The organism is Streptomyces apocyni, from assembly GCF_009739465.1.
Classification (GTDB): domain Bacteria; phylum Actinomycetota; class Actinomycetes; order Streptomycetales; family Streptomycetaceae; genus Streptomyces; species Streptomyces apocyni.
Genome location: NZ_WHOM01000050.1, coordinates 1 through 57,671, shown reverse-complemented (window position 1 = coordinate 57,671; position 57,671 = coordinate 1). Strand labels below are relative to the sequence as shown.

Here is a 57,671-nt window from a genome sequence, read left to right as displayed (position 1 = left end):
AACTGGAGGTGCTGCGGCTCGCCTCGCGGGGAGCCGACGCCGCCGAGATCGCCGGTTGTCTGTTCCTGACCAAGGGGACGGTCCGCAACTACCTCACGGCGATCGTCAGCAAGCTGGGCGCGCGCAACCGCATCGACGCCATCCGCCGGGCTCAGGAAGTCGGCTGGATTCCCTGAGGAGGGCCCCCCAGCAGCGCGTCCAGCATCCCCTCGTCCAGCGTGGTCCCTACGGAGAGGTCGCCGCGCGAGCCGAAGCCGGTGTCGTGCACCGCCACGCTCACCACGTACCGGTCCACGCCGAACGTGCCGAACCGCCACTCCTGGCCGCCGACCGGGGTGCCGTCAGGCCGTACGAGCGTGGCGCCTTCGGACTCGTTCAGAGCGAAGCCGAACTCGGTGAAACGGAACCGCAGGCCCTGGCCGAGTGCCTTGCTGTACGCCTCCTTCAGCGTCCACATACGCACCAGGTTGTCGTTGCGCACCGCGTCCCCGCCCGCGTCGAGCTGCCGCTTCTCAAACGGGGTGCAGGCCTGGAGCTCGGAGCCGGTACCGGCCAGCTTGCGGTCGGCCAGTTCGACGTCGACGCCGATGCGGCCGCTGTGGGTGATGCCGACGACCATCAGGTCCTCGGTGTGGCTGAGGCTGACGTCGATCTGGTCGCAGCCGCGCACGAACGGGCGGCCGCCCGGCTGGTACGCCAGGTCCACCAGGTCGGGCGTGGTGTCGATCGCCGCGGCCGCGGTGTGCCGTAGCAGCAGCCGGGAGGCCAGGAACCGCTCGCGCATCTTGGGGTGGGCCAGGGTCTCGTAGCGGTTCCAGTCCCGGCCGAGCAGCGGGCGCGCCTGGTGGGCGCCCTTGGGCACCCAGGCCGACAGTACGCCGTAGACCACCACGTTTCCCGAGCGGGCGAGTTCGTCGCTGATGGGCCCCCAGGGTCCGCGGGGTCCGTCGGCGGGCAGCGGGTGTGCGATCGGCGGTGTCATCTCAGGCTCCCGCCAGAGCGGCGGTCAGTGGACCCGCGTCCAGTGCCGATATCACCCCTGCCAGATCCACCGCGTCACTCTGCGGCCCCTTGCACAGCGCGATGCACTGAGGTCCATCGCTGCCGCCCATCCGGCGCAGGAACGGGGTGAGGACCACGCGCGGGCCGACTTCCACGACGTGGCTGGGCGTCTGCTGGGTGAGCAGGCTCCTGGCCGCGTCCGCGAACCGGATCGGCGCGGTGATCTGCTCGGTCCAGTACGGCGCGTAGAGCGGCTCGGTGGTGAGCCGGCCGTACACGGTCGAGTAGAAGGGCAGCCGGGCGGCGACCCCGGACAGCCTGCGGGCCACCGACTCGAACTTGGGCAGCATCGGGTTCATCAGCGGTGAGTTGAAAGCGTGCGTGACGGTCAGGTGGCGGCAGGCGATGCCCCGGGCCTCCAGCTGGTCCTGGATGCGTTCGAGTCCGGCCACCTCGCCGGCGAGCACCGTGGCCCGCGCCGCGTTGATGGCGCTGATGCCTACGCCCGGCTCGTCGGCGACGAGTTCGGCCGCCTCGTAGGGGGCCGCGCAGGTGGCCATCATGCCGCCACCTGACGGCAGGTACTGCATGAACGCGCCCCGCAGCGACACCAGTTTCGCCGCGTCCTCCAGGGTCAGCGCCCCGGCGATGGTGGCGGCCGCGTACTCGCCGACGCCGTGGCCGAGTACCGCCACCGGCTGCACTCCGGCCTCTTGCAGGGTCTTGGCCAGGGCGTACTCGACGGCGAACAGAGCGGGCTGGGTGAAGGCGGTCTGGTGGATGCGCGGGTCGTTGCCGAGGATCAGCTCGACCATGGACAGGCCGGTGAACGGCTGGAGGATCTCGGAGACCTCGTCGAGGTAGCCGCGGTAGCCGGTGGAGTTCATGTAAAGCCCGGAGGTCATGCCGGGGTGCTGGCTGCCCTGCCCGGTGAACACGAAGGCCGCCCGCACCTGCCCGGACCGGGGGCTCAGGTCGCGCAGCTCCATATAGCGGCCGAGTTCCCGGACGGTCGGATACGTCCAGATGTCGCCGGGCTCGATGATCGGGCCGAAAGATTCCTCCACGTCTCCGTAGAGGCTGAGCGCGGCCACCGAGTCCAGTCCGTACTCGTAGAACGAGACGGTCTCGTCCACATGGCGGCCCAGGTAGTGGGAAAGCCGCTCCAGCAGCCACGCGCGGTGGACCGACTCGTGTGGGGCGTGTTCGTGGTCAGAGTTCGCGGACATCGTGTGCTCCCTCTCGGGCTTGGATCGGTCCCCCGGCCGCGGCCGGGCTTTGGTGGCCCCCGTTGGCCCCGCAGAGCCGGTGTCAGGCGACGGTGGAGCCGTAGAGGTCGTAGCTGCGGCGGCCGCGCAACCGGGTCAGGACCTCGGCGAGTACCCGCTGCTCACAGCCGGTGGGGCGGTCCGGCAGGGCGAGGCCCAGGCGGCGGGCCAGGCGGTACAGCGCGGCGGCCACCCAGGAGGGGTCGGCCAGGAAGGCGCCCGACGGGTCGTCCGGCTCCGCGACCGTCTGCTGCTCGCGCCAGACCCCCAGGCACGCGGCGGCGGCCAGCACCAGGGTGTAGCGGTCGGCGAGGCCGAAGTGGTGCGGGCTGGACAGCGCCTTACGGTCGCCGTCCGGCACCGCGGCGAACACCCGGCGCAGCTCGTCGAGTTCACCGGTGAACGCGTGGGTCAGCCGGCTCAGGGTGGCGCCCGCCTCGGCGTTGCCCGCCGGGGGGTCCCCGAAGGCCAGCTGGTCGGCGCAGGCCACCAGGGTCGCCACCAGCGGGTCGCCGTCGCCGAGCAGGGCGGGACGGGACAGGTCGAGCGGCGGCAGGTCGCCGTGCGGGTGGAACAGCCCGGCGGGTGGCTCGTCGTCGGCGAACCAGGCGTTCTTGGCGAAGTACGGGAGCTGCGGCAGGATGCTGACCTGGCGCCCCGCGCTGCCCGCGTGCCCCAGCGAGGTGACCGGCAGGTCACGCAGCTGCTTCTGGAACATCCCGTACGTGCCGTCCTCGGCGAAGGACTCCTCGCCGAGGACCGCCGACATCTCGTCCATCGCCTCCGCGACGATCTTCGGCGCGAGATAGGCCGCGGCCGCCGCGTACGCGCTCATCTGCTTCGGCAGCAGATGCAGGGCGCGGGTCGCCACCAGCGCGAGGCAGTCACTGAGCAGCAGGTCCAGGAAGGCCCCGGTGAGGACGTCCCGTACGTGCTGGACGTCCAGCGAGGACCTGCCGTCGTCGCGGCGGCGCACCGCGAACCGGGTCACGGTGCGCAGCGCGGTGTCGGCACCGGCCAGCACGATGGAGGGGATGAGCCCTCGGATCACCAGCGAGGCCCGCAGCGACAGGCCGTAGCCGTCCCCGATGCCGCTGATCACGGCGCTGTCCGGCACCGGGCAGTCGGTGATCCGCAGCCCGCCGAACTCGGCGCTGCGCATGCCGTTGGTGGTGTGCCGTCTGAGGTCCTCGACCTGACCGGGGGGCAGTTCGGCCCGGTCGAGCAGCAGGACGGTGTGGCTGCGGCCGCTGACCTCGCCGGTCCTGGCGAAGACGACCAGGCCGCGGGCGCGGGACGCGTTGGCGATGGCGGTCTTGCTGCCCGCGAGGCGCAGCCCGCCGCCCGGTTCGGGGCGGGCGGTGAACTCGTCGCGCACGAAGGCGTTGCCGTGCGCGACCTCGTGCCGGGCGACCGCGATGCGCTCGCCGTTCAGCAGCAGCCGGGCGGCCAGTTCGCGTTGGTCGAGGTCGCCGCCGGTCCACACCGGCACCGCGGCGAAGAAGCAGTTGAGCCCGTAGCCGAATCCGAGTGAGGCGTCCCTGCGGAAGGCGGGACGCAGCACCCGGCCCAGGACGTCCATCCGCTCCAGGCGCCCCCCGTGTTCGGCGGGAACGAACTCGGCGTTGAACTCCTCTTGGTCCAGCACCCGTTCGGCGCCCGGCAGCACTTCGCCCGCGGCGTCCGCGGCGAGCAGGGCCTTGATACCCAGCGGGTTGTCCGGGTCCTCCAGTGGCCCGAAGGCGTGCTCCAGGGCGTCGATGCGTGCGCGTGGCTCCCTCATCGCCCGCTCCAGGTCGCGAGCAGCAGTTCGACCTCGGGGTCGATGCGCTGGTGCAGGGGTTTGAGCTCGCCACGGAGGAACAGCTGCCGCATGGCGGCGCGTTGCACCTTCCCGCTGGAGGTCCTGCGCACGGTTCCTGGCCGGACCAGCAGTACTCCGCCGGTGCTCACCTCGTACTCCTCGCTGAGTCGTTTCTGGACTACGGTGCTGAGTTCGTCCAGGTTGATGTCGTACCGGCTGCGGGCGCGCAGCTCCTGGACGACGACGATCCGCTCGCGTTCTCCGGGTACCGCGAAGGCCGTACCCGAGCCGAACAGCGCGCTCACCTGCTGGACGGTCCGTTCCAGGTCCTGTGGGTACAGGTTGCGCCCGGCGACCACGATCATGTCCTTGATCCGGCCGGTCACATGGAGCCGCCCCTCGCGCAGCGCCCCGAGGTCGCCGGTGCGCAGATAGCCGCCCTCGCCGCCGACGATATGCCCGTCGAAGGTCGCCGCGGTCTCCGCTGGGCGGGCCCAGTAGCCGCGGGCCACGGAGTCGCCGCGCACCCAGATCTCGCCGATCCGGCCGTCTTTGAGCTCCTCGCAGGTGTCCGGGTCGACGATCCGCAGCTCGCCCGCGGCCGGGGAGCCGCTGTGCGGCAGTTCGCGGCCCAGCTCATAGGGCGCGGCGTCGCGCAGGACGCCCGATTCCAGGGCGGCGATGTCCACGGTGGGCTGCGGCAGGGCCGGTTCGGCGCCGGAGCCGGTGACCAGCAGGGTGGCCTCGGCCAGCCCGTAGCAGGCGACCAGGGCCTCGGGGCGCAGCCCGGCCGGGGCGAACCGCTCGGCGAAGGCCCGCAGCGTCTCGGCGCGTACCGGCTCACCGCCGTCGACCGCGACCTCCCAGCAGGACAGGTCCAGCTTGGCGATCTGCGCGTCGTTCACTCTGCGCACGCACAGCTCGTACGCGAAGTCGGGTGCGCCGCTGACGGACAGCCGATACGTCGAGACGGCCTCCAGCCAGCGCACCGGCTTGCGGACGAACGCCGAAGGCGAGAGCAGTACGGCGGTGCCACCGAGCCACAGGGCGTGCAGCAACTGCCCGATCAGGCCCATGTCGTGGTGCAGCGGCAGCCAGCCGCCGATCCGGGCGCCGGGGCGGGTGCCGAACGCCTGGCTGATCGCCTGGTGGTTGGCGAGCAGATTGCGCTGCGTGACCACTACACCGCGGGGGTCCCTGGTGGAGCCCGAGGTGTACTGGAGGAAGGCAGTCGCGTCCCCGTCCGGGTCCGGCGGGGTCCAGTGCTCCGCCTCGTGGGCGATGTCCGGCGCGTCGGTCAGCAGGCAGACGACCTGCTCATAGCCCGTACGGGCGAGCAGCTGGGTCACTTCGGCGGCTTCGGCGGCCGAGGTGAGCACACAGGACGCGGCGGCGTCCTTGACGATGCCCGCGACCCGGCCGTCGTGGTGGCCCCGCCCGTCCGGTGGCGCCACGGGTACGGCGACGGCTCCGGCGTACAGGCAGGCCAGGAAGCCGATGGCGAACTGCCGCCGGGACGTGTGCAGGATCAGCACCCGTTCCCCCGGAGGCACATGCCGCCGTAGCCGGCCCGCTACCGCGCGGGCTGAGCGGTCGAGTTCCGCGTAGGTGACCCTCTCCGGCCGTAGCTGGCCGTCGTGCTCGCCGAGCAGCACCAGAGCGTCCCGGTCGGGTGACTCGGCGGCCCTGGCCCTGATCAGTTCGGTGAAGGTCTGGTACCCGCTCATCGCCTCCCCCTCCCAAGTCGTGCGTCCCGCCGCCCCGTGCGGTGGGCCGCTGTCGTCCGCCGGCCGGTCACTGACCCGACCAGGCCGCCGAAGGGCGGTAGCCCCCACCCTTGACGGTCCAGCCGGCATAGGACGCCAGCACGTCTCGCTCCGGCTCGCCGCTGCGGCGCAGCAAGGCAAGGAGCACGACGGTCACCGCCGCGAGTTCCGCTTCGTCGGGGTGGCCGCGTAACACGGTGATGCTTGTCTCATCCGCCATATGCGCAGGGTGGTCCTGCCTGCTTGAGCTGGGCTTGGGGCCGGAACGCGAGTGAGCCGAGGACGTGTGGTCCTCGGCTCATGGCGCGGTGGAGCACTGCGGATGCGGGGCGGGTGTCGTCTCGTGGGGTTCAGGTGGGGGGTGAGGTGCGCTGGGGTGCGCTTCCGGCGCTCGCGCGTTCAGAAACGCTTCAGGCGATCACGCGTTCGTAGGCGATGTGCCGGGTCCGCTCGGTGGTGATCTTCGCGATGCCGGAGAGCGCGCGGTAGCCGTTGCGGTAACCCCGGCTGCGTAGCGCGCGCTCGCAGTCCTCGGCGGTACGCCACCACTGCACCCCGGTGTAGGTGAGCGGCTGCACCGTCGAGCGCAGCAGGTCGCTGCCGCCGAAGCCCTCCAGACGGTCGCACTGGTAGTCGAGCTCGGCGAAGCGGCGCTCGAACTCCCGCCAGTCGTCCGAGACATCGGCCCAGGTGAGGACGACGTTCGGGACACCGACCTCGGCGTTCTCGCGCAGCACCCGGCCGACGCTCACCGCCTGGTCCGCCTCGGTCTCCACCAGCGGCCCGAGTCTGCGTACGTGCCGCAGGAAGACGTCGTCGTGGACGGTGTCCAGGAAGCCGCGCAGGCACTTCCAGTGCCCCAGGTGCACATACACCTGGGGCGCGTCGACCAGCCGGACCGTCACCAGGAAGTCAAAGCCGGGGCGCTGCCGCAGGAACTGGCTGTGCTCGCGGAACTCCCGCTCGAACTCGCTGGTGTCGCCCGTCACCGTGAAGCGGTTGACGACGGTGACGGGGCCGCCCAGGTCACGATCCGGCATGCAGGCCCTCCGCGTACTCCTTGGCGTATCGCAGCGTGGTGGAGCTGTTGGTGCCCAGGGCCTTGCGGACCAGGTCCCGCGCCTCGGCGAGGGTGGCCTGCGGGCCGAGCGCGGTGTGCACGCCCTCCGGGTCCAGCACGACGGTGTGCCAGGAGGTGGCGCGTACGGTGCCGTCCTGCTGCGGCTCGATGACCCAGCGGCCGGTGTGCACGCTCATCGCGACCGGGACCCTGAGCTGCTTGTAGACGATCGACTGGCGGTCTGGGAAGCAGACCCGTACCGATGTGGTGTTGTGGGTGGAGCCGTCCGGGCTGCGGGTGTCCATGTCCATGTGCTGAATCCCCTGCTCGTCCTCGGTGAGGTCGAGGCGGGCCACATGCGGGAGCCGCTCGGGCCAGAGGTCCGCGCGGTCCAGAAAGGCGTAGACGTCGCCCGCCGCTCCGGCGATGGTCTCGGAGTCGCTGAAGGTGAAGTGGACTTCTTCACGGGACCTACTCAGTTCGGCGGCGTTCTTCAGGGCCGTCAGCTCGGCTCGGCTGTTGCGGTCCACGGCCTGCTCGATCAGTTGCTCGGCGGCCGGGTCGTCGTCGATGGCGCGGTAGTCGTGCAGCAGGGTCACCCGCGTACGGCCGTCGTCGTGCTCCTCGATGCGCCACTCGCCGCCCATCGAGGCGACCGGGGCCGCGGACACCACCTGGCGGAAGGTGATGGTGTGGCTCGCGGGGTCCAGGACGCGCCGTGAGGTCCAGGTGCGGACCTGTTCGTTGGCCATGGCCCAGATGCGCAGCAGCTGTTCGCCGCCGCTCTCGGGGGCTTCTTCCAGCACCTCGACATGGACGGTGGGCCCGAACACCTGGGGCCAGCCGGAGACGTCCGCCACCAGGTCGTAGACGGCGGCGGGCGGTGCGGCCACGGTGATGGCGTGCTCCGTGACATGGGGAGCGGAGGTGTCGGGCGTAGCGTTCGGCGCCACGGCGGACCTTCCCTTCGAGTGCGGCCGTACGCGACGGCTGGACAACAGATTGACAGAGGAGGGCTAGAGCGTCGATGGAGCATGGGTGGAACGGGGCTGGTCGAGGATTTCCAGTACGGCGCAACCCCAGCTGTATCCGGCCCCGACGCTGACGAGCACACAGCGGTCGCCGGGCTTGGCCAGTCCTGACGTCATCAGATAGTCCAGGCTCGCGAACTGGTCGCCCGCGCCCAGGTGTCCGACGGTGCGGCTGAACTCCCAGGTGGTGCGGGCCGGATCGATGCCGAACGGCTTGTAGTAGATCGACTCCAGACGGCGGCGGCCGAAGTGCGGCAGCACCACCCAGGCCGCGTCGGACAGTTCGGACCCGGCCTCGGCCAACGCCTGTTTGAGTACGGTCTGCTGGCCGTTGTGCGCCCGGGTGATGGCGTACGACATGCCGACCCGGCCGATGAAGGCGCGCTTGGCCTCCTCGAAGTCGACCGGGACGCGATGGCTGAACGGGGCTTTGGTGAACGGGTCGTCGCCGCGGTGCAGGGGTTCCAGGTCGGGGTCCGCGTGCAGGGCGATGGACAGCAGCCTGGCCCAGCCGCCGCGGCGGGACAGCACCAGGGCGGTGGCGCCGTCCGCGTAGGGCGTGCCGGGGTCGGTGAGCCAGCGGTCGATGCCGGGTTCGCAGAACCGGTCCGCGGTGGTCAGGAGCGCGTCGCGGCGGTTCTCGCCCGCCGTCAGGTAGGCGGTGGCCAGGTCCATGGCGGCCAGTCCGCCGTTGGACATCTGCCGGATCTCGATGGCCGGGCAGCCGTTGCCGAGCGACTCCCGCTGGATGTACGAGGCCACCGGCCACAGGTCCTGGCCCTGGTGGTACGTGTCGGCGTGCAGCAGCAGCTCGATGTCGTCGGGGTCGCTGCCCGACTGCCGCAGGGCACCCACGGCGGCCTTCGCCGCCATCTCGGCGGCTGACTCGTCGGGCGAGTACGCGACCGACTCCAGGCCGGTCCCGGTGGCCACCCGCTGGGTGCAGGCGCCGGAGGCCACCGCTTCGGCGAGCGGCAGTACGGCGGGGAGCCGTACGGAGGTCCCCCGTAGGTAGATTCCTTCCACACGCACAGCGACTCCACGGGTTCTGGGATGGGCGGTCAGGTCGGGCCTGTCAGGTGGGGGCGGTCACGCCGCGCGGGTGGACCAGGCTCGTACGGCGGCCAGGGTCAGGCCGCCGCCGCGGCTGGGTTCCGGCACGGGGAGCAGGGCGTAGCGGATCGCGTCGAGCAGGGCGTGCCAGGCGGCGGTGCCCTCGTTCTCGCCGACGCCGACCGTGCTCCACTCGCGGTCACCGTCCCGGTAGGTGACCCGCACCCGGGTGGTGGTCCCCGCGCCGCCGCCGCTGAGCACGCGGACCGCGTAGTCCACCAGCTCCAGCCGGGCGAGGTCGGCGAAGAACGGGACGAGCGCCTTCTGCAGGGCCGTGTCCAGGGCGTGTACGGGGGTGCTGGCCCGGCAGGTGGCGCCCAGCGGCACTCCGTCGACCCGCAGCCGCACCGACGCCTCGGCGGACGCCTGGCCGACGTGCGCACCGGAGACCGAGACGCGCCAGGAGTCCACGTCGAACGGCGGCAACTGCGATCCGTCCCCGGTCAGTTCCTCGCGCAGCAGCAGCGCGAAGGACGCGTCGGCGGACTCGAAGCTGTAGCCCTGGCTCTCCAGTTCCTTGATCCGGGCGGCGGTTCGCGCCACCTCGGGCGAGCCCGCCTCGATGTCGTAGCCCAGCTCGCGGGCCTTGAGCTCGATGGAGGACCGCCCACCCATGTCGGAGACAAGGGTGCGCATGGCGTTGCCCACCCTGCCCGGGTCGATGTGCTGGTACAGGTCGGGCTCGACCCGCAGGGCCGAGGCGTGCAGGCCCGCCTTGTGGGTGAAGGCCCCCTCCCCGACGTACGGGGCGCCGGGTGGCGGGGTGAGCTGGGTCAGCTCGGCGATGGCGGTACCGGCCGCCGCCATCAGCCGCAGGTTCTCCGGCGGGATGACCTCACGGCCCCGCTTGAGTACGAGGTTGGCGATGACGGTGAACAGGTTGGCGTTGCCGCAGCGTTCACCATAGCCGTGCGCGGTGCCCTGGACCTGGATGGCCCCGGCGTCCACGGCGGCCATGGTGTTGGCCACCGCGCAGCCGGAGTCGTCGTGGCAGTGGATGCCGACCGCCGCGCCGGTCATGGCGAGGGTGTCGGCCACGATGTCGCGGATCCCGTCCGGCAGCGAGCCGCCGTTGGTGTCGCACAGGACCACGGCCTCGGCCCCGGCCTCGGCGGCGGTGCGCACCACCTCCAGGGCGTACTCCCGGTTGTCCAGATAGCCGTCGAAGTAGTGCTCGGCGTCCACGAACACCCGCCGTCCGGCCCGCACCAGATGCCGCACGGTACTGCTGACCATCGCCAGGTTCTCGGCGAGCGTGGTGCGCAGGGCCCGGGAGACGTGCCGGGGGTCGCTCTTGGCGACCAGCGTCACCACCGGGCTCTCCGCCTCCAGGAGCGCCCGCACCTGCGCGTCCACCAGCACCGGCGTGGCGGCCTTGCGGGTGGCGCCGAACGCGGCCAACTGGGCGTGTTTCAGGTCGAGTTCCCTGCGGGCCCGGCGGAAGAACTCGGTGTCCCGAGGAACGGCTCCCGGCCAGCCTCCTTCGATGAAGGTGACTCCGAGGGCGTCCAGGTGACGTGCGACAGCGAGTTTGTCGTCGACCGTCAGCACCATGCCCTTCTGCTGGGTGCCGTCGCGCAGGGTCGTGTCGTAGAGCTGCAACCCCTGCTCAGCCATCGCCCCTCCCTCGTCTCCGCTGCCTGGACCGGTGGTGGTCCACCACCCCGGCTGGTCCGGTCACCGTCAGGGCGCCGCCTAGCGCCCCGATGGGGGCGGGCTGGAGCCCTGGTCGAGGGCGCGCGGCGAACGCGGTGGCCGGATCTGCTCGAGGACGCTTTGAGCGGAGTTCGGCACACTGCGGGAGGACACCCACGCTCTCGGAGGTACCGCCCCTATGGCCAACCCGTCCACCGACCGGCACCCCGGACCCCTATTCGACCGGCGCTCGCTCAACCGCGCCCTGCTTGAGCGCCAACTCCTGCTGGAGCGGCACAAGATGTCCGCTCTGGAGGTGCTGGAGCACCTGGTCGGGATGCAGGCGCAGTCGCCCAAGGCCCCTTACGTGGGGCTGTGGACCCGGCTGGCCGACTTCCGGCACGAGGAGCTGGCGGAGCTGCTGACGTCGCGGGAGGCCGTACGGCTCACCCTGATGCGCGGCACGGTGCATCTGGTCAGCGCCCGCGACTGCCGGGGGCTGCACCCCCTGCTGCGGCCTCTGTTCGACCGGCTGGCGCTCACCCAGTACGGGAAGCGGCTGGACGGGCTCAGCGCGGACACGGTCATCGACGCGGGCCGGGCGCTGCTGGAGGAGCGGCCGCTCACCGGGGCCGCGCTGGGGCGGGCGCTGGGTGAGCGGTGGCCGGGCCTGGACCCCTCCGTACTGGCGGGTGTGGTGCGGACCCGGCAGGCCCTGGTGCAGATCCCGCCGCGCGGCCTGTGGGACCGGGCCGGGCAGGCGACGTACGCGACCGCCGAGAGCTGGCTCGGCGCGCCGCTCGCCGCCGCCTCGCTGGAGGCCATGGTGCTGCGCTATCTGGCCGCGTTCGGGCCCGCGTCGGTGAGGGACGTACAGGCCTGGTCGGGGCTGACCCACCTACGGGAGGTCACCGAGCCGCTGCGCCCCCGGCTACTGGTCGGCCGGGACGAGCGGGGCGTGGAGCTGTTCGACCTGCCGGACGCGCCGCGCCCCGACCCGGACACGCCCGTGACGCCGCGCTTCGTGGCCGAGTTCGACAACCTCACGCTGTCCCACGCGGAGCGCTCACGGGTGATCAGCGACGCGGGGCGCAAGGCGGTCTTCACCAAGAACGGGCAGATCCCCGGCATGTTCCTGGTGGACGGCTTCGTCCAGGGCACCTGGAAGGTCACCCAGCGGCGGAAGGCCGCGACGCTGCTGCTTACCCCGTTCGCGCGACTACGGAAGCGGGACGCGACCGCGCTGCTCTCCGGTGGCGAAGCGCTGCTGCGGTTCGCGGCGGACGGTGCGGAGACCTACGACGTACAGCTCGCGCAGCCGCTCAACTAACGGTACGCGCAGGGCCGGACGGCGGCTGCCGTCCGGCCCTGCGCGCCCGCTGCCTCAGGCAGACGCCGGTGTGGCCTCGCCCGAGTCGGAGGAGTCCTCCTCCGGGTCCTCCTGCCGCAGTCGCTGCGGCATCGCGAACATCACGAAGAAGACCACCACGGTGATCCCGATGAACACCGTCAGCAGGGTCTGGAAGCTGGCGGCGAAGGACACACCGGTCGTCTCCTCCCCGTGCTTGGCCAGGATCGGGGCGACCCGTTCGTCCGTCAGCTGAGGTGTGGCACAGCTCGGCGGCACCTCGGCCACATCCTTCTGGCCCGCCCGTTCCGTGGCACAGTCCCGGTACGCCTGGGTGATGGAGTCGGCCTCACCGGGCGTGACCCCGGCGCTGGCGACCAGCTCCTGGCGCAGCCGCGGTGCCTGGTCGTCCACGCTGGCGCCGGTGTGACCCACCAGGCCGCCGAAGAAGACCACACTGACCAGGGCGCCGCCGATGGCGAACCCGAGCTGAGTGTTGGTGTTGACCAAGCCCGAAGCGGAGCCCGCGTCCTTGTGCGGCACCTCGGACGTCACGATCAGCGGCAGCGGCGTGGCGACCGTACCGAAGCCGAGACCGATCAGGAACAGCGGTCCGGCGATGTGCCAGGTGGTGACGTCGGCACCCTTCTCCCCGGCCACCCAGATGTACAGGCCCAGACCCGCGATCAGCACCAGGGCACCGACCTGCATCGCCTTACGGCCGAACTTGGGCACCAGGATCATCACCGACGTGGTGGCGGTGAGGAAGGCACCGACACAGAACGGCAGGCTGGTGAGACCGGCGCGCATCGGGGACCAGCCCTGGCCGATCTGCATGTACAGCGTCCACCCGATGGTGAACATGCCCATACCAACGTAGAAGATCAGGTTGACCCCGAGACCGGAGGAGAAGCTCCGGGTACGGAACAGGCCGAGCTCGACGAGCGGCGAGCCGTCCTTGCCGGTCTTACGCCGCTGCCACATCACGAACAGGACCAGGACCGGCAGCGACAGGACCATGGACACATAGCCCCAGGTGGGCCAGCCCAGTTCGCGGCCCTGGAGCAGCGGGTAGACCAGCATGACCAGGCCGACCGTCGCCAGGACGACACCGATGGTGTCCAGCCTGAGCGCCTGCGGCGCCTTGGACTCGGTGATCACCTTGGAGCCGTAGATCAGACCGAGGATGCCGATCGGTACGTTGATCAGGAAGATGGTCCGCCAGCTGAGGTCGAACAGGTTCCACTGGACCAGCAGACCGCCGATGGCGAGCCCGAGGGTGGCGGCGAGACCGCCCACCAGGCCGTGCAGCGCGAAGGCCGTGCCGCGTTCCTTCTTGCTGAAGGTGACGTGGATGATCGACAGCACCTGGGGAACCATGACACCGGCGAAGGCGCCCTGCAGCACCCTGGAGACCACCAACTGCCATGGCTCCTGGGCGATACCGGCCGTCAGCGAGGTGAGGGTGAACCCCGCGACGCCCAGCAGGAAGACCTTCTTGCGGCCGAAGATGTCACCGAGCCTGCCACCGAGGATCAGCAGGAGGGCGAAGGCGAGCTGATAGCCGACCAGAATCCACTGGATCGCCGAGTAGCCCGCGCCGAGTTCCCGCTGCATGGAGGGCGCCGCGACGTTGGCGATGGTGCCGTCCAGCAGGTCCATGAACGCGGCGACCAGCAACACCAGCAGAGCTGCCCAGCGCTTGGGGTCGACCGACGCCCCGTCGACGGACGTGTCAGCTGCCGTCTTCAACTCTTGCACCTCCGTCTCGGTGGACGGAGCCGGCTCGGACGAAATAGCCATGAGATACCTCTCTGATGCTGTGGTTACTTGGGGGTATCAGGGACGTTCCCTGGAGAATCAGGACACGACGGGACGGGCAGGGGTATTCAGTTCGTATGATGCTGATGGTCGGTGGAATTCCGGTGGAGTCCCGCTGAAGCGGGGCGCGGGTGTGCCGGGTCCGCTTCCCCGTGTCCGGTGGTGGGGATGTGCCGCGGCTTCGGGGAGGCTGAGGACCGGGGTCACACACGCCTCCGTACCGTCGAACACCCGCTCCCACCAGTCACGTTCGTGGCGGGCGAAACGGTCGGCGAACAGCTGGGAGAGCAGCGGCCAGTTGGCCGGGTCAGTACGGTCGGGAAGGCGCCCGGCGTCGAGCCCGAGCCCCTTGAGGAGCGCGGCGTAGAACCGGTCCTCCAGCGCCCCCACCGCCACGTACCCGCCGTCGGAGCAGGCGTAGCAGCGGTAGAACGGTGCCCCGCCGTCCAGCAGGTTCGCGCCCCGCTCATGCCGCCAGCGGCCGGTCTCGGCCATGCCAAGGAGCATCCCGAGCATGGCGCCCGTACCGTCCACGATCGCCGCGTCGACGACCTGACCGTGGCCGGTCTGCCGTCGTTCGTGCAGGGCCGCCAGCACGCCGCAGACCAGGAACATGGCGCCGCCCGCGAAGTCGCCGAGCAGGTTGACCGGCGGGACGGGTGGCCCGCCCGCCTCGCCTATCGCGTACAACGCGCCGGTCAGCGCGAGGTAGTTGATGTCGTGTCCGGGGGTCTGGGCCAGCGGCCCGTGCTGGCCCCAGCCCGTCATCCGGGCGTAGACCAGACCGGGATTGCCCCGCAGGCATTCCTCGGGCCCGATGCCGAGCCGTTCCGCCACACCGGGCCTGAACCCCTCGACCAGGACGTCGGCGCCATCCACGATCCGCAACAGCTCGGTGACGTCGGCCGGATCCTTCAGGTCGAGCGCCACCGAGCGGCGGCCACGGTCCAGCACCCGGTGCCAGTCCGCGAAGGAACGCCGGCCGTCGGCGCGGTCGATACGCAGCACGTCCGCACCGAGGTCAGCGAACATCATGCACGCGAAGGGGGCGGGTCCGATCGCGGCGAGTTCCACGACCTTCAGTCCGTCCAGGGGCCCAGGTCCTGGTTGTTCAGCTGGTGCTGTCATCGGTGGTTCCTCCTCTCCCTGGCCGACGGCACGCTGGACGCGGGAACTGGAGAAACGCCTGAGGTGAGCTGGACCGGAGGTCTCGCACGGTGTGATCCGGCCATGGGGTGGTTCGACCTCGGCTCAAGCCCCCGCCCGTAGCGTGACGCCGCCCCAGACTTCGGCAGCAGCCAGGAGGAAGTCGTATGAGTACGGCCGTCACGCCCTTCCGGATCGGCTTTCCCGACACGGATCTGCAGGACCTTGAGAACCGGCTGGCCAGGACCCGCTGGCCGGAGGCGGAGACCGTCGACGACTGGTCGCAGGGGGTGCCGCTGGCCTACCTGCGGGATCTGGCCGGATACTGGCAGACGTCGTACGACTGGCGGGCCACCGAGCGGCGGTTGAACGCCCTGCCGCAGTTCCGCACCGAGATCGACGGCCTGGGCATCCACTTCCTGCACGTCCGCTCCCCGCACCCGGGGGCCATGCCCCTGCTGATGAGCCACGGCTGGCCCGGGTCGGTCGTCGAGTTCCTGGACGTCGTCCGGCCGCTGACCGACCCGGAGGACCCCGCCGACGCCTTCCACCTGGTGTGCCCCTCGCTGCCCGGCTTCGGCTTCAGCGACAAGCCCGCCCGCACCGGCTGGACCGTGGAGCGCACCGCCGCGGCCTGGGCCACGCTGATGGACCGGCTTGGCTACCCCCGGTACGCGGCACATGGCGTCGACTGGGGGTCGTTTCTGACCGGCGTGCTGGGCGAGAGTGAGTCGGCGCGTCTCGCGGGCATCCATCTGGTCATGCCGTTCGCCAAACCGCCGCAGGAGCAGGTGGAGTTGGATGAGGCGGACCGGGCGGGTCTGGGACGGCTCAAGGAGTTCCAGCGGTACGAGGGCGGCTACTCCGTGATCCAGGCAACCCGCCCGCAGACCCTCGGCTACGGCCTGACCGACTCCCCCGTCGGCCAACTGGCCTGGATGATCGAGAAGTACTGGTCCTGGAGTGACCACGACGGCGACCTGGAGAAGGTGATCCCCCGGGACCGGCTGCTGGACGCGGTGACGCTGTCCTGGCTGGCGGGGACGGCGGCGTCCTCCGGCCGGATCTACTGGGAGAGCCACAACAAGATGGCCCTGGGCCAGGTGGACGTTCCCACGGCCTGCGCCCTGTTCCCCAAGGACGGCCGGATACCGCGCCCTTGGTGCGAGGGCCGCTTCACCGATCTGCGCCGGTGGACCGATCACGAGCGCGGCGGCCACTTCCCGGCCCTGGAGCAGCCCACGCTGCTGGTGGACGAGCTGCGCTCGTTCTTCCGGCCGCTGCGCTGAGGGGGCCGCGATGACCTGCCCGCACCCCGCGCCCGGAACCCGCGATCAGCTTCCCGACTTTCCTTTCCCCGGGTCGAGTTACCGTGGTCCGGCCCCGCTCTTCGCCCGGCTGCGTGCCGAGCGTCCCGTCGCCGAGGTGGCCTGGTCGGGCGGCGGCCGCGCCTGGCTGGTCACCCGCCACCAGGACATCCGTACGGTCCTTGATGATCCGCGGTTCAGCCGGGCCGCCAGCTACGCGCCAGACGCCCCCACGTTCAAGGGGCTGTTCCAGGTCCCGCCCGGCGTGATCATCTCGATAGACCCGCCCGATCACACCCGGCTGCGCGCTCTGGCCGAGCAGGCCTTCTCGCCGGCGCGCGTCGAGGCGATGCGGCCGCGCGTGCGGGAGCTGGCGAACGCGCGTCTGGACGTGCTGGAGCGTGAGGGGCGGGCCGACCTCGTCGGCGGGTTCGCGGCGCCGCTGGCGCTGGGGGTCATCTGCGAGATCCTCGGGGTGCCCGAGCCGGACCGGGAGCAGTTCCACGGCTGGGTCCGGCAGTTCGCGGACACCTCGGCGCCCGAGGAGCAGGCGGCCGAGGGCGGTGAGAAGATCGGCGGCTATCTGGCCGGTCTGGTGGCGGCCAAGCAGCAGGACCCGGCCGACGACGTCCTGTCCGCTCTGATCGCGGCCCGGTCCGACACGGGTGACCGGCTGAGTTTCGATGAGCTGGTCGGCCTCGCCTTCACGCTGCTCGGCTCAGGGTTCGACTCCACGGCGGGCCAGCTCGGCAACTTCGCGCTGGCGCTGCTCGTCGACCACCCGGGCAGCTGGCGTCATCTCGGCGCACACCCCGAGGAGATCCCTCGGTGCGTCGAGGAGCTGCTGCGTACCGTGAACCTGAACGGCAACGACACGTCGGGCCTCCCCCGGATCGCCACCGAGGACGTGACCATCGGCGAGGTCACCATCCCGTCCGGGGACGCGGTGTTCCTCGCCTTCACCTCGGCCAACCGGGACACCTCGGTGTTCCCCGACGCCGACCGGGCCGACCTCGCCCGCGCCGACAACCCGCACCTGGCGTTCGGATACGGAGCGCACCGCTGCATGGGCGCGTCGCTGGCCCGCCTCGAACTGACCGTGGCCATCGAGGAACTCACCCGGCGCTTTCCCGACGCCCGCCTCGCCGTACCGGAGCACGCGCTGCGCTGGCGGATCGGCGACGTCAACCACAACCTGCTCGCCCTGCCCGTCGAACTCTGACGTCGAACTGTGAAGGAGCACCCATGACCGCCGAACAGCTGCCCGCCACCAGCCGCGAGGTCCGGCTCGCCGCGTACCCCGAAGGCGAGGTCACCCTCGACCACTTCGCGCTCGCCGAGAGCCCGCTGGAGGAGCCCGGCGAGGGCCAGGTCGTCGTACGCAACGACTGGATGACCCTGGGCTCGGTAGCCCGCGACCAGATGAACCCCGACACGAAGCTGCCGATTCCGGTCTTCCAGCCGGATGTCGCCATGTGGGGCCGCACCATCGGCACGGTCGTCAGGTCGAACAGCCCGCAACTGGCCGTGGGCGACCTGGTGGAGCACTTCGCGGGCTGGCGCGACTACGCCGTCGGCAGCGCCCAGGAGTTCTTCCGGCGCGAGCGCTCGCTGCTCCCCGGGCCCGAGTACTTCCTCTCGCAGGGCCCGACCGCCTGGCACGGCATGGTCGGCACCGCCGAGGTACGCGAGGGCGATGTGGTCTTCGTGTCCGGCGCGACCAACGGCGTGGGCGCCCTGGCCGGGCAGATCGCCAAGGCGCGCGGGGCCAAGCGGGTCATCGGCAGCACCGGGTCCCCGGAGAAGATCGACTTCCTGGTGAAGGAGCTCGGCTTCGACGCCGCCTTCGACTACCACGACGGACCGGTGGCGGAGCAGCTGGCCGAACTGGCCCCGGACGGCGTGGACGTGGTCTTCGACAACGTCGGCGGCGAGCAGTTCGAGGCCGCGGTCCAGGTGGCGTCGCTGGGCGCGCGGTTCGCGCTGTGCGGTGCGCTGGCCGGACAGCACGGCAGCGGCGATGGCGGCAGCCCGCGACTGGCGCTGATGTCCGCCATCACCAAGGGGCTGACGCTGCGCGGCTTCGCCACCCTGCACACCCCCGACCAGATCGAGGACTGGAACAGCCAGTTCAGCGTATGGCTGCGCGAGGGCCGCATCGTGTTCCCGCACACGGTCGTCGAGGGCGGGGTGCCGCAACTCCCGGAGGCGTTCGTGTCGTTGCTCGGACGCAAGTACAGCGGCACCGTGCTGGTGAGGATGAGCTGAGAGCCACTCAACCAGGGCCCCAGTCCGCACGGGTGTACTGGCGGCGAGACCGCAGCCCGGCCGAGAAAGGGAACTGCCATGTCGGACCAGCCTTTTGCCGATAAGACCGTCGTCGTGACCGGGGGAGGCACCGGCATCGGGCGCGCCGCCGCCCTGGACTTCGCCCGCCTGGGCGCCTCCCGAGTGATCATCACCGGTCGCCGGAAGGAACGCCTCGCCGAGGTCGCGGCACTCCACCCGGCGATCGCCGGGGTGACGGCCGACGTCACCACCGAGGCGGGCGCCGAGGCCGTAGCCGAAGCCGTACGCGAGGGCGACGGCACGCTGGACGTCCTGGTGCACAACGCCGGAGTCTTCCGCTTCACGCCCCTCGCGGCGCTGGACATCCCCACCGCCCAGGAGGTGCTGGAGACCAACGTCCTGGGCCCCGTCCTGCTGACCAAGCACCTGCTCCCGCACCTGAGCTCACCGGGCGGCGCGATCGTCATGGTGTCCAGCCGCGGCGGGCACAACCCCGGCCCGGAGAGCTCGCTGTACTCGGCCAGCAAGGCGGCGGTGCACAGCTTCACCCGCAGCTGGGCGGCGGAGCTCGCACCGCGCGGCATCCGGGTCAACGCCGTCGCCCCCGGCTTCGTACGCACCGACGCGTACGCCGCCAACGGGCTGAGCCAGGAGCAGGTCGAGGGGCTCTTCGCGGGCGTCGTCTGCTCCGTACCGCTGGGCCGGATCGCCGACGCCGAGGACATCACCCCGTGGATCACCCGGCTCGCGGAGCCCGCCAGCGCGCTGGTCACCGGCCAGATCATCACGGTGGACGGCGGCATGGACATCGCCAACTGATCGGAACTGATCGGAAAGGACTGACAGTGACCACCAGCGCCACCGAGCCGGAGTCCCCGGCGGAGACCAAGACCTTCCCGTACGCGCGCACCTGCCCGTTCACCCCTCCGGCCGAGTACGCGGAGATGGCCGAGCAGGATGTCTCACAGGTCACCCTGAGCGGTTCGGGCCTGCGCATATGGACGGTCACCAACTACCACACGATCCGCGAACTGCTCACCGACCCACGGCTCAGCGCCTCCCGTAAGCACGACAACTTCCCCTTCTACTTCATCGCCCCGCCGGAGTACCGCACCGAGACCTCCTTCATCGGGTACGACGGCAAGGAGCACAGCAGCACCCGGCGCAAGGCGGCCCTCACCTTCACCAGCCGGCAGGTGAAGCGGCTGCGCCCACGGATCGAGGAGATCGTCGACGAGCACATCGACAAGCTGCTCGCTCTGGAGCCGCCCGCGGACTTCCACCGGGTGTTCTCATTGCCCGTGCCGATGACGGTGATCTGCGAACTGCTGGGCATCCCCCAGGACCAGCACGACTTCTTCATCAAGCACGGCACGGCCCTGCTCGGCGGCCACAGCAGTACCGAGGAGCGGCAGGCGGCGATCGTCGAGGTCAACGCGTACGTCAGTGACCTCATCCAGCTCAAGAAGCGCGAGCCGGGCGACGATCTGCTCAGCCGCGCCATGGACGACTACGAGGCGTCCGGCGAGGAGTACACCGACCGCGATCTGTTCAACATGGTCCGGCTGCTGATGAACGGCGGTCACGAGACGACGGCCAGCCAGATCTCGCTCGGCACCGCCTGTCTGCTGGAGAACCCGGACCAGCTCGAACTCCTCAAGAACGACCCGACGTTGGTGAAGCCCGCCGTCGAGGAACTGGTGCGGATGGCGACCATCGGCGACACCGCCGTGCCGCGCGTCGCCCTGGAGGACATCGAGGTCTCCGGGCAGGTCATCCGCAAGGGCGACGGCATCCTGATGCTCGGGCTCGCCGCCAACCGGGACCCGGAGGTCTTCCCGAAGCCGGAGAAGCTGGACATCACGCGGGGCAGCCGCAAGCACCTGGGCTTCGGGCACGGTGTGCACCACTGCATCGGGGCCGACCTGGCGCGGCTTGAGCTGGAAATCGTCTGGAGCAAGCTGTTCCAGCGCATTCCGACGCTGAAGCTGGCCAAGCCCTTCCTGGAGATCCCGCGCAAGGAAGGCGCGGTCATCTACGGGCTGTGGGAGATGCCGCTCACCTGGTGATCCCGTACGGGGAAAGCGGGAGGCCCGGCCTGGATATCCAGGCCGGGCCTCCCGCTTGTACGTGCAGGTCAGGCGCCGTCTTCCGGGATGTCCGGACGCGGGGTGCGACCGGGGCAGGTCGTGAGCGGCGGTGGCAGTTCGCCGTCGGCCAGATAGCGGTGGACGAGGGCGTCGACGTGCGGGTTACCGCCGAGGACGTACACCTCGTGCTCGCCCGAGTCCTCGATGGTGAGCAGATGGTGGCCGAGGCGCTCGGCCATCGCGACCCCGCCCGCGTAGTGGTCCATCGGGTCGCCGTCGGCCTGCACCACCAGCCCCACCGGGTAGCCGTCGCGCACGATCTCCACCGGTTCCTCGGGGGCCGTGAAGGTGCGGAAGGCGCCGACCCACGGCTGGGCCCGCAGCACCCCGTAGCCGTACGGGAAGCGCTGACGGAAGTCCCGCATGTCGTCGTAGTAGACCTTCAGGTCCGGCGGCCAGGCGTGCTCCAGCGTGATGGCCTCCAGGACGCCGATGCGCAGTTCGCCCTCGCTGTCCGAGGCGCGCCAGGTCCCCTGCTGGGACAGCAGCTCCTGGCAGGCCCCCGCGTCGCCGTCGGCCGCCGCCGTGCGCAGCGCCCCGACGAGCGTGCCGAGCTGGGCCCACTGGCCGCGGTCTCCGGCGCGGTTGCCGACGGCTCCGTCAAGCAGGGTGCGCAGCTGCGGGCCTTCGGTGATCGCGTCGAGCCGCGCCACCACCTCCTCCACGGTGGCCAGCACCTGCTGTGGCGTGCCGCCGAGGCCGAAGTGGCCGTCGCGCCTGGCGGTCCAGTCGGCCCACTTCTCGACATTGCGCTGGACCGCGTCCCCCTGCCACAGGAACTGCTCGCGCCAGGTCCAGTCCGGGTTGACGCAGGAGTCCAGGACGCTGCGGTCGAGCCGGTCGGGGAAGAGGCTGCCGTAGACCGCGCCGACGTAGGCGCCGTACGCGTAGCCCACGAAGCTGAGCCGTGGCTCACCGAGCGCCCCGCGGATCACGTCCATGTCGCGGGCCGTGTTGCGGGTGCTGATGTGGCGGCGTAGCTCGCCGCCCGCGCGCTGGCAGGCCAGTTCCCGCTGACGCATGTCCTCGGCGAGCGTCTCGAAGGCCGAGTCCGGCGGGCGGGAGTCGAACGGCGCCTTTGGCACGGAAACTTCGGCGTACAGCCGGGTCGAGTCACCGATGCCGCGCGGGTCAAAGCCGATCAGGTCGTACACCTCGTGTACGGGGGTGTCCGCGAAGGCGTCGGGCAGCGCCCGGCCCTGGCCGTAGTCCCCACCGGGGCCGCCGTTGACCGCCAGCAGGATGCCGCGGCGGCGCTCCGGGTCGCTGGCGCGGCGGCGGCTGAGGGCGAGCGTGATCCGCTCGCCGTCGGGGTCGGCGTAGTCGCGTGGCACGGTGATCGTCGCGTGTTCGAGCGGCCCGGATGTGCTGGGGGCCCAGGTGATGTGCTGGGTGTAGAACTCGCGCAGGGTGTCGGGGGACGTGGTGCCTGGCCAGGTCGTCGCCATCGGGAACCTCCGTTCTCGTCAGGAGGTCAGCGTCTCCCGTTCGCCTTGAGCAGTCCTGGAACGCCTGCGGACCGGTACCGCGAGGGCGGCGAGCAGCCCGGCGGCCGCGAAGAGTGCCGCGCCGGTCAGCGCCAGGCCGTATCCGGAGGCGAGGGCGTGACGTGCGGCGGCGGTGCCGGGTTCGGTGCCCTCGATCGCGCGGTCGATGCGGGCGGAGGAGAGCGCCGCCAGCGTCACCAGGCCGACCACGCTGCCGAGTTGGCGGGTGGTGTTGAGCAGCCCGGACGCCATGCCCGCCTGCTCGGCGGGGAGCCCGGCGGTGGCGGCGTTGGTGGTGGCGTTCAGTACGACACCCATGCCGAAGCCGAGCAACAGCGCCGGGCCCAGCACATCGGCGGCATAGCCGGAGGTCTCGTCGACGCGGGACAGCCAGAACAGGCCGACGCTGGACAGGCTCAGACCGGAGAGCAGCACCGGGCGCGGTCCGATACGGGGCACCACCGAGGAGATGCCCCAGCCGCCGAGCGCGATACCGAGCGACATCGGCAGATAGCTCAGTCCCGTACGCAACGGGCTGTAGCCGAGCACCTGTTGGAGCAGCAGGGTGAAGAAGTAGAAGGTGCTGAAGAGCGCGGCGATCCCGAAGAAGGCGACGAGGTTGGCGCTGGCCACCGCGCGGTTACGGAAGATGCCGAGCGGCACCAGAGGATGCCGGGCGACCTTCGCCTGGATCAGGACGAACAGCCCCAGCAGCACGCCACCGGCCAGCAGCGGCCCCAGCACCCGGGCCGAACTCCAGCCGTACGTATGGGACTCGGACACCCCGTACACCGCGCTCATCAGTCCCAGGGTCACCGTCACCGCGCCGGGTACGTCCAGGCCGCGTCGGCCACGGCGGCTCCGGGACTCGGGGACCACCCAGCAGACCAGGGCGAACAGCGCGAGCCCGATGGGCGCGTTGATCAGCAGAATCCAGCGCCAGGAGAACCACTCGGTGATCACTCCTCCGGCCAGCACACCGACCGCCCCGGCCGCCCCCGACACGGCGCTCCACGCGCCGAACGCCTTGGCCCTGGCGCCGGGTTGGGTGAACGCGGTGCCCAGCACCGTCAGCGTGGCGGGGGCCATGATGGCCGCGCCAAGGCCCTGGAAGGCGCGGGCCAGGATCAGGGTGCCGGGGTCGTTCGCCAGCCCGCCCACGGTGCTGGCCAGGGTGAACAGCGTGATCCCGGACAGGAAGATCCGGCGCTGTCCGAACAGGTCGGCGAGCCGCCCGCCCAGCAGCAGGAAGCCGCAGACCACCACGGTGTAGGCGTTGTTGACCAGCTGGAGGTTGTGCCGGTCGAAGCGCAGTTCCTCGGCGATGACGGGCAGCGCCACGTTCACCACCGAGGCGTCCAGCACGTTCATGAACTGGCCCAGGCAGCAGGCCACCAGCACCAGACCGAGCCGGGGGCCCACCTGGGCGGACGGTGCGGGGGGACGCAGGGTCTCAGCGCTCATGGACCGACGGTCGGCCCCGCCGATCGACCTCCGATAGCGGCACGGTGGAGCCCTCCGCGCGTCCCGAAGGGCTCTCCAGAGCCTCTCCACCATGCCCCCAGGAACGACCGGGACCTTTCCGGACGGTCGGCCGAATTCCTACGACTGCTTACGCCACCACCTACGCGACAGCCACGAGGGAGCGCCATGGCGAAGATCACCTACAAGCACCCCGGCGGGACCGTCACCGTCGTCGACCTCGACGCGCCCAACACGGTCATGCGTGGCGCGAAGCTCAACAACATCGACGGTATCGAGGCCCAGTGCGGCGGCTCCGCCCAGTGCGGAACGTGCCATGTGTTCATCGACCAGGACAACACGCTGCCGCTGCCGGAGATGGACTCGGTCGAGGACGACGTGCTGTACGGCACGGCCGTCCCGCGCTGCGACACCAGCCGCCTGAGCTGCCAGCTGCCGGTCACCGACGCGCTCGACGGCCTGGTGGTCCACCTTCCGGAGGCGCAGAGCTGATGACCTCACCCCGAGTTGTCGTCGTCGGCGCGGGCCAGGGCGGCCTGGAGACCGCGGCCGCGCTGCGCGGCCGTGGTTTCTCCGGCCGGATCACGCTGGTCGGCGACGAGTGCGTACTCCCCTACCAGCGGCCGCCGTTGTCGAAGGGCTTCCTCACCGGAGCCACCGGAGCCACCGACCCGGCCGACCTGGAGCTGCGGCCCGCGTCCTTCTTCGCCACCCAGGGCATCGATCTGGTGCCGGGCGACCGGGCGGAGCGCATCGACCGCGAGTGCCGGGTCCTGCACCTGGAGTCCGGGGCCGCGCTGCCCTACGACCACCTGGTCCTGGCGACCGGCGCACGGCCCAGGCCGCTGCCGGTCCCCGGCGCCGGGCTGTCCGGCGTACTGGCGCTGCGCGGCCTGCGGGACGCCCACACGCTGCGGCGGGAGCTGTCCGGGCCCGCCCGCCATCTCGTCGTGGTCGGCGCGGGCTTCATCGGGCTCGAACTGGCCGCGACCGCCCGTACCTTGGGCCACGAGGTCACGGTCGTGGAGGCGCAGTCACGGGCGCTGGCCCGTGCGCTCACCCCGGAGATGTCGGCCTGGCTCACCGACGAGCACCGCCGCCAGGGGGTCAGGCTGCTGCTGAGCCGCGAGGTGGCGGCCCTGCACGGAGACCCCTCGGGCCAGGTGGAGATCATGGAGCTGGACGGCGGGGAGCGCATCCCGGCCGAGCTCGTCGTGGTCGGCATCGGCGTACTGCCGCACACCGAACTGGCGGCGGAGGCGGATCTGGTCGTGGGCGACGGCATCGTGGTCGACGAACGGCTGCGCACCAGCGACCCGGCCATCCACGCGGTGGGCGACTGCGCCCGCTTCCCGCGCCCGGGTGCCCGCGGCCATACCCGTATCGAGTCCGTCCAGAACGCCTCCGACCAGGCCCGGTGTGTGGCGGCTGACATCTGCGGCGAGGGCGCTCCGTACACCGCGGTCCCGTGGTTCTGGTCCGAGCAGTACGCGGTGCGGCTCCAGATCGCCGGGCTGACCGCTGGCCACGACGAGGTGGTGCTGGCCGGTGACCCGGGTGAGGCCCGCTTCTCGGTGTTCTGCTTCCAGGCCGGGCGACTGGTGGGCGTGGAGTCCGTAAACCGGCCCGCCGACCACGGCATCGCCCGGCGGCTGCTCGCCGGTGGCACGGACCTGTCCCCCGAGGAGGTCGGAGCCCCGGGCTTCGACCTCAAGCAGTACCAGCGCGCCCCCGCCCCCGCCCCTGCCCCTGCCCCCGTGACCGCTCCCAGAGAGAGGCCCGTCCATGTCGCCCACGCCTGAGGCGCGAACCGCCACCGCGCGCCGCCGCCCACGCCGCTCCCTGACCCTGCGCGTACTGGGCGTCTGGCTGCTCCTGGTCGCGACCGTGCTCGGCACGGGAACGGCCGCGTCATCGACCATGCCATCCGACACGTCATCGACCGCCGACCGTGCCGCGACCGCCACCGCGCGGCCGTCACTGGCCGGTACCTGGGACCTCACGGTCGTCATCCACACCCCCGACGGCGGCATCGACGTCGCCACGCCCCGCTTCATCTTCCACCCGGACCACACGCTGAGCGCCGCGGCCTCGGACGAACCCGGCAACCCCGTGGACGAGACCACCGGGTTCTGGAAGGAGAAGCGGAACGGCACCTTCTCGTTCTATGTGATGCATCCGGGCGGCGACGACGGCCCGTACGCCGAAACCGTCCAGGCCGTCCACCTGGGACGAGTCACCAGGAGCGGCTTCGCCACCAGCGCCCACGCGTTCGTCACCCCGGAGAACGGCGGCGCGCCGCTGGGCCCGATCACCGTGCGCAGTGTGGCCGAGCGGGTTCGTCCGTAACAGACCAGAGAGAAAGGCCTGTTCATGCCTGAGGCGAGGACCTTCGCCGTACGCCGCCGCCCGCGCACCCTCACCCTGCGTCTGCTCGGTGTCTGGCTCTTCCTGATTGCCACGGTACTCGGCACGGGAACAGCGGCGTCTTCGACCGCCCAGAACACCGCGCCCAGCCATTCCTCGCTGGGCGGAACCTGGGATCTCACGGTCACCGTCACCACGTCCGACGGTGACACCTCCAGCACCACCCCGCGCTTCGTCTTCCACCCGGACCACCAGCTCACCGCCACGGGCCCACTGGGTGAGGACGGTGAGCCGGAGTACCGGGGAACCGGGTTCTGGAAGGAGATGGGGAACGGCACCTTCTCCTTCTATGTGACGCATCCGGGCCGCGAGGACGGCGCCTACCTCGGCACGGTCCAAGCCATCCACATGGGCCGGATCACCGGCAGCGGTTTCGCCACTTTCGCTACCACCGCGCATGCCTTCGTCACTCTGGAAGAGGGCGGCGTGCCGCAGGGTCCCATCAGCGTGCGCAGCGTGGCCAGGAGGGTGTCCACCGGTACCCGATAGGGACCTGACTCGTCCACGGCTCAAGTGCGGACCACTAGCGTCCGGCTCACGGGGAGCTGTGTCAGAGACGAGAGAGGCAGGACATGACCGAGTTCGAAGCGGGAGCCCCTTGCTGGGTGGAACTGTCCGTTCCCGACCTGGAGGCCGGAAAGCACTTCTACGGAGCCCTGTTCGGCTGGAGTTTCGAAGGGGGAACCGAGGACTACGGCTTCTACACGGACGTGCGGAAGGACGGCAAGAGCGTCGGCGGCCTACTCCCTGGCCAGACCGGCGCCTCCGCCGCCTGGACCCTGTACCTGGCCACCGCGGACGCGGAGGAGCTGGCCAGCCGGATCGGTGCCGCGGGCGGCAAGGTCGACGCGGGCCCGACGAAGGTCGGCGACGTGGGGTACCAGCTGCTCGCCACCGACCCCGGGGGCGCCGCGTTCGGCGCCTGGCAGGCGGGCACGCGCGGCGGGTTCGAGATCCAGGGGCAGCCGGGTTCGTTCTTCTGGCCCGAGATCTACACCCGGGACAAGGAGTCCGTCGACCCCTTCTACGAGGCCGTGTTCGGCTACGCGGGCCAGCAGGTCTCCGAGGAGCCGTTCGACTTCAAGCTGTGGTCCCTGCCGGACAAGCCGTACCCCTGCGCGGCCCGGCTGCAGATGGGCGAGGGCATGCCCGCCGATATCCCGGCGCACGCGCTCGTCTACTTCTCGGTGTCCGACACCGACGCGGCCGTCGAGAAGGTCAGGGAGCTGGGCGGCAGCGTCAGCCGTGAGCCGTCCGACAGCCCCTTCGGCCGCTCCGCGCTGGTCAGCGACCAGCAGGGCGCGCGCTTCGCGCTGATGGGCCCGGTCGCCAACAGCACCGACTGACCCTTGGGTTGAACCGGACAACCGGAGAACCGACAACAGCCGGGCAGACAGACGCCGGGCGGGCTGATTTCCGCCCGCCCGGCGTTTGAGCTGCACGATCCCCGCCTACCATGACCGTACGGTGCGGAAGGGGAGCTACCCAGGTGGTCAACATCATTGTCGTGCCCATGGCGGGCGCCCAGCCCAGCGAGCAGATCCGGCTGGAGCCAGGGGACGTACTCCGCTTCGGCCGTGCCCTGCCCGCCGAGAAGGGCGCCCGGCAGCTGAGCATCCCGCACCACGGTGTGTCCCGTAAGGCCGGAAGCATCACGGCCGCCGAGACCTTCTGGACGCTCAGCAACTTCAGCCGTACCGCCACCTACGTCGTGGAGAACCCGGAGGGCGCGGGCGAGCACATGAAGGTCGCGCCGGGGCGGCTTGGCGCGCCCGTGCCGTTCGAGTTCTCCCGCGTCGTCCTGCCCGCCGCCGACGAATTCCTCAGCTTCGACGTATGGGCGCCACGGCACGAGTACCTGGATCACGACGCGGCCGCCGCCGAGGCCGCCGCAGCCGCCGCGGCCGCCGAGCAAGCCAGCGGCCAGAAGCCCGCCGCCGCTTCGGCCTCGGCCCCCGCCTACCCGTCGACCGTCCTGGGCTTCCCCCTCGACCACAGCAAGCGGTACTTCATGGTGCTCGCGGCCCTCTGCGAGCCCCGCCTGCGCGGCGTCCCGCACGCGCCCGTCCCCACGGCCGACCAGGTCGTCCAGCGGCTGCGCCCGGTGTGGCCCGACGTGTCCCGTACGGCCGTGAACTGGAGCATCGACTACCTGGCGGTGAAACTGCGGCTCAAGCCCGGGCCGGACGAGGAAGAGACGGGGCCGCGGCTGCACGGGAAGAAGGAGGTGCTGGTCTCGCTGGCCTTGCGCTTCAACCTGGTCCGCGAGGACGACCTGGACGTGCTGGGGCGGGGGTAGGCCACCGGCCTACCCCCGCTGCCCTCGGGCGCGGCCCGCTAGCCCCACGTCACCTGGAGCGAGGTGAGGGTGTGGTTGATCTCGCCGTCGTGCCAGGGGAGGTCGTCCTCCGCCACGGCCAGGCGCAGGTCGGGGAAGCGGCGCAGCAGTCCGTCCAGGGCTATCTCCATCTCCATGCGGCCCAGGTGCTTGCCGAGGCAGTAGTGGACGCCGTGCCCGAAGGAGATGTGCGGGTTGTGGGTACGGGCCAGGTCGAGCTGGTCGGGGTTGGTGAAGACGTCCCCGTCCCGGTTGGCCGACGCCAGCGCCAGCAGGACCGCGTCGCCCTTGGGGATGACCACCCCGCCCACCTCGATGTCCTCGGCGGCGATCCGCGGGAACCCGGAGGTGTCGGTGGCGAAGAGGTTGACGTGCCGCAGCAGTTCCTCCACGGCGACCGGTATCCGGGACCGGTCCTCGACCAGCCACTGCCACTGGTCGTGGTGGTCGGCCAGCAGGGCGAGTACGGAGTTGGCGAGCTGGTTGGCGGTGGTGTCGAAGCCCGCGCCGATCAGGGTGAACCCGAACGTCACCAGCTCCTGTTCGCTGAGCCGGTCGTCGTTGTCGCGGGCCGCGATCAGCTCGGAGAGCATGTCGTCGGTGGGGTTCTCGCGCTTGTCGGCGATCAGCCCGACGATGTACTCGCTCAGCTTCGCCAGACCGTTCAGGGACTCCTCGCCGCCCGCCCGGTCGTCGACCGTGGCGAAGGCCCGCGCCCACTTCTCGAAGTCCCGCAGGTCCTGCGGCGGTACGCCGAGGAGCTCGCCGATGACCGTCAGCGGCAGCGGCACGGTGAGCTGCTGCACCAGGTCGATCGGTCCGCCCTTGGCCAGCATGTCGTCCAGCAGCTCGTCGCACACCTTCTGAACGTCGTCCCGCATCCGCTCCACGCGGCGCATCGTGAAGGCACCGGCCACCAGCTTGCGGAGCCTGGAGTGCTCGGGCGAGTCGAGGGAGATGATCATTTCCGGCGTGGTGTGCATGGTGCCGCCGACCCGGGGCGCGCCGTCGCCGCAGGCCTGGGCCCGGCTGAGCCGGTTGTCGGCGGACAGCTCACGCACGTCCTCGTACCGGGTCACCAGCCAGGCGTCGACGCCGCCCGCGGTACGGACCTTGACCACGGGTTGCTCCGCTCGCAGCCGCGCGTACCGCGCGGCGGGCCCGCGGTACGTCGACCCGGGGAAGGGATACACATCCGTTTCCTGAGGGGCAGACAAGATGACACCTCCACAATTCGCCGTTCACCATTCGCCATTGCCATGCACCATTGCCATGCGCCATGTGCCGCTACCGGCCGCTTCACGGTAGGCACGGGCGATGGAGACCGGGTCGCCCGCTCCTTGAGGCTGACCGCTACTTCTCGGGGCCTAGCAGGACCGCGGAGTAGTTCTTGCGTGCCGCCGTGTCGTACTGGAGCGCGACGTGGCTGGTGGCGGAGGTGACGTCGCGCCAGAAGCGCTGGAGCGGGTGCGACTCGCCGAGGCCGCCGGTGCCCGCGCCCTTGATCAGCAGGTTGACGGCCTCTTGCAGGATCTCCGCCGCGTAGGTGGCGTTGCGTTCGTTGCGCGCCATCAGTTCGGGGGTGAACTGGCGGCCGTCGATCACCTCGGCGTTCTGCTCGACGAGGTGCCGGGCGGCGTCGATCCGGCCCGACGCGCGGACCAGCTTGATCTCGTTGGACGGGACGCGGCGCCGCCCGGTGACCGTCTCGCCGCACGCCTCCAGCGCGCCATACGCGGCCCCGACCACCGGCGCGATGAAGGTGAGCCCGCCCACGGCCTGGAAGGGCACCCGGTGGGAGGGGACCTGGGAGGTGGCGTGGTGGCCCCGCAGCATGTCCGTACGGTCGAAGGAGAGATGCTCGGGTACGAGGACGTCGCCGACCTCGACGGTGTGGCTGCCGGTCGCCCGCATGCCGACGCTGTCCCAGGTCTGGCGCACCGTGACGCTGTCCAGGGGCAGCGCGAAGAAGCGCAGCCGCGGCGGGCCTTCGGTGCCCGCCAGCGCGGCGCAGAGCAGCACCCAGTCCGCGAAGTCGATACCGCTGACGTAGCTCCACTGGCCGCTGAGCTGCCAGCCGCCGTCCACGGCGCGGGCCTGCCCGGCGGGCATCAGCCCGGTGGCCACCACCGTGTCCGGGCTCTCGCCCCAGATCGCGCGGTGCCCCTCGTCGGGCAGGTGGCAGGCGAAGCGCGCCGAGTACGCGGCCAGCGAGGCGCACCAGGCGGTGGCCGCGCAGCCCTGGCCGACTGTGATCACCGCTCGGGTGAGCTCGCCGAAGGAGCCCTCGGCGCCGCCCCAGCGGGAGGCGACGAAGTGCCGGGCGAAGCCCGCCTCCTGGATCGCCTCGGTGACCTCGCGGGCCAGCTTGCGGTCGCTGTCCGCCGCGGCCGCGTGCTGGGCCGCGAGGATACGTACCTTCTCGGCGGCCGCGGCGAGGCCGGTGTCGGGGGCGGTGTCGGCAGGCATCGTCGTGACCTCCAGTGGTGACGGACCCGGACCTTACGGTCGGTCCACCGAGGGTGCGGGTACCGCCTCGAAGGCGGCTTGCCCACGGCTGGACCGGCCGGGGCGGGCGCGGGCCAGCCTGGGGCCGGACGCGGCGGGGCCCCCGGCGCCGTACTCGCCGGGGGCCCGTCTGGCCGCGTGCTTCCGCATGCCTCAGAAGATCAGAAGAGCTGGGCGAAGCGCTCCAGGGTTTCGCCGGGTGACGGTCCGTCCAGCGCCTTGAAGATGTTGATCGCGCCCTCACCGTGCTGGTGCAGCTTGACGTGGGCGAGCGTCACCTTCGTGTGGCCCTCGTCGACGGGCTCGAAGTCGACCTCGATCTCGCTGGCCCCCTCGTCGGTGGGGATGGACTGCCAGTACGGGTTGATCCGCCAGGTCATGGCGACGCGGCGGCCCGGCTCCCACTCAAGGACGCGGCCCCAGGCGATCTCCGTACCGTCCACGTCCCACTCGTAGTAGCGCCCGTCCACCCCGGGCTCGAACGCCAGCCCGGCCCGCTCCTTCTTGACCAGCACATGCGTGGCTGGCCACCAGTCCTTGGGCCGCTCGGTGAAGACCTTGAAGGCCTCGTCCGGTGTGGCCGCCACGGTCACCGACTTGCGGACGTCCGGAATCGTCTGCTCGGACACGAGCCCTCCTCGTTCGCTTGCGCACGGCTCTCGGCGCGCTTCGGCAGGGTGCCCCACCCTGGCCCGTCGCCCTAGGCCTCCCGTCGAGCGGCGCTCGACCCAGGCAGACTCCGCCGGGAATCGAGGGATTTCCAAGGTGTCCGGCTCACGGTCCTCGTGAAGCGGGCACGACGCATCATCACGAGGACCAACGCGAGGGGATGTCACGATGACAGACACGGGACGACGGGTCGCCTTCGTCACGGGCGCGACCAGCGGAATCGGCCTGGCCGTCACCGAGTCGCTGGCCCGGCGGGGCGACGCGGTCTTCGGTGTGGCGCGCGGCGACGACGCCGTCCGTACGATGGTCAAGCGGCTGCGTGAAGAGGGCCTTGAGGTCTCCGGGGCGGTGTGCGACGTCACCTCCGTCGAGCAGATCCGGGCCGCGGTCGAGGAGGCCGTACAGACTTACGGGCGGATCGACATCCTGGTCAACAACGCGGGCCGCGGTGGCGGCGGGGTGACGGCCGAGATCGAGGACGCGCTCTGGGACGACGTGATCGAGACCAACCTGAACGGCACCTTCCGCGTCACCCGCGAGGTGCTGAGCACCGGCCGGATGCGGGACGGCGACTGGGGCCGCATCATCAACATCGCCTCCACCGGCGGCAAGCAGGGCGTGGAACTGGCCGCCCCGTACTCCGCCTCCAAGAGCGGCGTGGTCGGCTTCACCAAGGCGGTCGGCAAGGAGTTGGCCCCCACCGGCATCACGGTCAACGCCGTCTGCCCGGGCTATGTGGAGACCCCGATGGCCCAGCGCGTACGCCAGGGCTACGCCGGTCACTACGGCGTCAGCGAGCAGGAGATGCAGGAGAAGTTCAACGCCAAGATCCCGCTCGGGCGTTACTCCACGCCCGAAGAGGTCGCCGGCCTGGTCGGCTATCTCGCCTCCGACACCGCCGCGTCGATCACCGCACAGGCGCTCAACGTCTGCGGCGGACTCGGAAACTACTGAGGTCGGCCTCTACTGAGACGGAGTACACCAGATGACACCCGTAACCGGAGCCGTGCTCGCCGGGCCCGACGTCGCCGCCTTCCGCGGCGCGATGGGCCGCTTCCCGACCGGTGTCACGCTGCTCACCCAGGGCAGCGGCGACGACACGATCGTCATGACCCTCAACTCCCTGACCTCGGTCTCCCTGGACCCGGTACTGATCCTGGTGTCGGTGAAGGCGGACGGGCGGATGCGCCCGCGCGTCGCCCAGAGCGGCACCTACGCGGTGAACGTGCTGCGCGAGGAACAGCGGCCGCTGGCCCAGGAGTTCTGCCGCCCGAACCGTCTGGAGGGCGAGGCCGCGATGGCGCGGCTCGGCGCGGTGGAGGGGGTCACCGGCAGTGCGGTGATCCCGTCGGCCGAGGCGTACTTCGAGTGCACCCTGGAGGCGACGTACGAGGCCGGTGACCACGCGCTGCTGATCGGCCGGGTGGTCGCCTTCAGCGGTGGGAGCGGCGCTTCGGACCCGCTGGTCTTCCACCAGGGCCGGTTCACCAGCCTGCCCGCTGTCGCCGAGGCGGCGGCCGCATGACGCTCGACTCGGCTCAGTCCATGTCCGTGTCCATGTCCACCGTCGCACCGCATGGCTCACTGACGGAACTCGCCGACGGTGTGCACGCGTTCGTCCAGCCGGACGGCGGCTGGTGCCTGAACAACGCGGGGCTGATCGTCGGCGCCGACCGTACGGTCCTGGTGGACACCGCGGCCACCGAGGCCCGCGCCCGGCGGCTGCGGGACGAGGTGGAGCGCGTCGTGCCCGGCGGCCCCGACTTCGTCGTCAACACCCACTTCCACGGCGATCACACCCTGGGCAACGGGCAGTTCGCGCCCAAGGCCGTGGTCGTCGCCCACGAGGGCACCCGCGCCGACTCAGAGGAGGCCGGGCTCGGGGTGTGTGACATCTGGCCGGAGGTGCGGTGGGGCGAGACCCCGCTGATGCTGCCCGACCTGACCTTCGAGGGCTCGATGACGCTGCGCGCGGGCGGGCTGCGGGTCGAGCTGATCGACGTCGGGCCCGCGCACACCGCGCACGACGTGGTCGCCTGGGTGCCGGAGCGCTCGGTGCTGTTCACCGGGGACGTGGTGTGGTCCGGGGTCACGCCGTTCGTGCTGTTCGGCACCATCACGGGCTCACTGCGGGCGCTGGACGAGCTACGTGCCCTGGGCGCCCGCACGGTGGTCCCGGGGCACGGCCCGGTCGGCGGGACCGAGCTGCTCGACGCCACCGGGGCGTACCTCCGCTGGCTTCAGCGGATCGCGGAGGACGGCGTACGGGAGGGGCTGACCCCGCTCGCGGCGGCGTCCCGCGCTGACCTCGGCGCGTTCGCTCCGCTGGTCGACTCCGAGCGCCTGGCGGCCAATCTGCACCGGGCCTACGCGGAACTGGACGGCCTGCCGCCCGGCGCCCCGATCGACGTGCCCACCGCCTTCGGGGACATGGTCGCGTACCACGGCAGGCCGCCCGCCTGCCATGCCTGACAGACCAGACAGACAGACCAGACAGACCTTCGACGTAAGGACCACTCACATGACCGCGACAGCACTGGCCGAGCGCGAACCCGGCCGAAACTTCAAGCAGTTGACCGAGGACCTGGACCGACTGGACTCCGACCCGCCGCACTGGCTGCTGGCCGGTGAGACGGACAGCGGCGCCGCGGAGTCGCACATCTGCCGGGGGATCGACTGACGCACCACATACGGAAGGGGCCCCGATACCGGGGCCCCTTCCGTATGTCTGGGATCAGTACGTCTGGGATCAGAAGGAAAGTTCGGGAGCGGGCGGCGCGACCGGGGTGTCCTTGGTGATCACCCGGGACCGGGTGATCAGTCGGCCGTCCTGACGGATCAGCACGTCCGCCACGGTGAACGTCGGCTGGAAGCTGACCTTGCCCTCACGGTCGGTCTGGGTAACCAGCGTGTAGTACGAGGTGTACAGCGTGTCCGGGTCATCCGCGTCGGGCTCGATCAGCAGATGGTCGAACCAGTGCCGTACGGCGATGTCCTGGTAGCGGGGCAGCGCGGCCCGCATCCCGGCCACCATCTCGGCCCGCCCACGCTGCCGCTGCCCGCCCGCGTGCACCACTTCGCCGTCTTCGGTGAACGTCTGCGCGAACCCCTCGATGTCCAGTGCGTCCACGCGCCGCATCTGCCACGCGTAGAACGTCTGCACCTCGGCGTAGAGGTCTCCTGTGACCTGCTTGTACGTTGCCTGGACCGCCTGAGTCACGGCAGCTCCCTTCCGGTGGCGTAAGGACCGCCGCTCAGGCTCCCCGTACCCGCTCAAGGCGCGCTGGAGCCCGCGTCAGACACCCAGTACGGCCTTGGCCGTGACGAAGTAGATGATCAGGCCGGTCGCGTCGACCAGCGTGGTGACCATCGGCGCCGACACCACGGCCGGGTCGATCCGCAGCCGCTTCGCCAGCAGCGGCATGGTGCCCCCGATGGTCGCCGCCCAGCCGCAGATCAGCACCAGGGTGATCCCGACGACCAGGGCGATCTTGGCGCTGGCGAAGACCGTACCCACGGCCAGACCGAGTACCGCGAGCAGCCCGCCCAGCACCAGACCGACCCGGCACTCACGCGCGATCACCTTCAGCAGGTCCGAGCCGCGCACCTCGCCGACGGCCAGGGCGCGGACGCAGGCGGTGGCGGCCTGCGCGCCCGCGTTGCCCCCGGCCCCGATGAGCAGCGGGATGAACATGGCGAGCTGGGTGACCTGCTCCAAGGTCCCCTCGAACGCCTGGGTCACGCTGACCGTCAGCGTCGCGGCGACCAGGAGCAGGCTCAGCCACAGCGCCCGGACGCGGGCGAGCTGCCACACCGACGCGGCCATGTAGTGGCCCGACCAGGGCGCGGCACCGGCCTGCCGGGCCACGTCCTCGGTGTCGGCGGCCTCGATGACCTCCACCGCGTCGTCGATGGTGAGCAGGCCCACCAGCCGGTTCTCGCTGTCGACGACCGGCAGGTTGAGGTCGTTGGTCTCGCGCATCAGCCGGGCCGCGTCCTCGGCCGATTCGGTGGCCCGCGCGGACATCGGCTCGGTGACGACCAGCTCGGAGACCATCGCGTCGGGCGGGCTGAGCACCAGCTCCCGCAGCTCCACGACGCCGGTCAGCCGCTTGCCCTGGTCGACCACGGGGAGGGTGTAGACGGTCTCCGCGTGCGCGCCCTTGGCCCGTACGGTCGCCAGCGCCTCCTCGACCGTGAAGTCCTGGGACAGCGCCACGAACTCGGGGGTCATATAGCGGCCGACCGAGCCCTCGGGGTAGCCGAGCAGCGCGGAGGTCATCCGGCGTTCGTGCGCGCTCAGCCCCGCGAGGACCCGCTTGGCGACCTTGGCGGGCGCCTCGCGCAGCATCCGGGCCCGGTCGTCGGGGTCCATCGCCTCGACGAGTTCCAGGAACGAGTGGTCGCGCAGGCCCTCCAGGATCTGCTGCTGGTCGACCGGCTCCAGCTCCTCGAAGACGTCCAGCGCGCGGTCCTTGTCGAGCAGCCGGAAGGCGATACCCGCGTTCATCGCGTCCATCCGCGCCAGCTCGTCGGCGATGACGTGCGGCGGAGTCACCTCAAGCCATTCCAGGGCGGCGTGCACCTGGTGGCTCTCCACCATTTTCCGCAGCGGCTCGGGGGGCTCGAAGCGGGTGTCGGGTGGGGGCGGCTGCGGCATGGACACCACCGTATACGGGGCCATCCGGCTGATCCCGTCACCCACACAGGGCGGGGGGAGCGCCCTGCGCATGCGGGATGTGGCCGGAGCGCCTTGGCTCAAGGGAGACGGACAGGTTCAGGTCAGGGCACGGTTGTGGAGGGCAGGCTTATGCGCACCACCCGGACATCCCGGCCGCTTCGGCGCTTCGGTCCTGCCGTCGCGGTCGGCGTCGGCGCGGTGGCGGTGGGGGTGCCGCTCGCGCTGTTCGCGGTTCTGGGCAGCGGGTTCGGGTCGGATTCCGGGTCCGGGTCTGGTGCGCGGCCTGCCGGCGGGGCCGGGGATGGTGCGGGGGTCAGTGTCACGGCGGACGGTTCCGTGGTCCGGGTCAGCACCGGCTCCTGCCCGGACGGCGGGCGGGCCGCGCTGCTGAGCCCGGGGCGCGGCAGCTTCGCGCAGGGCAGGCAGGCGGAGCTCACGGGGAGCGGCGGAACGCTGCGCGCGTCCTGGCCAGACGTCGCTCCGGGTACGTACACGGTGGCGGTGGTCTGCTCGGGCGGGCAGTCGGCGGGGGCGCAGCGGGTCACGGTGACGGGCACGCCAAGCCCCACGCGTACGCCGCCCCCCACTCCCACCGCGTCCCCCACGTCTCCCACGTCCGTGCCGACCACCGCCCCGACCACCGACCCGAGCGGCAAGGTCAGGGCCGGGTTCGGCGGCGGGCCGGTCACCGAACCCGGCCCTGACCCCCAGAAGCAGATCGCCGGGGGCGCGGCGCTCGCGGTGACAGCCGGGATCGGCGGTGCCTGGCTGATCCGCCGCCGAAACCGCCGAACCCGCCGGGCCATCTACCCGCACTGACCCGACCCGACCTGAACTCACCTGACCTCACACGTATGTACGGAGGTGAGCGCATGCGCTCCTCGTACCGGGGACCCCGGACCAAGGCCCCGCTGGCCGGGCTGACCTCGCTGGCCGTGCTGGTCGGCGGCTGGCTGATGGCCGAAGGGGTCAGGGCCCAGGAGCGGTCACCGCATCTGCCCGCCGCCGCTGAGCGGCGGGCCCCGGTGCCCGGCGACTCCGCCATGGCCGTCGACGGTTCGTCGGACGCCCCCCTCGCGCTGCCGCCCGCGCGCCCGCTGAGCATGCGGATTCCGGCCATCGCGGTCGACACCTCGCTGATGGACCTGGGGCTCCAGCCGGACGGCACCCTCGCCGCCCCACCGGACAGCGCGGCCGAGCTGGCGGGCTGGTACCAGGACGGCACCACGCCAGGGTCCGTCGGTACCGCACTGACCGTCGGCCATCTCGACTCCGCCACCGGGCCCGCCGTCTTCCACCAGCTCGGCTCGCTGCGCCGGGGCCACACCATCGAGGTGGAGCGCGCCGACGGGCGTACCGCCGTGTTCACCGTCGACGCCGTCGAACTGCACGAAGGCGACGCCTTCCCCGACGAGGCGGTGTACGGCCAGGCGGACCGCCCCGAGCTGCGGGTCATCACCTGCGGCGGCGAGTACGCGGGAGCGGAGACGGGCTACGAGGGCAACACCGTCGTCTACGCACACCTCACCCACGTCAAGACGTGAACGCGCCGTGCGGAAACTCCCAGAGCACCATGGCGAACGCCGCGTCATCCTTGCCGCCCGCCGAGCGGTAGGTAGCCAGCGCCGCCTCGTTGTCCGGCTCGACGCCGACCCACATGTCGTAGCAGCCCCGCTCGCGGGCGAGGCCCTCCAGGGTGGCGACGAGGGCGCGGCCGATGCCACGGCGACGGAAGGCCTCGTCCACGCCGAGCTCGTACAGGCACATCTCGGTGCCCTTGTCGGGGTGGACGAGTTCGATCCCGCTGACGAAGCCGACCGGAGTCGCACCCTCCCCATCCCCCTCGCCGTCGTAGGCGAGGAGGAGGTGGTGTCCTGCCGCGTCCAGGAAGCGCTGGGCCCACTCGGGGCGTACCGGGGTGTCGAAGAGGTGGGTGGCCGCGAGCAGTTCGTCGGTGGTCTGTGCGCGTCGGATCTCCATGGCCGTGTTCGTACCACGACTTCGGTACGCCGGACATCTGGTTAATCCGCGTACTCCGATGGTTACTTCGCTTACTCGGCGGGCAGCGACAGGGGGCGCTGGTAGCCGCCGCGGATGATGTCGCAGGTGTCCCTGAGCGCTGTCTCCAGCTGCTGGATCTCGTCGTCGGTGAGCAGCACCGACGGTTCGAAGCGCAGGGTGTTCGCGGCGCTGGCGGTCGGGAAGGTACGGACGCGGTGGCCACGCAGCAGATGTCCGGCGATCACATAGCCGAACAGCCCGGCCTGGGCGGCCCCCTGGATGGCAGGGACGGCCGCCTGCGACTGGTCGTGGAACTCCAGCCCCAGCATCAGGCCCCTGCCTCGTACGTCCTTGACCACCTCGGGGTAGTCGTCGCGTACGGCTTCGAGCATCGCCTGGACGCGCGCGCCGCGCTCGGCGGCCGTCCGGTAGACGAGGCCGTCGTCAGCCTCCAGGAGCTCCAGCACCTTGAGGGCGATCTGGGTGGAGAACCCGTCCTTGGCGAAGGTCGAGCTGTGCACCAGCTCGAACTGCCCGCGGTAGCGGGACTGCCGGATCAGCAGGACCGAGATCTTCGCGAGGCCGCCGCCGAGGCTCTTGGCCAGGGTGTAGTAGTCGCCGCGCAGACCGAGCTGGGTGCTGGCCAGGAAGGTGCCGGTGCGGCCCATGCCGCTCTGGATCTCGTCGACCACGACGGGGCAGTCGATCGCGGCGCAGACCCGCTGGACTTCCTGGACGAAGTCGGCCGGAAGTTCGCGGATGCCGCCCTCGCCCTGGATCGGCTCCAGCAGGAAGGCGCTGAACACCGGCGCTTCGTGCTCGGTGACACGGACCGTTCCGTCCTCGACCGTGAGGCCGAGCAGGACGCTCCGCTCCGCGTCGACGATCCGCTGGAGCGCGCCGGGCTCGTCGAGGGGGATGAACCTGGCCTGGGCGGCGAGTGCCTTGAACGGCGCGCGGTAGCCGTCGTTGTGGGTGAGCTGGACGCTGCCGACCAGCTTGCCGTGGAAGGAGCCCTCGGGGGCCAGGAAGAGCGGAGGCCTGGACAGCTGCTCGGCGTTGTGCCGGGTGACGGCCTCCAGCAGGGCGTCCGGCACGGTGGCGGCGCCTGAGCGTACGGCGGCCCGTACGGACTCGATGCCCGCGCTGATCTCCTCGGTGAGCTCCGACAGCCGCTGCACACGGTCCAGTTCGGCGTGCTTGATGGCTGCCTCGTTGGCCTCGGCGCCGGAGTTGGCGAAGATCGCGAAGTGCGGTTCCGGGTCGTCGAGTTCCCGCCGCATGATGCGATTCAGGGCGAGGGCGAGCTGGTTGGCGTCAGGGTGCAGGGAGAACTGCGCGTGCACCGGGGGCTGCGCCGCGAGCACCTTGACCGCGTGCTCAGTGATCTCCGGGTGGTTGTGCCCGAGCAGCAGGGAGCCGTAGCCGCCCGCGTAGTCCACGACGGGTACCTCGTGGCCGTCGGCGCCGCGCATGAAGAGGGTGTTCCGCTCGGCCCTGACATATTCGACGTCGAGTCCGGCGGATGCCAGGACGGCTCGCAAATGGGGCTCGGAAAGCTCGGAAATCTCAGACTGTTCAGACTGTTCAGACTGTTCGGACTGGGCGGATTCCACGTTCACTATCGCTCTCCCCTTGGTCGGCACCGCACCTCTGGCTCCGGTGACCCATGGTGGAGCCGGACGCGTAAACGACAGGTAACAGTCGGGTCATTGAGCTGGCACGCACGCCCGAAGACCCGGCGATTACTTGACGGTGATGGTTCGGAATATCTCTTCGACTAGCTTCGGAATTCGCTGGCGGCCCATAACCCATCGGGGCAGACCGGATGTTCACGATGGTCAAATCCAAAGAGGGTGACATGACTCCTGTAACCAGCACGATCGAACCCGCTGCCCCGCGAACCTCGCCCGCCCAGACGCTCGTTCCCGTACCGCCCGCCGCGCTGCGGGACACGATGTCCCGGTTCGCGACCGGAGTGGTGGTGCTCACGGTGGGCGGCGACGAGCCGCACGCCATGACGGCGAACGCGTTCAGCTCGGTGTCGCTCGACCCGCCGACCGTCCTGTGCTCCATAGCCCACAGCGCGGTCATGCACAGCGCCATCACCGCCAGCGGACGGTTCGGGGTGTCCATCCTGGGCGCGGGTCAGGAGCAGGTCGCGCGGCACTTCGCGGACAAGAAGCGCACCCTGGGCGCCGCCCAGTTCGACGGGATCGACTGGCGGCCGGGCGAGCACACCCGGGCGCCGCTGCTCTCGGGCTCGCTGGCATGGCTGGAGTGCGAGCTCAGCGACGCACACGAGTCCGGCGACCACACCATCTTCATCGGGGCTGTCCTGGGCACCGGGCACGGCAGCGACGAGCCCGGGCTGCTCTTTTTCGACGGGAAGTTCGGTTCACCCATTACCGACGGTTGGCAGCCCACGCGATGAATCAGACGAGGTTCCCGACAGGGCCCGTTCTCGGCCGCATTTCCCCAGAGATCTCTGACCCCTTGAGAGAGGACAGCAATGACTGACAGTGCCCTTGCCTCCGTATTGCAGGCAGTGCGGGACATCGTCCCCACCCTCCGAGAGAACGGCGAGGAGGCTGAGCGGAACCGGTGGATTCCGGAGGAGAACATCACCCTCCTGGATAAGGCCGGGGTATTCCGCATCGCGACTCCGCGCCGGTTCGGTGGACTCGATCTCTCCCTTCCCGAACAGGCCGAGGTGCTGCGGGAGATCAGCCGAGGCTGCGGCTCCACCGGCTGGGTCTCGATGGTGTGGGTGTCCTCCGCGGGCCTCGCGGCGCTCTACCCGGACCAGGCGCAGGAAGAGATCTACGCCGGCGGCTCGGTCCGTATCGCCGGTGGCTTCACTCCCACCGGAACCCTCACCCCCACCGAGGGCGGCTACCTTCTCAACGGCAGCTGGAAGTTCAACTCGGGCTGCCGCGCCGCTGACTGGAACATGTCCGCCGCCATCGTCGAGCGGCCCGACGGGACACATGACGAGGCCGTGGCCATCGTGCCCATGTCGGAGTACACGATCGCGGACGACTGGCACACCTCGTCGGCCTCCGCGACGGGCAGCTCGACCTCCACCGCCAGCGGCGTGTTCGTCCCCGAGCACCGCGTCATCAGCTACGAGGACGCGATCCTCAACACCACGCCGGGCCGGACCGACCAGGTCACACCTGGCCGTCAGTACGGACTGTTCACCTACATCATGGCGGAGTGCGCGGCCGCGTACCTCGGCGTCGCCAAGGGCGCGTACGAGCTGTTCCTGGAGCGGATTCCGGGTCGTGGCATCACGTACACCAACTGGACCGATCAGCGTCAGCACCCGCTGACCCAGGTCCAGACCGCCACGGCGGCGAACAAGATCTCCGCGGCAGCGGCCCTGCTCGACCGGGTGCTGAGCCTGCTCCAGCAGCGTGCCGACGCCGGCGAGCAGCCCACGCTCGACGAGAAGGCCGATGTCCGCGGCCAGACCGCGTACGCGGTGCAGCTGGCGAAGGAGGCGGTGGAGATCCTCTACACCGCGTCCGGGGCCACCGTGATCCAGCGCAGCGTTCCCATGCAGCGCTTCCACCGCGACGCCCAGGGGCTCGCTCAGCACGCCCTGCTGCTGCCCAGCACCAACCTCGAGGTCCAGGGGCGCGTCCTGCTCGGACTCGACGCGGACACCCCGTTCCTCTGAGCCGAGCGGCTTCCGCACATGTGGCCTGGGTGTGGCAGTCGCCGCACACAGGCCACATGTGGGTTACCGCCCCCTCACCACCGCTACCGCACCTATTCAGTGACCTATCCATCACAGGGGAGATCCATGGATAACCAAGGCGACACCACGTCAGGCATACCCGCGACCAAAGTCACCCGCCGCAGCGTGCTGAGGGCGGCGGGAACCGTCGCCGCCGTGGGTGCGCTGGGCGCCACGGGCGCTGTCAACGCCGCGGGCGCCGTCGCGGCGGGCGACCTCGCCGGTACTACGGAGGTGGGAGAGGAGGGTTCGTACGACGCGATCGTCATCGGCGCTGGATACGCCGGTGTGACGGCGGCGCGTGAGCTCAGGGCGCGCGGCAGGCGTCCGCTCATCATCGAGGCGCGTGACCGTATCGGCGGCCGCACCTGGACCCAGACGTTCGCCGGTCAGCGCATCGAGCTCGGCGCCAACTGGTTCTCGCCGAGCCAGGACCTGGTGATGAAGGAGCTCAAGCGGTACGGCTTCGGTCTGAGCCCCGAGGGCGTGGGACCGGACAAGGCCGTCTTCCCGGTCGAGCCCGGCAGGTACCAGGAGTTCGGCCTCGACGCCTTCACCCACTACGACAACCTGCTCGCTCGGGTCTTCGAGGGGACCAGGGACTACTTTCCCCGTCCGCTGGAGCCGCTGTACGCGGAGGACAAGATCCGCGCCATCGACGGCAAGTCGCTGAGCGACCGGATGGACGACCTGAAGCTGCCCGCGCGAGACCGGTTGTGGATCAGCGGCACCCTGTCCAACTACTCCGGCGGCAACAGCGCCGACGGCGCCCTCACCGCGCTCGCCCAGTGGTGGGCACTGCCAGGACACACCACCGAGGGCTGGCACTCGCTGATCGGTCAGGTCGCGGACGACGGCATGAAGGGCCTGCTTGAGGCGATGCTGGCCGATGCCAGGGCCCGCGTGATCTACCGGCAGCCCGTGGCGTACATCGCCGATGACGGCAGGCGCGTCACGGTCGTCACACGCACCGGTCGGATCTTCCGCGCTCCGGTCGCGGTCGTCGCCGTTCCCGCCAACGTCTGGAAGCACATCAGGTTCGCGCCCGGCCTGCCACCCATGCACGCCGAAGTAGCCGAACAGGGCAGCGGTGTCCCCAACGCCGCGAAGTTCTGGGCGCGGGTACGTGGCGACGTCGGCCGGGTCGTCGCGAACGGGGAGGAGGGCGCGCCGATCTCCGCACTGTTCTCCTACTACGACCTGGGGAACAGCGAGCAGCTCATGATCGGCTTCAGCGAGGACCCGTCGCTGGACGTCAGCGATCCCGCGCAGCTCAACCCGGTCGTACGCCGCATGCTGCCGAAGGCCGAGGTCGTTGACGTCAGGGCGCAGGACTGGGGCAAGGACGAGTTCGCCCGCGGTGGCTGGGCGCTGCGCCGCCCCGGCCAGCTGACCCGGCATCTGCCGGCGGTGCAGCGTCCCCATGGCCGTATCGCCTTCGCCAACGATGGCATCGCGTCCGGCTGGACCGGCTTCATCGACGGTGCGATCGAGACGGGCTTCCGGGCCGCCGAACAGGCAGCCGCGCTCGTGTGACCCACCGGCACAGCCGCCAGCGGCCCCGACGGGAACTTCCCGTCGGGGCCGCTGGCGTGGGCTCTGGCTCTGGCGCGGGCTCTGGCTCTGGCGTGGCTCTAGAGCTCTGGCGCGGGCTCTAACTCTGCGGGTACTGCACGCCCTGGCCGAGGCCACCGTCGACCGGCAGCTTCGTGCCCGTGGTGTACGTGGCGTCCACGGCGAGGAAGAGCGCCGCGCGGGCGATCTCCTCGACGGCTCCGTGCCGCTTCATCGGGGTGATCGTGTCACCGAGTTCCATGAAGCCGGCCTTCTCCGCGTCGCTCAGGCCCGGGACACCCATGCTCGGGGTATCAATGAAGCCCGGGCTCACGGCGTTCACGCGGATGTTGCGCGGCAGCAGCTCGGAGGCGAAGACCTGGGTGAAGGAGAACAGTGCCGCCTTCGAGCCGGAGTAGGCACTCATCCCCGGCGTGCCACCGGTGTCCGCCACCGAGCTGGTGAAGACGATGGAGCCACCGTCCTGGATCAGCGGAGCCAGCCGCTGAACCGCGAAGAACGCACCCTTGGTGTTCACGTTGAACTGCCGATCGAACGACTCCTCGGTGACCGCCGCGAAGGGCTCCAGGATCGCCGTGCCCGCGTTGATGAACAGGTGGTCGATCCGTCCGAGCTTGTCATCGACGATCTTGCCAAGCAGCTCGATGGCGTCGAGGCTCCCGGCGTCGGAGCGCACCACATGTGCGGCCGGGCCGAGTTCGGCCTTGGCCGCCTCGATGTTCTGCTCGTTGCGCCCGGTGACCAGGACCTCGGCGCCTCCGGCGAGCAGGGCCTTGGCGATCGCCAGACCCATGCCGTGCGTACCGCCCGTGATGACGGCCTTCTTGCCGCTGTAGTCGGCCATAGGAACTTCCTCCATGAGGGTGTGAACAGACCCGGTGCGTTCCGACCGGGTGGGTTTTCAGGGCCTGGCCTACCGAGCACCGACGGGGATGTCCGCTCCCAGAAGGACCGGGAGGCCGCGGTGCCCGTTGGAGACGAAGGACCCCAACGGCTCGATGGACTCGGCGGGTTGGGCCAAGCGCAGCCGCGGGAACCGGGCGAACAGCGCGGGCAGACCGATGGAGGCTTCCAGCCGCGCCAAAGGAGCGCCGACGCAGTGGTGGACACCATGGCCGAACGCGACATGCTCCCGTCGGGTGGCCCGTGTGACGTCGAACGCGTCGGCGGTGGCGCCATGGACACCCGGATCGCGCCCCGCCGCGGCGAACGACACCACGATCGGCTCCCCCTTGGCGATGGTGAGGTCGTCCAGCTCGATGTCCTCGACGGCGTACCGCATGGGGAGGTTCGCGAACGGGGCCTCCAAGCGGAGAACCTCCTCGATCGCGTCCTCCCAGGGAACGTCGCCGCCGAGCACCATGGCGAGCTGCTCCGGATGCCCGAGGAGGGCGTAGACCGCCTGGTCCAGCAGGTTGACGGTGGTTTCGTGGCCCGCGGTGAACATCAGCAGTACGGTGTCCACCAGTTCGCGCTCGCTGAGCCCCGCTCCACCGTCGTCGCGTACGGCGATGAGTTCGCTGGTCAGGTCATCCTCAGGCGACTCACGCTTGATGGCTACCAGAGCGTCGAGAAGCCGGTAGAGCTCCAGCTCGTTCGCCTTCGCCTGACCGGCGTCCGATGAGGTGTCCAGCATCCTGCTGACCGCCTTCAGCAGGTCGCCACGGATGCTGTCGGGGATGCCGAGCAGCTCCGAGATGACCTGAGTGGGCAGGGGGTAGGCGAACTCCTGGCGCAGGTCGACCGGTTGTCCGGGGGGCAGCGCGGCGATCCTGTCGAGGAGTTCCGTGGTGATCTCCTCGATGCGCGGCCGCAGTGCCGCGGAACGACGCGCGGTGAACGCCTTGGCCACCAGCTTGCGCAGCCGCCGATGGTCGGTGCCGTACGCCGTGATCATGTTGCGGTCTGACACCCACATGGCGAGCGGCCAGGTCTTGGCCAGTTCGCTCTCGCCGTTCTCCCACGCTGGCCAGTGCCGGTAGGTGTCACGGGACACGCGCGGGTCGATGAGCAGTTCCTTGAGCAGGACCTGATCGGTGACCCACCAGGTCACCACACCACCGGGGAGCTCTACTTGGGTGGCGCGTCCCCGCGCACGCAGCTGGGCGGCCTCTCCGTGGATATCACGGCCCGCGGTATCTATGGCGTAAGGGCAGGTCTCATCAGTCATACGGGGCTCCATGGTATTCCGCCGGATCATGGCTGCACGATGAGAAACGTACGTGGCGGTCATCTCGCTTCACCCACCGCGAGGTAATCGCGAGGTCACAGCCGAAACCCGGTGAATTACCGGCTCCGGCAAGGCCGGTATACCCGGCGAAGAACGGAGATCCCGATACCCCATAGGATTCGCCTGGATTACGTGGTGCACTTCTTGTATGACTGAAGAGGCGGCTACTGCGAAACCGATTCTGGTACTCGGCGGAAAGGGGAAAACCGGGAGTCGGGTCGTCGCTCAGCTCCAGGCGCGCGGGCTTGAGGTCCGGGCGGCCAGTCGGTCGAGTCCGACCCGGTTCGACTGGTTCGACGAGAGCACCTGGCCGGACGCCCTGGCGGGTGCCGGCGCGGTCTATCTCGTGGACATGGCCGATCAGCCAGTGGAGTGGGACCCCTCGTACTCGGTGCGCGCCTTCTGCCGACTGGCCAGGGCCAGCGGTGTCGGGCGCGTCGTCCTGCTACAGGCCCGCACCAACGAGGACGCGGGCGGCAAGTCGCTGACCGGCAGCGAGGACGAGGTCCGGGCGTCCGGCCTGGACTGGACGATTCTGCGGCCCAGTTGGTTCTTCCAGAACTTCGACGAGGGCATCCTCCTCGACGGCGTCCACGAGGGCGAGATCCGGCTGCCCGCTGGCGACGGACTCGAGCCGTTCATCGACTGCGCGGACGTGGCCGCGGTGGCGGTGGCCGCGCTCACCGAAGACGGCCACACGGGCCGGACCTACGAACTGTCCGGGCCCCGACTGATGTCGTTCGGCGACGCGGTCGCGGCGGTCGCCGGTCAGGCCGGGCGGGACATTCGCTATGTCGCGGTCTCGGCCGACGCGTACGTGGCCGAACTGGTCGCTCAGGGCGTGCCCGCCGATTACGCGCGGATGTGCGCCGACCTGTTCGGTCAGATCAGGGAAGGCAAGGGCGCCTACCTGTCGACCGGCGTCCAGGACGCCCTGGGGCGCGTACCCCGTGACTTCGCCGACTTCGCGAAGTCCGCGGGCGCTACCGGCGTCTGGGACGCGTAAGCACAACCATCCATCACCTGAGAAGGAGACAGCACCATGTCCGCTGAGACCGACCTGTACAGCCTGGAACTGACCGCCGACCCCGACGTGCAGAACGACGTGTTCCTCAAGGCCTTCAACTCGGGTGAGGGCGAGGCCTTCGACCGGCTCTACCGGGACGACGCCATCTCCAATCTCTCGGGCCAGCCGCTGACCGGCGCCGAGCGGACCCGCGCCATCAAGGAGATGCTGGCCAAGGGCCCGACGCTGAACTCGACGTTGAAGCACTCGTACACCGCGGGTGATGTGACCCTGATCGTGGTGGACTTCGAGTTGGGTCTGCCCGACGAGAACGGCGAGCTCATCCCCGTCAAGGGCCAGTGCACCGATGTCGTGCGCCGGGTCGAGGGCGACAGGTGGCTCATGGCCGTAGACCGTCCGGTCGCCGACGCCGCCGCGTGAGCGATTGAGTAACGAGAAGGCCGGGCCCCCCTCCGGGCCCGGCCTTCTCAGTGCCGCTGGCTCTTCTCAGTGCCTCAGGTTCCACACAGTGCTCGCGGCTACGCGGCCGGGCGGGGCTCCTCGCCGAACGGGTCGTCGATGGCGTACAGCCAGCTGCCGTCCTCCTGCTTGCGCAGCACGTCCAGGCCCACGCCCGTGACCTGCTCCCGGTTGCCGTCCTCGCCGGTTATCTCCATCTTCCAGTCCACCACCAGCAGCGTGGTGTCACCCGTCACGTACGCCTCCCGTACGACGGCGTCCATCTTCGGGCGCTGGTTGACGAGGAAGTCCTTGGTGTACGCGCGCCGCGCGTCGCCGGACAGCGGATTGCCGGGCTCCCAGACCGCGACGGCCTCCTCGGTGTAGTGACGCTCGACGGCCTCGGCGTCGCCCGCGTTCATGGCGATGACATAACTCTCGATGTGGTCCTCGATCTCGCGAGGCAGCACGACACTGTTCGAGTTACTGGTCATTACTCTGTTCCCTCCGATGGCCCAGGAATACATTCCGCGTCGAAGGTACCGGCGAGAGGAAACCCCCGGATCACCCTGAGGTAATCGCGGCACTCCGTGCGGCGAACACACCGCTGATTACCAGCACATGGTCACTCACTGGGGGTCGAATACCTGTCCGGTCGTACAGTCGAATGCGAAAGCAAGAGCGGCATTCTTGAATCCGGAGCAGGACGCAGTCAGGGAAAGGGAATCCGTAAGTGATGACGACCGAGCACGACATCATGGCAACCGGCGGGTCCGTAGCGGAGAGCGAGCCGATCGCTGTCATCGGTATGTCGTGCCGGCTGCCCGGCGCGTCCGGCCCCGCCGCGTTCTGGCAGCTGCTGACCGACGGGTCGAGCGCCATCACCGAGGCCCCGCCCGGCCGTTGGGGCGACAGCGAAGCCGAGACAGGGCGGCCCGTACGGGGCGGGTTCCTGGGCGACGCGGACGCGTTCGACGCGGCGTTCTTCGGGATCTCGCCGCGCGAGGCGGCCGCGATGGACCCGCAGCAGCGGCTGGTCCTGGAGCTGGCGTGGGAGGCGCTGGAGGACGGCGGGATCGTTCCGGCCACCCTGCGCGGCAGCCGGACCGCCGTGTTCGTCGGCACCCTGCGCGACGACTACACCAACCTGCTGTACCTGCACGGCACGGACGCGGTCACCCAGCACACCATGACGGGCGTCAACCGCGGGATCATCGCCAACCGCGTCTCGTACTACCTGGGGCTGCGAGGGCCGAGCCTGACCGTCGACGCCGCCCAGTCGTCCTCACTCGTCGCCGTCCACCTCGCCTGCGAGAGCCTGCGCGGCGGCGAGTCCACGACGGCCGTCGCCGCGGGCGTGAACCTCAACCTGCTGGCCGAGAACGTCGTCACGGAGTCCCGCTTCGGCGCGCTGTCCCCCGATGGCACGACGTACACCTTCGACGCCCGCGCCAACGGCTTCGTACCGGGTGAGGGAAGCGCGGTCGTCGTCCTCAAGCCGCTGGCGCGGGCGCAGGCGGACGGCGACCGGATCTACGGAGTGATCCGCGGCAGCGCGGTCAACAACGACGGCGCCACGGACGGGCTTACGGTACCGAGCGCGAGCGCTCAGGAAGCGGTGCTCCGCGAGGCGTACCAGCGCGCGGGGATCTCCGCCGACCAGGTGCAGTACGTGGAACTGCACGGCACCGGAACCCCGGTCGGCGACCCCGTCGAGGCCGCCGCGCTGGGCGCCGCGCTCGGTGCGGACCGGACGGACGGGGCCCGTCTTCGGGTCGGTTCCGTGAAGACCAACATCGGGCATCTGGAGGGCGCGGCCGGTATCGCCGGGCTGGTCAAGGCGCTGCTCAGCGTCCACCACCGCCAGTTGCCACCGAGCCTGAACTTCGCCGAGCCGCACCCGGGCATTCCGCTCGCCGAGCTGGGGCTTGACGTACAGCGGGAACTGACGGACTGGCCGCGCGAGGACGGGCCGCTGGTCGCGGGCGTCAGCTCCTTCGGGATGGGCGGCACCAACTGCCATGTGGTGGTGAGCGAGCCACCGACCCGAGGCGTGAGCCAGGACGCGGGCGCGCCGGGCGCCGTCCCGGCCGTGCTGCCCTGGGTCGTCTCCGGGCGTACCGAGGCCGCGCTGCGCGCCCAGGCCGAGCGGCTGCACGCGTTCGCCGCCGCGCACCCGGAGCAGTCCGCGCGGGAGACCGGCCGGGCGCTGGCGACCCGGCGTACGGTCTTCGACCAGCGCGCGGTCGTCGTCGCCGAGGAACCGGGCGGCCTGCTGGCCGGGCTGGCCGCGCTGGGCTCCGGCTCCCCGGCCGCTGGCCTGGTGACCGGGGGCGTGCGGCCCGGCGGTCTCGGCTTCCTGTTCACCGGACAGGGCGCCCAGCGGGTCGGCATGGGGCGGGAACTGCACGCGGCGTTCCCGGTGTTCGCCGCCGCCTTCGACGAGGTCGCCGCCGCGCTGGATCCGCTCCTTGACCGGCCGCTCGCGGAGGTGATCGGCGACGGCGGGGAGCTGGACCGCACCGGCTACACCCAGCCCGCGCTGTTCGCCGTCGAGGTCGCGCTGTTCCGGCTCTTCGCGGCGTGGGGCGTGCGCCCCGACTTCCTGGCGGGTCACTCCATCGGTGAGCTCGCCGCCGCCCATGTCGCCGGGGTCCTTTCGCTGGCTGACGCGGCGAAGCTGGTGGCCGCGCGGGCCCGGCTGATGCAGGCCCTGCCCGAGGGCGGGGCGATGATCGCCGTACAGGCCACCGAGGACGAGGTGCTGCCGCTGCTGGCCGGGCGCGAGGGGCGGGTCGCCCTCGCCGCCGTGAACGGGCCCACCGCCGTGGTGCTCTCCGGCGACGCGGACGCGGCCCAGGAGGTGGCGACCGAGCTGGAGGCGACGGGCCGCAAGACCAAGCGGCTCACCGTCAGCCACGCCTTCCACTCCCCCCACATGGACGCGATGCTCGACGCGTTCCGTACCGTCGCCGAGGCGCTCGACTACCAGGCGCCGGTGGTCCCGGTCGTCTCCACGGTCACGGGTGAGCGCGCCAGCGCCGAGCAGCTCACCTCGCCCGAGTACTGGGTGGAGCAGGTGCGCCGCCCGGTGCGCTTCCTCGACGCCGTACGCACCCTGGAGGCCGCGGGCGCCAGCACGCTCGTCGAACTGGGCCCGGACGGTGTGCTGTCCGCCCTGGCCCGCGATGCCGCGACGGACTCCGGCGCGCTGGCGGCCGTACCGGCCCTGCGGGCCGGGCGGCCTGAGGCGCAGAGCGCGCTGACCGCGCTGGCGACCGCGTTCGTCCGGGGCGCCGACGTCGACTGGGCCGCTGTGTACGGGCCCGATGACCCCGGCGCCGCCCCGGCCGAGCTGCCCACGTACGCCTTCCAGCGGCAGCGCTACTGGTTCGACGCCACGGCCCGCCGCGCGCCCCGCGAGCCGCTCACGGACGACTCGCCCGTCGAGCGGCCGGCCGCCGCGCCGCGGGGTGACCTCGGCAGGCGGCTCACCACCCTGTCCGGGGCCGAACGCACCCGTGCGGTCACCGAGTTGGTGCACACCCACATCGCCGCCGTGCTGGAGTACCCGCCGGGCGAGCGGATACCGGAGCGCACCCCGTTCAAGGAGCTGGGCTTCAGCTCGCTGATGTCCACCGAACTGCGCGGCACACTGGCCGACGCGACCGGGCTGCGGCTGCCCAGCGGGCTGCTCTTCGACCATCCCACACCGCACGAACTGAGCGCGTTCATCGAGGCGGAACTCCTCGGCGCCGCCGATGAACCGGCCGACGAGACGGCGGGGCGGGCCGAGGACGGCGAACCCATCGCCATCGTCGGCATGGCCTGCCGCTTCCCCGGCGGGGTGTCCTCGCCCGATGAGCTGTGGCGGCTGGTCGCCGAGGGTGGCGACGCCGTCTCCGGCTTCCCCGTCAACCGTGGCTGGGACCCGGACCTGTACGACGCGGACCCCGACCGGCCCGGCAGGAGCGCGGTACGGCACGGCGGATTCCTGCACGACGCGGGCGAGTTCGACGCCGCGTTCTTCGGGATCTCGCCGCGCGAGGCACTGGCCATGGACCCGCAGCAGCGGCTGCTCCTGGAAAGCGCCTGGGAGGCCGTGGAGCGCGCGGGCATCGACCCGCACACCCTGCGCGGCAGCCGTACCGGCGTCTTCGTCGGGGCGACCGCCCTGGAGTACGGGCCGCGCATGGACGACGCCCCCGAGTCCGTCCAGGGCAGCGTCCTGACGGGATCCACGACCAGCGTCATGTCCGGCCGTATCGCCTACCAACTGGGCCTGCTGGGCCCGGCGGTGACCGCCGACACCGCCTGTTCGTCGTCGCTGGTGGCGCTGCATCTGGCGATACGGTCGCTGCGCTCGGGTGAGACGAACATGGCCCTGGCGGGCGGCGCCACGGTGATGTCATCGCCCGGCATGTTCGTGGAGTTCTCGCGGCAGCGCGGCCTGGCCCCCGACGGCCGCTGCAAGTCCTTCGCCGCGGACGCGGACGGCACCGGGTGGGGCGAGGGCGTGGGCCTGCTGCTCGTGGAGCGGCTCTCCGACGCCGAGCGCAACGGGCACCAGGTGCTCGCCGTGATCCGGGGTTCCGCCATCAACCAGGACGGCGCGAGCAACGGCCTGACCGCACCCAACGGCCGCTCCCAGCAGGCGGTCATCCGGCAGGCGCTGGCCGACTCCGGGCTCACGGCGGCGGACGTGGACGCCGTGGAGGCGCACGGCACCGGCACCCGGCTCGGCGACCCGATCGAGGCGGACGCGCTGCTGGCCACCTACGGCGCCGCGCGCGGCGACGAACGCCCGCTGTACCTGGGCTCGCTGAAGTCCAATATCGGGCACGCCCAGGCCGCCGCGGGCGTCGGCGGCGTCATCAAGATGGTGCAGGCCATCCGGCACGGCGTCCTGCCCAGGACCCTGCACGCCGACGCGCCGTCCCCGCACATCGACTGGGACTCCGGCACCCTCGCCCTGCTCGCCGAGGCCCGCGACTGGCCCGAGACGGACCGCCCACGCCGTGCCGCCGTGTCGTCCTTCGGGATCAGCGGCACCAACGCCCACCTGGTCATCGAGCAGGCCCCGGCCGCCTCGCCCGCCCCGCACTCCGACGCCGCGCCCGCCCCCGCCCCGCGCATCCCCCGGCCGTGGGTGCTCTCCGCCCGCGACGAGCCCGCGCTGCGCGCCCAGGCCCAGCGGCTCGGGGCGTACGTCGATGGCTGGGCCGATGACGCGTCGCTGGACGGCGTCGGGTCCCTGGACGGCGTCGGGCACGCGCTGGCCACCACCCGTACCGCCTTCGAGCGGCGCGCGGTCGTGCTCGGCTCCGACCTGACCGCGTTCCGTACCGCACTCGACGCGCTCGCCACCGGGTCCGACGCGCCCGGTGTCCACCTGGGCAACGCGGCCACCGCGGGCCGTACCGCCTTCCTGTTCACCGGGCAGGGCGCCCAGCGCGCCGCCATGGGCCGCGAACTGTACGCGGCACACCCGGTGTTCGCCGCCGCCCTGGACCAGGTGCTCGCCGCCTTCGACGGGCTGCTCGACCGGCCGCTGCGCGAGGTGCTGTTCGCCCCCGAGGGCACCGAGATCGCCGAGGAGCTGCACCGCACCACGTACACCCAGCCCGCGCTGTTCGCCGTCGAGGTCGCGCTGCTGAGGCTCCTGGAGCACCATGGCATGGTCCCCGACCTGCTGGCCGGGCACTCCATCGGTGAGCTCGCCGCCGCGCACGCCGCCGGTGTGCTGTCGCTGCCCGACGCCGCGCGGCTGGTCGCGGCCCGCGGCCGCCTGATGCAGGCGGCGCCCTCGGGCGGCGCGATGATCGCCATCGAGGCCGAGGAAGCCGAGATCGCGGAGTCGCTGGCCGGACACGCGGCCGAGGTGTCGATCGCCGCGGTCAACGACGCCCGGTCCGTGGTGATCTCGGGCGACGCGGACGCGGTCGAGCGGATCGCCGGGAGCTGGCGCGAGCAGGGGCGGCGCGTCCACCGGCTCACGGTGAGCCACGCCTTCCACTCGCCGCACATGGACGGCATCCTCGACGCGTTCCGCGAGGTGGCGGCGGGCCTGGAGTTCCACGCTCCGCGCATCCCGATCGTCTCGACCGTGACCGGCGAGATCGCGAGCACCGAACAGCTCACCTCACCCGACTACTGGACCCGGCAGATCCGCGAGGCCGTACGGTTCGCGGACGCGGCACGGGAGTTGGCCGCGCAGGGCGCGACCGTCCTGGTCGAGGTCGGCCCGGACGCCGTACTCACGTCGCTCGCCCGGCGCACCCTGGAGGACGCCGCCGTCACGGCCGTGCCGCTGATGCGCGCGGGCCGCCCGGAGGGCGACACCTTCGCGGCGGGCATCGCCCAGGCGTACGCCGACGGGGCGCCGTTGCGCGCGGAGTCCTTCTTCCCTGGCGCTGGCGCGGGCGCTGGTGCGGCTCCGGTCGCGCTGCCCACGTACGCCTTCCAGCGTGAGCACTTCTGGCTGGCGGCCCGGCCGCGTACCGACGCGCGCAGCCTCGGTCTGGACGCGGCCCGGCATCCGCTGCTGACCACAGTGGTGGAGCTCGCCGACCGTGAGGAGGCGCTGCTCACCACCCGCATCTCCCGCGCGGAGCACGGCTGGCTGGCGGATCACGCCATCGTCGGTACGGTGCTGGTCCCGGCCACCGCGTTCCTGGAGCTCGCCGTGGCGGCCGGGGATCACCTCGGTGTCCCGCAGGTGGCGGAGCTGACGCTTGAGGCACCGCTGCCGCTGCCACAGGACACGGCTGTGCGGGTCCAAGTGGCGGTCGGCGCCCCGGCCGCCGGTGGTCACCGGCCGTTCACGGTGCACGCCCGCCCGGACGGCGACGACCGTACGGGCCAGTCGTGGACCCGGCACGCCACGGGCGCCCTGGCTCCCGAGGCGGCAGCGGGGCCGACGGCCGTACCGGATGCCGAGTGGCCTCCGGCTGGCGCGGTCGCGGCCGTGGTCGCGGAGGATCTCGACGCGGTGTACGCGCGGCTCGCGGATCTCGGCTATGACTATGGTCCCGCTTTCCAGGGCCTGAGCTCCGTCTGGCGGCAGGGCGCCGATGTCCTCGCCGAGGTCCGGCTGCCCGAGGCGCTGCACGAGAGTGCCGGGGCGTACGGAGTGCACCCGGCGCTGCTTGACGCGGTGCTGCACCCGCTGGTCCTGGACGCGGCGGGGGCTGGTGACGACGCCGACTCCGGCGAGAACACCGGCGCGGCCGACCGTATCCGGCTGCCGTTCAGCTGGAGCGGCGTGACCCTGTATGCCACGGGCGCCACCGCGCTCCGGGTCCGTATCTCGCCCACCGGTACCGACACGGTGTCGCTCACTCTCACCGACGGCACCGGCGCGCCGGTCGCCGACGTCGAGTCGCTCACCCTGCGCCCGGTCGCCAAGGACCGGCTCGCCGCGCCCGCGCCCGGAGCCGACGCGCTGTTCACCGTGGAGTGGCCGCGGGTCACGGCGGCGGACCCGGACACCGCGCTGGTGTGGGCCGAGGTGACGCCCGGCGAGCCGCTCGCCTCGGCGGCGCCCGGCGCGAACGGCGCGGGCACTACGGGCGGCGCGGACGTCGTGGTCGTACGGGCCGATCTGGTCGGGTCCGCGGCGACGCCGCGTCCGGCGCCGGGCGCCGTCGCCCAGCAGGTGCTGGCACTGGTCCAGGAGTGGCTGGCTGACGAGCGGTTCGCCGACGCGACCCTGGTCCTGGTCACCGCGAACGCGGTCGCCACCACGCCCACCCAGGACGTGGATCTCACCACCGCCGCGGTCTGGGGGCTGATCCGCTCGGCGCAGTCCGAGCACCCCGGCCGTATGGTCCTCATCGACCTCGATGGCTCGGAGACGGCGGCGGCCCTGCTGCCAGCCGCCCTCGCCACCGAGGAGCCGCAGCTCGCCGTGCGCGACGGCCAGCTGCACGTGCCCCGGCTCGCCCGCTCCCCCCGGGCGGCCGGGGCGCCCACCCGCACCCTCGATCCGGACGGCACCGTACTGATCACCGGCGGCACCGGTGGCCTGGGCGCGCTGTTCGCCCGCCACCTGGTGACCGAGTACGGCGTGCGGCATCTGCTGCTGAGCAGCCGCCGTGGCCCGGACACGCCGGGCGCCGCCGAGCTGGCGGCCGAACTCGGGGCGCTGGGCGCCGACGTGACCATCGCGGCCGCCGACGCCGCCGACCGGGAGGCGCTGACAGCGCTGCTGGCCGGTGTCCCGACGAACCGCCCGCTGACGGCGATCGTGCACACGGCGGGCGTCCTGGACGACGCGACCGTCGAGTCGCTCACCGAGGGGCAGTTGGCGGACGTCCTGCGGCCCAAGGCGGACGCGGCGCTGCTGCTGCACGAGCTGACCCACGACCTGGGCTTGGGTCTGGGCATGGATCAGAGCCTGTCGGCCTTCGTCCTCTTCTCGTCGGTGTCCGGCATCACCGGTACCGCCGGGCAGGCCAACTACGCGGCCGCCAACACCTACTTGGACGCGCTCGCCCAGCACCGCCGGGCGCTCGGGCTGCCCGCGACCTCCCTCGCCTGGGGTCTGTGGGACGCCAGCCACGGCATGGGCGCGGGCCTCACCGACGCCGACCTCGCCCGCTGGGCGCGGGCCGGGATGACCCCGCTCACCCCGGACGAGGGGCTCGCCCTGTTCGACGCGGCCCTGTCCGGCGACGAGCCGCTGCTGATCCCGGCACAGCTTGACCCGGCCGCCGCGGCGGCGGGTGCTTCGCCCGGCGCCGAGCAGGTGCCCGCCCTGTACCGCGGCCTGGTGCGCGCCAAGCCACGCCGAGCCGCGCGGGCCGGGGCGGGCGCGGGCGAGGAGTCCGGTTGGGTACGGCAGGTCGCCGCGCTCCCCGAGGCCAAGCGCAAGGACGCCGTCCTGGACCTGGTCCGCTCCACGGTCGCCGCCGTACTGGGGCACTCGGGCGCGGCCGCCGTCGACCCCGAGCGGGCCTTCAACGACATCGGCTTCGACTCGATGGCCGGGGTCGACCTGCGCAACCGCCTGGGCGCGGCCACCGGCCTGCGGCTGCCCGCCACGGCGGTCTTCGACCACCCGACGCCGATGGCCCTGGTGACGTATCTGCTCTCCCGGATCGGCACCCAGCAGGCTCCGGCCACCGTCACCCCGGGCAGGGCCCGCCCCAAGGGCACCCTGGACGAGCCGATCGCGATCGTCGGCATGGCCTGCCGCTTCCCCGGCGGGGTCTCCTCGCCCGATGACCTGTGGCGGCTGGTGTCCGAAGGGACGGACGCGGTCAGCGAGTTCCCGTCCAACCGTGGCTGGGACCTGGAGCGGCTCTACGACCCGGACCCGGACCACACCGGCACCTCGTACACCCGCGAAGGCGGATTCCTGCACCAAGCAGACCTGTTCGACCGGGAGTTCTTCGGGATGTCGCCGCGCGAGGCGACCGCGACCGACCCGCAGCAGCGGCTGCTCCTGGAGACCGCGTGGGAGACGTTCGAGAGCGCGGGGATCGATCCGGCGCTGCTGCGCGGCAGCAACGCGGGCGTCTTCACCGGCGCCATGTACGACGACTACGCGTCCCGACTCGCCGCGTCACCCGAGGAGTTCGAGGGCTTTCTGCTGGCGGGCAACCTCTCCAGCGTGCTGTCCGGCCGCCTGTCCTACACGTACGGACTGGAGGGCCCGGCGGTGACGGTGGACACGGCGTGTTCGTCGTCGCTGGTGGCCATGCACCTGGCCGCGAACGCCCTGCGCTCGGGTGAATGCGACCTGGCGCTGGCGGGTGGGGTCACCGTGATGAACGGGCCGCACACCTTCGTCGAGTTCTCGCGGCAGCGCGGGTTGTCGGCGGACGGGCGGTGCAAGTCGTTCTCGGAGCACGCGGACGGTACCGGATGGGCCGAAGGCGTCGGCCTGCTCCTGGTCGAGCGCCTCTCCGACGCCCAGCGCAACGGCCACCACATCCTCGCCGTCATGCGCGGCTCCGCCGTCAACCAGGACGGCGCCAGCAACGGCCTCACCGCCCCCAACGGCCCCTCCCAAGAACGAGTCATCCGCCAAGCCCTCGCCAACGCCAACCTCACCACCACCGACATCGACGCCGTCGAAGCACACGGCACCGGCACCACCCTCGGCGACCCCATCGAAGCCCAAGCCCTCCTCGCCACCTACGGCACCAACCGCGACCCCCACCACCCCCTCTACCTCGGCTCCCTCAAATCCAACATCGGCCACGCCCAAGCCGCAGCCGGAGTCGGCGGCATCATCAAAATGATCCAAGCCATACGACACGGCACCCTCCCCAAAACCCTCCACGCCGACCACCCCTCCACCCACATCGACTGGGA

General features: G+C 71.1%; 48 protein-coding genes (1 of these 48 running past the window's edge). 25 read left to right on the top strand and 23 right to left on the bottom strand.

The genetic code is table 11. The features are described from left to right. On the top strand, nt 1-176 hold the 3' portion of the coding sequence (locus GCN81_RS12765) for a response regulator transcription factor (RefSeq protein WP_197287599.1). It extends 436 nt beyond the left edge of the window; only the last 176 of its 612 coding nucleotides appear in the window; the start codon falls outside the window, past its left edge; its stop codon occupies nt 174-176. On the opposite strand, the gene GCN81_RS12760 is transcribed toward GCN81_RS12765, so the two are convergent. The 9 genes from GCN81_RS12760 to cimA all read right to left on the bottom strand — a co-directional run bounded on the left by GCN81_RS12760 (nt 152) and on the right by cimA (nt 10,661). Further along, the gene (locus GCN81_RS12760) at nt 152-982 is read right to left on the bottom strand and encodes a 4'-phosphopantetheinyl transferase family protein (RefSeq protein WP_156724679.1); all 831 of its coding nucleotides are present in this window, start codon (nt 980-982) and stop codon (nt 152-154) included. The genes GCN81_RS12765 and GCN81_RS12760 overlap by 25 nt on opposite strands. 1 nt (nt 983) lies before the next feature. Next, on the bottom strand, nt 984-2,231 hold the full coding sequence (locus GCN81_RS12755; RefSeq protein ID WP_156724678.1) for an acyltransferase domain-containing protein: 1,248 nt from the start codon (nt 2,229-2,231) through the stop codon (nt 984-986). Between the two features lie 82 nt (nt 2,232-2,313). Then, complete coding sequence (locus GCN81_RS12750) at nt 2,314-4,053, bottom strand: acyl-CoA dehydrogenase family protein (RefSeq protein ID WP_156724677.1); 1,740 nt, start codon at nt 4,051-4,053, stop codon at nt 2,314-2,316. Next, nucleotides 4,050-5,801: a fatty acyl-AMP ligase gene (locus GCN81_RS12745; protein ID WP_156724676.1), complete on the bottom strand. Its 1,752-nt coding sequence runs from the start codon at nt 5,799-5,801 to the stop codon at nt 4,050-4,052. Before GCN81_RS12745 ends, GCN81_RS12750 begins: the two co-directional genes overlap by 4 nt. A gap of 67 nt (nt 5,802-5,868) precedes the next feature. After that, the gene (locus GCN81_RS12740; protein WP_156724675.1) at nt 5,869-6,060 is read right to left on the bottom strand and encodes an acyl-CoA carboxylase subunit epsilon; all 192 of its coding nucleotides are present in this window, start codon (nt 6,058-6,060) and stop codon (nt 5,869-5,871) included. A gap of 190 nt (nt 6,061-6,250) precedes the next feature. Then, on the bottom strand, nt 6,251-6,880 hold the full coding sequence (locus GCN81_RS12735; protein WP_156724674.1) for an antibiotic biosynthesis monooxygenase family protein: 630 nt from the start codon (nt 6,878-6,880) through the stop codon (nt 6,251-6,253). Then, nucleotides 6,867-7,853, bottom strand: coding sequence for an aromatase/cyclase (locus GCN81_RS12730; protein WP_156724673.1), 987 nt, complete (start codon nt 7,851-7,853; stop codon nt 6,867-6,869). Before GCN81_RS12730 ends, GCN81_RS12735 begins: the two co-directional genes overlap by 14 nt. A 63-nt stretch (nt 7,854-7,916) precedes the next feature. Further along, nucleotides 7,917-8,963, bottom strand: a complete 1,047-nt coding sequence (locus tag GCN81_RS12725) for a ketoacyl-ACP synthase III family protein (RefSeq protein WP_156724672.1) — start codon at nt 8,961-8,963, stop codon at nt 7,917-7,919. 57 nt (nt 8,964-9,020) lie between these two features. Beyond that, on the bottom strand, nt 9,021-10,661 hold the full coding sequence (cimA, locus tag GCN81_RS12720) for a citramalate synthase (protein WP_156724671.1): 1,641 nt from the start codon (nt 10,659-10,661) through the stop codon (nt 9,021-9,023). A gap of 217 nt (nt 10,662-10,878) precedes the next feature. Between cimA and GCN81_RS12715 the strand changes: the two genes are divergently transcribed. Then, nucleotides 10,879-12,009, top strand: coding sequence for a winged helix DNA-binding domain-containing protein (locus GCN81_RS12715; RefSeq protein WP_156724670.1), 1,131 nt, complete (start codon nt 10,879-10,881; stop codon nt 12,007-12,009). A 54-nt stretch (nt 12,010-12,063) separates the two neighbouring features. Here GCN81_RS12715 and GCN81_RS12710 read toward each other — a convergent pair whose 3' ends face one another. Next, nucleotides 12,064-13,779 (bottom strand): MFS transporter, encoded by a 1,716-nt coding sequence (locus tag GCN81_RS12710; protein ID WP_197287598.1) that lies wholly within the window; start codon nt 13,777-13,779, stop codon nt 12,064-12,066. 108 nt (nt 13,780-13,887) lie between these two features. Continuing rightward, a complete protein-coding gene (locus GCN81_RS12705) occupies nt 13,888-14,976 on the bottom strand; it encodes a CaiB/BaiF CoA transferase family protein (protein ID WP_156724668.1) in 1,089 nt (362 codons plus the stop codon). A 185-nt stretch (nt 14,977-15,161) separates the two neighbouring features. Between GCN81_RS12705 and GCN81_RS12700 the strand changes: the two genes are divergently transcribed. The 5 genes from GCN81_RS12700 to GCN81_RS12680 all read left to right on the top strand — a co-directional run bounded on the left by GCN81_RS12700 (nt 15,162) and on the right by GCN81_RS12680 (nt 20,659). After that, on the top strand, nt 15,162-16,283 hold the full coding sequence (locus GCN81_RS12700) for an epoxide hydrolase family protein (protein ID WP_156724667.1): 1,122 nt from the start codon (nt 15,162-15,164) through the stop codon (nt 16,281-16,283). 10 nt (nt 16,284-16,293) lie between these two features. Further along, nucleotides 16,294-17,523 carry a cytochrome P450 gene (locus tag GCN81_RS12695; RefSeq protein ID WP_156724666.1) on the top strand — a complete coding sequence of 410 codons (1,230 nt, stop codon included), beginning with the start codon at nt 16,294-16,296 and terminating at the stop codon, nt 17,521-17,523. Between the two features lie 23 nt (nt 17,524-17,546). Next, nucleotides 17,547-18,569 carry an MDR family NADP-dependent oxidoreductase gene (locus tag GCN81_RS12690; RefSeq protein ID WP_156724665.1) on the top strand — a complete coding sequence of 341 codons (1,023 nt, stop codon included), beginning with the start codon at nt 17,547-17,549 and terminating at the stop codon, nt 18,567-18,569. Between the two features lie 78 nt (nt 18,570-18,647). Continuing rightward, nucleotides 18,648-19,409, top strand: a complete 762-nt coding sequence (locus GCN81_RS12685) for an SDR family NAD(P)-dependent oxidoreductase (RefSeq protein WP_156724664.1) — start codon at nt 18,648-18,650, stop codon at nt 19,407-19,409. A gap of 26 nt (nt 19,410-19,435) precedes the next feature. Further along, entirely contained in the window at nt 19,436-20,659 is a 1,224-nt protein-coding gene (locus GCN81_RS12680) for a cytochrome P450 (RefSeq protein WP_231626677.1), read from the top strand. Between the two features lie 68 nt (nt 20,660-20,727). Here GCN81_RS12680 and GCN81_RS12675 read toward each other — a convergent pair whose 3' ends face one another. Both GCN81_RS12675 and GCN81_RS12670 read right to left on the bottom strand, forming a co-directional pair. Next, entirely contained in the window at nt 20,728-22,188 is a 1,461-nt protein-coding gene (locus GCN81_RS12675) for an alpha/beta fold hydrolase (protein ID WP_156724663.1), read from the bottom strand. Between the two features lie 18 nt (nt 22,189-22,206). After that, a complete protein-coding gene (locus tag GCN81_RS12670) occupies nt 22,207-23,691 on the bottom strand; it encodes an MFS transporter (protein WP_197287597.1) in 1,485 nt (494 codons plus the stop codon). A gap of 186 nt (nt 23,692-23,877) precedes the next feature. Here GCN81_RS12670 and GCN81_RS12665 point away from each other — a divergent pair, with 186 nt between their 5' ends. From GCN81_RS12665 to GCN81_RS12640, 6 genes are all read left to right on the top strand, one after another. Next, a complete protein-coding gene (locus tag GCN81_RS12665) occupies nt 23,878-24,201 on the top strand; it encodes a 2Fe-2S iron-sulfur cluster-binding protein (protein WP_156724661.1) in 324 nt (107 codons plus the stop codon). Further along, nucleotides 24,201-25,511 (top strand): NAD(P)/FAD-dependent oxidoreductase, encoded by a 1,311-nt coding sequence (locus tag GCN81_RS12660; RefSeq protein WP_156724660.1) that lies wholly within the window; start codon nt 24,201-24,203, stop codon nt 25,509-25,511. The genes GCN81_RS12665 and GCN81_RS12660 overlap by 1 nt, the downstream gene beginning before the upstream one ends. Beyond that, nucleotides 25,495-26,058 (top strand): hypothetical protein, encoded by a 564-nt coding sequence (locus tag GCN81_RS12655; RefSeq protein WP_156724659.1) that lies wholly within the window; start codon nt 25,495-25,497, stop codon nt 26,056-26,058. The genes GCN81_RS12660 and GCN81_RS12655 overlap by 17 nt, the downstream gene beginning before the upstream one ends. A 24-nt stretch (nt 26,059-26,082) precedes the next feature. Further along, entirely contained in the window at nt 26,083-26,625 is a 543-nt protein-coding gene (locus GCN81_RS12650; RefSeq protein ID WP_156724658.1) for a hypothetical protein, read from the top strand. Between the two features lie 83 nt (nt 26,626-26,708). After that, a complete protein-coding gene (locus GCN81_RS12645; protein ID WP_156724657.1) occupies nt 26,709-27,482 on the top strand; it encodes a VOC family protein in 774 nt (257 codons plus the stop codon). A gap of 143 nt (nt 27,483-27,625) precedes the next feature. After that, complete coding sequence (locus GCN81_RS12640) at nt 27,626-28,435, top strand: FHA domain-containing protein (protein ID WP_197287596.1); 810 nt, start codon at nt 27,626-27,628, stop codon at nt 28,433-28,435. 38 nt (nt 28,436-28,473) lie between these two features. Here the strand turns inward: GCN81_RS12640 and GCN81_RS12635 are convergent, their stop codons facing one another. The 3 genes from GCN81_RS12635 to GCN81_RS31830 form a co-directional block, all read right to left on the bottom strand. Next, nucleotides 28,474-29,691 (bottom strand): cytochrome P450, encoded by a 1,218-nt coding sequence (locus GCN81_RS12635; RefSeq protein ID WP_156724656.1) that lies wholly within the window; start codon nt 29,689-29,691, stop codon nt 28,474-28,476. A gap of 136 nt (nt 29,692-29,827) precedes the next feature. Then, entirely contained in the window at nt 29,828-30,943 is a 1,116-nt protein-coding gene (locus GCN81_RS12630; protein WP_156724655.1) for an acyl-CoA dehydrogenase family protein, read from the bottom strand. 200 nt (nt 30,944-31,143) lie between these two features. Then, nucleotides 31,144-31,611, bottom strand: coding sequence for an SRPBCC domain-containing protein (locus tag GCN81_RS31830; RefSeq protein WP_197287594.1), 468 nt, complete (start codon nt 31,609-31,611; stop codon nt 31,144-31,146). A 208-nt stretch (nt 31,612-31,819) separates the two neighbouring features. On the opposite strand from GCN81_RS31830, the gene fabG reads away from it, so the two are divergent. The 4 genes from fabG to GCN81_RS12605 are packed head-to-tail and all read left to right on the top strand — an operon-like array spanning nt 31,820 to nt 34,331. Then, nucleotides 31,820-32,605: a 3-oxoacyl-ACP reductase FabG gene (gene fabG / locus GCN81_RS12620; protein ID WP_156724653.1), complete on the top strand. Its 786-nt coding sequence runs from the start codon at nt 31,820-31,822 to the stop codon at nt 32,603-32,605. A gap of 31 nt (nt 32,606-32,636) precedes the next feature. Beyond that, on the top strand, nt 32,637-33,176 hold the full coding sequence (locus GCN81_RS12615; protein ID WP_156724652.1) for a flavin reductase family protein: 540 nt from the start codon (nt 32,637-32,639) through the stop codon (nt 33,174-33,176). Then, the gene (locus GCN81_RS12610) at nt 33,173-34,123 is read left to right on the top strand and encodes an MBL fold metallo-hydrolase (RefSeq protein WP_231626675.1); all 951 of its coding nucleotides are present in this window, start codon (nt 33,173-33,175) and stop codon (nt 34,121-34,123) included. Before GCN81_RS12615 ends, GCN81_RS12610 begins: the two co-directional genes overlap by 4 nt. 49 nt (nt 34,124-34,172) lie before the next feature. Beyond that, complete coding sequence (locus GCN81_RS12605) at nt 34,173-34,331, top strand: hypothetical protein (RefSeq protein ID WP_156724651.1); 159 nt, start codon at nt 34,173-34,175, stop codon at nt 34,329-34,331. 69 nt (nt 34,332-34,400) lie between these two features. On the opposite strand, the gene GCN81_RS12600 is transcribed toward GCN81_RS12605, so the two are convergent. Together GCN81_RS12600 and mgtE are read right to left on the bottom strand one after the other, a co-directional pair. Continuing rightward, a complete protein-coding gene (locus GCN81_RS12600) occupies nt 34,401-34,871 on the bottom strand; it encodes a nuclear transport factor 2 family protein (RefSeq protein ID WP_231626673.1) in 471 nt (156 codons plus the stop codon). A gap of 75 nt (nt 34,872-34,946) precedes the next feature. After that, a complete protein-coding gene (gene mgtE, locus GCN81_RS12595) occupies nt 34,947-36,311 on the bottom strand; it encodes a magnesium transporter (RefSeq protein WP_156724650.1) in 1,365 nt (454 codons plus the stop codon). Between the two features lie 150 nt (nt 36,312-36,461). Here mgtE and GCN81_RS12590 point away from each other — a divergent pair, with 150 nt between their 5' ends. After that, nucleotides 36,462-37,151, top strand: coding sequence for a hypothetical protein (locus GCN81_RS12590; RefSeq protein ID WP_156724649.1), 690 nt, complete (start codon nt 36,462-36,464; stop codon nt 37,149-37,151). A 53-nt stretch (nt 37,152-37,204) separates the two neighbouring features. After that, nucleotides 37,205-37,876 carry a class F sortase gene (locus tag GCN81_RS12585; protein WP_156724648.1) on the top strand — a complete coding sequence of 224 codons (672 nt, stop codon included), beginning with the start codon at nt 37,205-37,207 and terminating at the stop codon, nt 37,874-37,876. Here the strand turns inward: GCN81_RS12585 and GCN81_RS12580 are convergent. After that, on the bottom strand, nt 37,866-38,312 hold the full coding sequence (locus GCN81_RS12580; protein ID WP_156724647.1) for a GNAT family N-acetyltransferase: 447 nt from the start codon (nt 38,310-38,312) through the stop codon (nt 37,866-37,868). The two genes, GCN81_RS12585 and GCN81_RS12580, sit on opposite strands and share 11 nt — an antisense overlap. A gap of 71 nt (nt 38,313-38,383) precedes the next feature. Continuing rightward, entirely contained in the window at nt 38,384-39,877 is a 1,494-nt protein-coding gene (locus tag GCN81_RS12575) for an aspartate aminotransferase family protein (RefSeq protein WP_231626672.1), read from the bottom strand. A gap of 413 nt (nt 39,878-40,290) precedes the next feature. Here GCN81_RS12575 and GCN81_RS12570 point away from each other — a divergent pair, with 413 nt between their 5' ends. From GCN81_RS12570 to GCN81_RS12560, 3 genes are all read left to right on the top strand, one after another. After that, a complete protein-coding gene (locus GCN81_RS12570) occupies nt 40,291-40,767 on the top strand; it encodes a flavin reductase family protein (RefSeq protein WP_156724732.1) in 477 nt (158 codons plus the stop codon). 78 nt (nt 40,768-40,845) lie between these two features. Continuing rightward, nucleotides 40,846-42,018: an acyl-CoA dehydrogenase family protein gene (locus GCN81_RS12565; protein WP_156724646.1), complete on the top strand. Its 1,173-nt coding sequence runs from the start codon at nt 40,846-40,848 to the stop codon at nt 42,016-42,018. Nucleotides 42,019-42,144: 126 nt separating this feature from the next. Further along, complete coding sequence (locus GCN81_RS12560; RefSeq protein ID WP_156724645.1) at nt 42,145-43,614, top strand: flavin monoamine oxidase family protein; 1,470 nt, start codon at nt 42,145-42,147, stop codon at nt 43,612-43,614. A 118-nt stretch (nt 43,615-43,732) separates the two neighbouring features. On the opposite strand, the gene GCN81_RS12555 is transcribed toward GCN81_RS12560, so the two are convergent. Beyond that, on the bottom strand, nt 43,733-44,497 hold the full coding sequence (locus tag GCN81_RS12555) for an SDR family oxidoreductase (protein WP_156724644.1): 765 nt from the start codon (nt 44,495-44,497) through the stop codon (nt 43,733-43,735). 69 nt (nt 44,498-44,566) lie between these two features. Further along, entirely contained in the window at nt 44,567-45,823 is a 1,257-nt protein-coding gene (locus GCN81_RS12550; protein ID WP_156724643.1) for a cytochrome P450 family protein, read from the bottom strand. 208 nt (nt 45,824-46,031) lie between these two features. On the opposite strand from GCN81_RS12550, the gene GCN81_RS12545 reads away from it, so the two are divergent. Together GCN81_RS12545 and GCN81_RS12540 are read left to right on the top strand one after the other, a co-directional pair. Continuing rightward, a complete protein-coding gene (locus tag GCN81_RS12545) occupies nt 46,032-46,889 on the top strand; it encodes an NAD(P)H-binding protein (RefSeq protein WP_156724642.1) in 858 nt (285 codons plus the stop codon). Nucleotides 46,890-46,925: 36 nt separating this feature from the next. Then, a complete protein-coding gene (locus tag GCN81_RS12540; protein WP_156724641.1) occupies nt 46,926-47,330 on the top strand; it encodes a YybH family protein in 405 nt (134 codons plus the stop codon). Nucleotides 47,331-47,428: 98 nt separating this feature from the next. Here the strand turns inward: GCN81_RS12540 and GCN81_RS12535 are convergent, their stop codons facing one another. After that, on the bottom strand, nt 47,429-47,842 hold the full coding sequence (locus tag GCN81_RS12535; protein ID WP_156724640.1) for a YybH family protein: 414 nt from the start codon (nt 47,840-47,842) through the stop codon (nt 47,429-47,431). A 242-nt stretch (nt 47,843-48,084) separates the two neighbouring features. Between GCN81_RS12535 and GCN81_RS12530 the strand changes: the two genes are divergently transcribed. Beyond that, nucleotides 48,085-57,671, top strand: a 9,587-nt coding sequence (locus tag GCN81_RS12530) for a type I polyketide synthase (protein WP_231626671.1), incomplete at its 3' end; no start/stop codon positions are given.

Coding starts and splice junctions, on each gene's coding strand:
- GCN81_RS12760 (WP_156724679.1), bottom strand. CDS start 982: ATGACACCGCCGATCGCACACCCGCTGCCCGCCGACGGACCCCGCGGA.
- GCN81_RS12755 (WP_156724678.1), bottom strand. CDS start 2,231: ATGTCCGCGAACTCTGACCACGAACACGCCCCACACGAGTCGGTCCAC.
- GCN81_RS12750 (WP_156724677.1), bottom strand. CDS start 4,053: ATGAGGGAGCCACGCGCACGCATCGACGCCCTGGAGCACGCCTTCGGG.
- GCN81_RS12745 (WP_156724676.1), bottom strand. CDS start 5,801: ATGAGCGGGTACCAGACCTTCACCGAACTGATCAGGGCCAGGGCCGCC.
- GCN81_RS12740 (WP_156724675.1), bottom strand. CDS start 6,060: ATGGCGGATGAGACAAGCATCACCGTGTTACGCGGCCACCCCGACGAA.
- GCN81_RS12735 (WP_156724674.1), bottom strand. CDS start 6,880: ATGCCGGATCGTGACCTGGGCGGCCCCGTCACCGTCGTCAACCGCTTC.
- cimA (WP_156724671.1), bottom strand. CDS start 10,661: ATGGCTGAGCAGGGGTTGCAGCTCTACGACACGACCCTGCGCGACGGC.
- GCN81_RS12715 (WP_156724670.1), top strand. CDS start 10,879: ATGGCCAACCCGTCCACCGACCGGCACCCCGGACCCCTATTCGACCGG.
- GCN81_RS12705 (WP_156724668.1), bottom strand. CDS start 14,976: ATGACAGCACCAGCTGAACAACCAGGACCTGGGCCCCTGGACGGACTG.
- GCN81_RS12700 (WP_156724667.1), top strand. CDS start 15,162: ATGAGTACGGCCGTCACGCCCTTCCGGATCGGCTTTCCCGACACGGAT.
- GCN81_RS12695 (WP_156724666.1), top strand. CDS start 16,294: ATGACCTGCCCGCACCCCGCGCCCGGAACCCGCGATCAGCTTCCCGAC.
- GCN81_RS12690 (WP_156724665.1), top strand. CDS start 17,547: ATGACCGCCGAACAGCTGCCCGCCACCAGCCGCGAGGTCCGGCTCGCC.
- GCN81_RS12685 (WP_156724664.1), top strand. CDS start 18,648: ATGTCGGACCAGCCTTTTGCCGATAAGACCGTCGTCGTGACCGGGGGA.
- GCN81_RS12675 (WP_156724663.1), bottom strand. CDS start 22,188: ATGGCGACGACCTGGCCAGGCACCACGTCCCCCGACACCCTGCGCGAG.
- GCN81_RS12670 (WP_197287597.1), bottom strand. CDS start 23,691: ATGAGCGCTGAGACCCTGCGTCCCCCCGCACCGTCCGCCCAGGTGGGC.
- GCN81_RS12665 (WP_156724661.1), top strand. CDS start 23,878: ATGGCGAAGATCACCTACAAGCACCCCGGCGGGACCGTCACCGTCGTC.
- GCN81_RS12660 (WP_156724660.1), top strand. CDS start 24,201: ATGACCTCACCCCGAGTTGTCGTCGTCGGCGCGGGCCAGGGCGGCCTG.
- GCN81_RS12655 (WP_156724659.1), top strand. CDS start 25,495: ATGTCGCCCACGCCTGAGGCGCGAACCGCCACCGCGCGCCGCCGCCCA.
- GCN81_RS12650 (WP_156724658.1), top strand. CDS start 26,083: ATGCCTGAGGCGAGGACCTTCGCCGTACGCCGCCGCCCGCGCACCCTC.
- GCN81_RS12645 (WP_156724657.1), top strand. CDS start 26,709: ATGACCGAGTTCGAAGCGGGAGCCCCTTGCTGGGTGGAACTGTCCGTT.
- GCN81_RS12630 (WP_156724655.1), bottom strand. CDS start 30,943: ATGCCTGCCGACACCGCCCCCGACACCGGCCTCGCCGCGGCCGCCGAG.
- fabG (WP_156724653.1), top strand. CDS start 31,820: ATGACAGACACGGGACGACGGGTCGCCTTCGTCACGGGCGCGACCAGC.
- GCN81_RS12615 (WP_156724652.1), top strand. CDS start 32,637: ATGACACCCGTAACCGGAGCCGTGCTCGCCGGGCCCGACGTCGCCGCC.
- GCN81_RS12610 (WP_231626675.1), top strand. CDS start 33,173: ATGACGCTCGACTCGGCTCAGTCCATGTCCGTGTCCATGTCCACCGTC.
- GCN81_RS12605 (WP_156724651.1), top strand. CDS start 34,173: ATGACCGCGACAGCACTGGCCGAGCGCGAACCCGGCCGAAACTTCAAG.
- mgtE (WP_156724650.1), bottom strand. CDS start 36,311: ATGCCGCAGCCGCCCCCACCCGACACCCGCTTCGAGCCCCCCGAGCCG.
- GCN81_RS12590 (WP_156724649.1), top strand. CDS start 36,462: ATGCGCACCACCCGGACATCCCGGCCGCTTCGGCGCTTCGGTCCTGCC.
- GCN81_RS12585 (WP_156724648.1), top strand. CDS start 37,205: ATGCGCTCCTCGTACCGGGGACCCCGGACCAAGGCCCCGCTGGCCGGG.
- GCN81_RS12580 (WP_156724647.1), bottom strand. CDS start 38,312: ATGGAGATCCGACGCGCACAGACCACCGACGAACTGCTCGCGGCCACC.
- GCN81_RS12570 (WP_156724732.1), top strand. CDS start 40,291: ATGTCCCGGTTCGCGACCGGAGTGGTGGTGCTCACGGTGGGCGGCGAC.
- GCN81_RS12565 (WP_156724646.1), top strand. CDS start 40,846: ATGACTGACAGTGCCCTTGCCTCCGTATTGCAGGCAGTGCGGGACATC.
- GCN81_RS12560 (WP_156724645.1), top strand. CDS start 42,145: ATGGATAACCAAGGCGACACCACGTCAGGCATACCCGCGACCAAAGTC.
- GCN81_RS12555 (WP_156724644.1), bottom strand. CDS start 44,497: ATGGCCGACTACAGCGGCAAGAAGGCCGTCATCACGGGCGGTACGCAC.
- GCN81_RS12550 (WP_156724643.1), bottom strand. CDS start 45,823: ATGACTGATGAGACCTGCCCTTACGCCATAGATACCGCGGGCCGTGAT.
- GCN81_RS12545 (WP_156724642.1), top strand. CDS start 46,032: ATGACTGAAGAGGCGGCTACTGCGAAACCGATTCTGGTACTCGGCGGA.
- GCN81_RS12540 (WP_156724641.1), top strand. CDS start 46,926: ATGTCCGCTGAGACCGACCTGTACAGCCTGGAACTGACCGCCGACCCC.
- GCN81_RS12535 (WP_156724640.1), bottom strand. CDS start 47,842: ATGACCAGTAACTCGAACAGTGTCGTGCTGCCTCGCGAGATCGAGGAC.